This window comes from Planomonospora sp. ID82291, from assembly GCF_015711645.1.
In the GTDB taxonomy this organism is placed as follows: Bacteria; Actinomycetota; Actinomycetes; order Streptosporangiales; family Streptosporangiaceae; genus Planomonospora.
Genome location: NZ_JABTEX010000001.1, coordinates 1,662,412 through 1,717,645 on the forward strand (window position 1 = coordinate 1,662,412; position 55,234 = coordinate 1,717,645).

53 protein-coding genes, 1 tRNA gene and 3 pseudogenes (2 of these 57 running past the window's edge) are annotated in these 55,234 nt (G+C 73.0%); 22 read left to right on the forward strand and 35 right to left on the reverse strand.

The window, feature by feature from the left end; all coding sequences use genetic code 11:
* On the reverse strand, positions 1-158 hold the start of the coding sequence (locus HS045_RS07305; RefSeq protein WP_196450360.1) for a MarP family serine protease. 1,042 nt of this gene lie to the left of the window's left edge; the window shows 158 of its 1,200 coding nt (coding positions 1-158); it begins with the start codon at positions 156-158; its stop codon lies off the left edge, out of view.
* 73 nt (positions 159-231) lie between these two features.
* On the opposite strand from HS045_RS07305, the gene HS045_RS07310 reads away from it, so the two are divergent.
* Positions 232-750, forward strand: coding sequence for a HEAT repeat domain-containing protein (locus HS045_RS07310; protein ID WP_196450361.1), 519 nt, complete (start codon positions 232-234; stop codon positions 748-750).
* 154 nt (positions 751-904) lie between these two features.
* Here the strand turns inward: HS045_RS07310 and HS045_RS07315 are convergent, their stop codons facing one another.
* Positions 905-1,549: a CoA pyrophosphatase gene (locus tag HS045_RS07315; RefSeq protein ID WP_196450362.1), complete on the reverse strand. Its 645-nt coding sequence runs from the start codon at positions 1,547-1,549 to the stop codon at positions 905-907.
* Between the two features lie 87 nt (positions 1,550-1,636).
* Positions 1,637-2,356 (reverse strand): endonuclease III, encoded by a 720-nt coding sequence (nth, locus tag HS045_RS07320; RefSeq protein ID WP_196450363.1) that lies wholly within the window; start codon positions 2,354-2,356, stop codon positions 1,637-1,639.
* A 244-nt stretch (positions 2,357-2,600) separates the two neighbouring features.
* Here nth and HS045_RS07325 point away from each other — a divergent pair, with 244 nt between their 5' ends.
* Entirely contained in the window at positions 2,601-3,281 is a 681-nt protein-coding gene (locus HS045_RS07325; RefSeq protein WP_196450364.1) for a Crp/Fnr family transcriptional regulator, read from the forward strand.
* Between the two features lie 20 nt (positions 3,282-3,301).
* On the opposite strand, the gene HS045_RS07330 is transcribed toward HS045_RS07325, so the two are convergent.
* The 4 genes from HS045_RS07330 to HS045_RS07345 all read right to left on the reverse strand — a co-directional run bounded on the left by HS045_RS07330 (position 3,302) and on the right by HS045_RS07345 (position 5,910).
* Positions 3,302-4,093: an MBL fold metallo-hydrolase gene (locus HS045_RS07330; protein WP_196450365.1), complete on the reverse strand. Its 792-nt coding sequence runs from the start codon at positions 4,091-4,093 to the stop codon at positions 3,302-3,304.
* A 124-nt stretch (positions 4,094-4,217) separates the two neighbouring features.
* Positions 4,218-5,045 (reverse strand): NUDIX domain-containing protein, encoded by an 828-nt coding sequence (locus tag HS045_RS07335; RefSeq protein WP_196450366.1) that lies wholly within the window; start codon positions 5,043-5,045, stop codon positions 4,218-4,220.
* A gap of 245 nt (positions 5,046-5,290) precedes the next feature.
* Entirely contained in the window at positions 5,291-5,749 is a 459-nt protein-coding gene (locus HS045_RS07340) for a RidA family protein (protein WP_196450367.1), read from the reverse strand.
* A gap of 5 nt (positions 5,750-5,754) precedes the next feature.
* Positions 5,755-5,910 (reverse strand): DUF4177 domain-containing protein, encoded by a 156-nt coding sequence (locus tag HS045_RS07345; protein WP_141703503.1) that lies wholly within the window; start codon positions 5,908-5,910, stop codon positions 5,755-5,757.
* Between the two features lie 185 nt (positions 5,911-6,095).
* Here HS045_RS07345 and HS045_RS07350 point away from each other — a divergent pair, with 185 nt between their 5' ends.
* Entirely contained in the window at positions 6,096-7,097 is a 1,002-nt protein-coding gene (locus HS045_RS07350) for an ArsA-related P-loop ATPase (RefSeq protein WP_196450368.1), read from the forward strand.
* Positions 7,094-8,257: an ArsA family ATPase gene (locus tag HS045_RS07355; protein ID WP_196450369.1), complete on the forward strand. Its 1,164-nt coding sequence runs from the start codon at positions 7,094-7,096 to the stop codon at positions 8,255-8,257. Before HS045_RS07350 ends, HS045_RS07355 begins: the two co-directional genes overlap by 4 nt.
* A gap of 212 nt (positions 8,258-8,469) precedes the next feature.
* On the opposite strand, the gene HS045_RS07360 is transcribed toward HS045_RS07355, so the two are convergent.
* On the reverse strand, positions 8,470-8,766 hold the full coding sequence (locus HS045_RS07360) for a WhiB family transcriptional regulator (protein ID WP_068898049.1): 297 nt from the start codon (positions 8,764-8,766) through the stop codon (positions 8,470-8,472).
* Positions 8,767-9,155: 389 nt separating this feature from the next.
* On the opposite strand from HS045_RS07360, the gene HS045_RS07365 reads away from it, so the two are divergent.
* The gene (locus tag HS045_RS07365; protein ID WP_307827406.1) at positions 9,156-11,276 is read left to right on the forward strand and encodes a transglycosylase domain-containing protein; all 2,121 of its coding nucleotides are present in this window, start codon (positions 9,156-9,158) and stop codon (positions 11,274-11,276) included.
* 125 nt (positions 11,277-11,401) lie between these two features.
* Here HS045_RS07365 and HS045_RS07370 read toward each other — a convergent pair whose 3' ends face one another.
* Positions 11,402-11,857, reverse strand: a complete 456-nt coding sequence (locus HS045_RS07370) for a GatB/YqeY domain-containing protein (RefSeq protein WP_196450371.1) — start codon at positions 11,855-11,857, stop codon at positions 11,402-11,404.
* Positions 11,858-11,949: 92 nt separating this feature from the next.
* Here HS045_RS07370 and HS045_RS07375 point away from each other — a divergent pair, with 92 nt between their 5' ends.
* Positions 11,950-12,873 (forward strand): metallophosphoesterase, encoded by a 924-nt coding sequence (locus tag HS045_RS07375; RefSeq protein WP_307827407.1) that lies wholly within the window; start codon positions 11,950-11,952, stop codon positions 12,871-12,873.
* A gap of 32 nt (positions 12,874-12,905) precedes the next feature.
* Positions 12,906-12,979: transfer RNA gene (locus tag HS045_RS07380), tRNA-Pro, on the forward strand.
* Positions 12,980-13,132: 153 nt separating this feature from the next.
* Here HS045_RS07380 and HS045_RS07385 read toward each other — a convergent pair.
* Entirely contained in the window at positions 13,133-14,566 is a 1,434-nt protein-coding gene (locus HS045_RS07385; RefSeq protein ID WP_196451095.1) for an MBL fold metallo-hydrolase, read from the reverse strand.
* Between the two features lie 149 nt (positions 14,567-14,715).
* Positions 14,716-15,189: a DUF6789 family protein gene (locus HS045_RS07390; RefSeq protein ID WP_196450373.1), complete on the reverse strand. Its 474-nt coding sequence runs from the start codon at positions 15,187-15,189 to the stop codon at positions 14,716-14,718.
* A 129-nt stretch (positions 15,190-15,318) separates the two neighbouring features.
* On the opposite strand from HS045_RS07390, the gene HS045_RS07395 reads away from it, so the two are divergent.
* Together HS045_RS07395 and HS045_RS34260 are read left to right on the forward strand one after the other, a co-directional pair.
* Positions 15,319-16,518, forward strand: a complete 1,200-nt coding sequence (locus HS045_RS07395) for a cytochrome P450 (RefSeq protein ID WP_196450374.1) — start codon at positions 15,319-15,321, stop codon at positions 16,516-16,518.
* A 92-nt stretch (positions 16,519-16,610) separates the two neighbouring features.
* A pseudogene (locus tag HS045_RS34260) lies at positions 16,611-16,748 on the forward strand (IS5/IS1182 family transposase); the annotation flags it as partial.
* A 3-nt stretch (positions 16,749-16,751) separates the two neighbouring features.
* On the opposite strand, the pseudogene HS045_RS36400 reads toward HS045_RS34260, so the two are convergent.
* From HS045_RS36400 to HS045_RS07410, 3 genes and pseudogenes are all read right to left on the reverse strand, one after another.
* Positions 16,752-17,116, reverse strand: a pseudogene (locus HS045_RS36400) (multicopper oxidase domain-containing protein).
* Positions 17,052-17,417 (reverse strand): hypothetical protein, encoded by a 366-nt coding sequence (locus HS045_RS34265; protein WP_230883468.1) that lies wholly within the window; start codon positions 17,415-17,417, stop codon positions 17,052-17,054. The pseudogene HS045_RS36400 and the gene HS045_RS34265 overlap by 65 nt, the downstream one beginning before the upstream one ends.
* 32 nt (positions 17,418-17,449) lie before the next feature.
* On the reverse strand, positions 17,450-18,601 hold the full coding sequence (locus HS045_RS07410; protein ID WP_196451096.1) for an amidohydrolase family protein: 1,152 nt from the start codon (positions 18,599-18,601) through the stop codon (positions 17,450-17,452).
* A 173-nt stretch (positions 18,602-18,774) separates the two neighbouring features.
* Between HS045_RS07410 and sigJ (HS045_RS07415) the strand changes: the two genes are divergently transcribed.
* Positions 18,775-19,689 (forward strand): RNA polymerase sigma factor SigJ, encoded by a 915-nt coding sequence (gene sigJ / locus HS045_RS07415; RefSeq protein WP_196450376.1) that lies wholly within the window; start codon positions 18,775-18,777, stop codon positions 19,687-19,689.
* A gap of 101 nt (positions 19,690-19,790) precedes the next feature.
* Here sigJ (HS045_RS07415) and HS045_RS07420 read toward each other — a convergent pair whose 3' ends face one another.
* The 5 genes from HS045_RS07420 to HS045_RS07440 form a co-directional block, all read right to left on the reverse strand.
* The gene (locus HS045_RS07420) at positions 19,791-20,501 is read right to left on the reverse strand and encodes a VOC family protein (RefSeq protein WP_196450377.1); all 711 of its coding nucleotides are present in this window, start codon (positions 20,499-20,501) and stop codon (positions 19,791-19,793) included.
* Between the two features lie 171 nt (positions 20,502-20,672).
* On the reverse strand, positions 20,673-21,131 hold the full coding sequence (locus HS045_RS07425) for a carboxymuconolactone decarboxylase family protein (RefSeq protein ID WP_196450378.1): 459 nt from the start codon (positions 21,129-21,131) through the stop codon (positions 20,673-20,675).
* Positions 21,128-21,997 (reverse strand): RNA polymerase sigma factor SigJ, encoded by an 870-nt coding sequence (gene sigJ, locus HS045_RS07430; RefSeq protein ID WP_307827408.1) that lies wholly within the window; start codon positions 21,995-21,997, stop codon positions 21,128-21,130. The genes HS045_RS07425 and sigJ (HS045_RS07430) overlap by 4 nt, the downstream gene beginning before the upstream one ends.
* A 266-nt stretch (positions 21,998-22,263) precedes the next feature.
* Positions 22,264-23,118 (reverse strand): hypothetical protein, encoded by an 855-nt coding sequence (locus HS045_RS07435; RefSeq protein ID WP_196450380.1) that lies wholly within the window; start codon positions 23,116-23,118, stop codon positions 22,264-22,266.
* An 87-nt stretch (positions 23,119-23,205) separates the two neighbouring features.
* Positions 23,206-24,504: an aminotransferase class I/II-fold pyridoxal phosphate-dependent enzyme gene (locus HS045_RS07440; RefSeq protein WP_196450381.1), complete on the reverse strand. Its 1,299-nt coding sequence runs from the start codon at positions 24,502-24,504 to the stop codon at positions 23,206-23,208.
* Positions 24,505-24,716: 212 nt separating this feature from the next.
* Here HS045_RS07440 and HS045_RS07445 point away from each other — a divergent pair, with 212 nt between their 5' ends.
* Complete coding sequence (locus tag HS045_RS07445) at positions 24,717-25,643, forward strand: DUF4429 domain-containing protein (protein ID WP_196450382.1); 927 nt, start codon at positions 24,717-24,719, stop codon at positions 25,641-25,643.
* Positions 25,644-25,815: 172 nt separating this feature from the next.
* Here HS045_RS07445 and HS045_RS07450 read toward each other — a convergent pair whose 3' ends face one another.
* The gene (locus HS045_RS07450) at positions 25,816-26,547 is read right to left on the reverse strand and encodes an HNH endonuclease family protein (protein ID WP_196450383.1); all 732 of its coding nucleotides are present in this window, start codon (positions 26,545-26,547) and stop codon (positions 25,816-25,818) included.
* A 250-nt stretch (positions 26,548-26,797) separates the two neighbouring features.
* Positions 26,798-27,766, reverse strand: a complete 969-nt coding sequence (locus HS045_RS07455; protein WP_196450384.1) for a magnesium transporter CorA family protein — start codon at positions 27,764-27,766, stop codon at positions 26,798-26,800.
* Positions 27,767-27,914: 148 nt separating this feature from the next.
* Here HS045_RS07455 and HS045_RS07460 point away from each other — a divergent pair, with 148 nt between their 5' ends.
* Positions 27,915-28,415, forward strand: coding sequence for a hypothetical protein (locus tag HS045_RS07460; RefSeq protein ID WP_196450385.1), 501 nt, complete (start codon positions 27,915-27,917; stop codon positions 28,413-28,415).
* An 86-nt stretch (positions 28,416-28,501) separates the two neighbouring features.
* Here HS045_RS07460 and HS045_RS07465 read toward each other — a convergent pair whose 3' ends face one another.
* Entirely contained in the window at positions 28,502-29,815 is a 1,314-nt protein-coding gene (locus tag HS045_RS07465; RefSeq protein WP_196450386.1) for a benzoate/H(+) symporter BenE family transporter, read from the reverse strand.
* Between the two features lie 66 nt (positions 29,816-29,881).
* Between HS045_RS07465 and HS045_RS07470 the strand changes: the two genes are divergently transcribed.
* From HS045_RS07470 to HS045_RS07480, 3 genes and pseudogenes are all read left to right on the forward strand, one after another.
* A complete protein-coding gene (locus HS045_RS07470; protein ID WP_230883469.1) occupies positions 29,882-30,442 on the forward strand; it encodes an XRE family transcriptional regulator in 561 nt (186 codons plus the stop codon).
* Positions 30,443-30,549: 107 nt separating this feature from the next.
* A complete protein-coding gene (locus HS045_RS07475) occupies positions 30,550-31,767 on the forward strand; it encodes a nitrate/nitrite transporter (RefSeq protein WP_196450388.1) in 1,218 nt (405 codons plus the stop codon).
* Positions 31,768-31,865: 98 nt separating this feature from the next.
* Positions 31,866-32,009 (forward strand): annotated as a pseudogene (locus tag HS045_RS07480) (VOC family protein); the annotation flags it as partial.
* 30 nt (positions 32,010-32,039) lie between these two features.
* Here HS045_RS07480 and HS045_RS07485 read toward each other — a convergent pair.
* Positions 32,040-32,288, reverse strand: coding sequence for a hypothetical protein (locus HS045_RS07485; protein ID WP_196450390.1), 249 nt, complete (start codon positions 32,286-32,288; stop codon positions 32,040-32,042).
* Positions 32,289-32,405: 117 nt separating this feature from the next.
* On the opposite strand from HS045_RS07485, the gene HS045_RS07490 reads away from it, so the two are divergent.
* Complete coding sequence (locus tag HS045_RS07490; protein WP_196450391.1) at positions 32,406-33,161, forward strand: TetR/AcrR family transcriptional regulator; 756 nt, start codon at positions 32,406-32,408, stop codon at positions 33,159-33,161.
* A gap of 101 nt (positions 33,162-33,262) precedes the next feature.
* Entirely contained in the window at positions 33,263-33,433 is a 171-nt protein-coding gene (locus HS045_RS07495) for a hypothetical protein (protein WP_196450392.1), read from the forward strand.
* A gap of 130 nt (positions 33,434-33,563) precedes the next feature.
* On the opposite strand, the gene HS045_RS07500 is transcribed toward HS045_RS07495, so the two are convergent.
* From HS045_RS07500 to HS045_RS07535, 7 genes are all read right to left on the reverse strand, one after another.
* Entirely contained in the window at positions 33,564-34,589 is a 1,026-nt protein-coding gene (locus HS045_RS07500; RefSeq protein ID WP_196450393.1) for an aldo/keto reductase family protein, read from the reverse strand.
* Positions 34,590-34,913: 324 nt separating this feature from the next.
* Positions 34,914-35,657, reverse strand: a complete 744-nt coding sequence (locus HS045_RS07505) for an MBL fold metallo-hydrolase (protein WP_196450394.1) — start codon at positions 35,655-35,657, stop codon at positions 34,914-34,916.
* A 311-nt stretch (positions 35,658-35,968) separates the two neighbouring features.
* On the reverse strand, positions 35,969-36,487 hold the full coding sequence (locus HS045_RS07515) for a GNAT family N-acetyltransferase (protein WP_307827409.1): 519 nt from the start codon (positions 36,485-36,487) through the stop codon (positions 35,969-35,971).
* Positions 36,484-36,756 carry a DUF1778 domain-containing protein gene (locus HS045_RS07520; protein WP_196450395.1) on the reverse strand — a complete coding sequence of 91 codons (273 nt, stop codon included), beginning with the start codon at positions 36,754-36,756 and terminating at the stop codon, positions 36,484-36,486. Before HS045_RS07520 ends, HS045_RS07515 begins: the two co-directional genes overlap by 4 nt.
* Before the next feature lie 86 nt (positions 36,757-36,842).
* A complete protein-coding gene (locus tag HS045_RS07525) occupies positions 36,843-37,403 on the reverse strand; it encodes a hypothetical protein (RefSeq protein ID WP_196450396.1) in 561 nt (186 codons plus the stop codon).
* Between the two features lie 108 nt (positions 37,404-37,511).
* A complete protein-coding gene (locus HS045_RS07530; RefSeq protein ID WP_196450397.1) occupies positions 37,512-37,964 on the reverse strand; it encodes a hypothetical protein in 453 nt (150 codons plus the stop codon).
* Between the two features lie 50 nt (positions 37,965-38,014).
* Positions 38,015-38,797, reverse strand: coding sequence for a hypothetical protein (locus tag HS045_RS07535; protein WP_196450398.1), 783 nt, complete (start codon positions 38,795-38,797; stop codon positions 38,015-38,017).
* Between the two features lie 348 nt (positions 38,798-39,145).
* Here HS045_RS07535 and HS045_RS07540 point away from each other — a divergent pair, with 348 nt between their 5' ends.
* Positions 39,146-40,099 carry a putative RNA methyltransferase gene (locus tag HS045_RS07540; protein ID WP_196450399.1) on the forward strand — a complete coding sequence of 318 codons (954 nt, stop codon included), beginning with the start codon at positions 39,146-39,148 and terminating at the stop codon, positions 40,097-40,099.
* A 176-nt stretch (positions 40,100-40,275) separates the two neighbouring features.
* Positions 40,276-42,042 carry a prolyl oligopeptidase family serine peptidase gene (locus HS045_RS07545; protein ID WP_196450400.1) on the forward strand — a complete coding sequence of 589 codons (1,767 nt, stop codon included), beginning with the start codon at positions 40,276-40,278 and terminating at the stop codon, positions 42,040-42,042.
* A gap of 35 nt (positions 42,043-42,077) precedes the next feature.
* Here the strand turns inward: HS045_RS07545 and HS045_RS07550 are convergent, their stop codons facing one another.
* Positions 42,078-42,677: a hypothetical protein gene (locus HS045_RS07550; protein ID WP_196450401.1), complete on the reverse strand. Its 600-nt coding sequence runs from the start codon at positions 42,675-42,677 to the stop codon at positions 42,078-42,080.
* A 66-nt stretch (positions 42,678-42,743) separates the two neighbouring features.
* Here HS045_RS07550 and HS045_RS07555 point away from each other — a divergent pair, with 66 nt between their 5' ends.
* Positions 42,744-43,415, forward strand: coding sequence for a TetR/AcrR family transcriptional regulator (locus HS045_RS07555; protein WP_196450402.1), 672 nt, complete (start codon positions 42,744-42,746; stop codon positions 43,413-43,415).
* An 84-nt stretch (positions 43,416-43,499) separates the two neighbouring features.
* Here HS045_RS07555 and HS045_RS07560 read toward each other — a convergent pair whose 3' ends face one another.
* Positions 43,500-45,041, reverse strand: a complete 1,542-nt coding sequence (locus tag HS045_RS07560; RefSeq protein ID WP_196450403.1) for a PP2C family protein-serine/threonine phosphatase — start codon at positions 45,039-45,041, stop codon at positions 43,500-43,502.
* Between the two features lie 121 nt (positions 45,042-45,162).
* Between HS045_RS07560 and HS045_RS07565 the strand changes: the two genes are divergently transcribed.
* Complete coding sequence (locus HS045_RS07565; protein WP_196450404.1) at positions 45,163-49,344, forward strand: HAMP domain-containing protein; 4,182 nt, start codon at positions 45,163-45,165, stop codon at positions 49,342-49,344.
* A 3-nt stretch (positions 49,345-49,347) separates the two neighbouring features.
* Positions 49,348-49,980 (forward strand): two-component system response regulator, encoded by a 633-nt coding sequence (locus HS045_RS07570; protein ID WP_196450405.1) that lies wholly within the window; start codon positions 49,348-49,350, stop codon positions 49,978-49,980.
* A 323-nt stretch (positions 49,981-50,303) separates the two neighbouring features.
* Here the strand turns inward: HS045_RS07570 and HS045_RS07575 are convergent, their stop codons facing one another.
* The 3 genes from HS045_RS07575 to HS045_RS07585 form a co-directional block, all read right to left on the reverse strand.
* Positions 50,304-51,983, reverse strand: a complete 1,680-nt coding sequence (locus tag HS045_RS07575) for an ABC-F family ATP-binding cassette domain-containing protein (protein ID WP_196450406.1) — start codon at positions 51,981-51,983, stop codon at positions 50,304-50,306.
* A gap of 426 nt (positions 51,984-52,409) precedes the next feature.
* The gene (locus tag HS045_RS07580; RefSeq protein WP_196450407.1) at positions 52,410-53,978 is read right to left on the reverse strand and encodes an NYN domain-containing protein; all 1,569 of its coding nucleotides are present in this window, start codon (positions 53,976-53,978) and stop codon (positions 52,410-52,412) included.
* Positions 53,979-54,183: 205 nt separating this feature from the next.
* Positions 54,184-55,234 carry the end of a sigma-70 family RNA polymerase sigma factor gene (locus HS045_RS07585; protein WP_196450408.1) on the reverse strand. It continues 1,583 nt past the right edge of the window, so the window shows 1,051 of its 2,634 coding nt (coding positions 1,584-2,634); its start codon lies off the right edge, out of view — the gene reads right to left on this strand; it ends in the stop codon at positions 54,184-54,186.

A 55,234-nucleotide genomic window follows, 5' to 3' on the forward strand; every position in this document is an offset into this window, starting at 1 on the left:
GCGCCGGCGATCGGCGGAGCGATGAAGACGCCGAGCAGCAGCCCGCCGACGAACCCCACGAAGCTCATGGCCCCGATGATGAACCCCTGCCGGTATCCCGACACCGCGAAGGCCACCATCAGGGCGATCAGGACAAGGTCGAGGAGATCGCCGTTCACCCCTTTACGGTATCCAGCCACCGCCCCGCGCGCGTAGCCCTTCTCCGAGCTCCGTTGTGGCTATCGTTGCACTATGGCAACGATCGGGGGGCCGGTGTCCGTCGCATCACTGATCGAGACGGCGCTGGGAGATCCGGACCATGACGGTGCGATCCGCTGGCAGGCGATCACCCAGCTCCAGGAACGGGGCGATCTGGAGACCTTCACCGCGGCCCGGCGGCTGTGCGGGGGCGCCACCACCGCCGAGCGCATGCTCGGCGTCGACATCCTGGGACGGCTCGGCTTCACCGACCGGAGCCTGCCGGTCCTGCGCTTCCTCGCCGCCGGCGAGGACGACCCGATGGTGCTCTACTCGGTGCTGATCGCCTTCGGGCACCTGCGCGACCGCCGCGCGCTGCCCTCGGTGATCGAGCTGGCCGGGCATCCCGACGCCGGCGTCCGGTACGGCGCGGCCTACGCCCTGCCGAACATCGTGGGCAGCCCGCCCGACCCCGCCGGCCTGTCCGCGCTGCGCCGCCTGGCCCACGACTCCGACGAGGACGTGGCCGACTGGGCCTGCCTGGGGATGTCCCTGGTGAGCGGCGACGCGTAGGCGCCCCGCCACCGGCGCCCGGACGGCGCCCCGCAGACCCCACCCCGCGGACGGCGCCTTGAAGGCGGCGCCACCGGAGGGCACCACCGGAGGGCACCACCGGAGGGCGCCACCGGAGGGCACCGCCGGACGGCGCCACCGGGCCCCGGAGGCCTCACCCCCGGGAGGCGAGGTCCAGGACCTCGGGGGGCACGTCCTCGATGCGTGAGCGGTCCCACGGGCGCTCGAAGCCCGAGACGGAGAGCACCCCGTCGAGCACGCCCGCGGTGAACCCCCAGACCAGCAGCCCCCGCACCCGGAACGCCGGGCCGGCGTACCCGCTCGGATGGCTCAGGACCAGCCGGTTGGCCGGGTCGACCAGCTCGGCGACCGGCACCCGCTCCACCGTCTCCACCTCGTCGGGCGAGGCCGCGTGCACGGCGCTGGGCGTGTGCCACCAGCCGATCACCGGGGTCACCCGGTTGTCGCTGCGCCAGATGTACAGCTCGGGCATGGTCCCGACCACGTGCACGCCCGCCGGGTCCAGACCGGTCTCCTCCTCGGCCTCGCGCAGCGCGGCGGCGACCGGGCCGCCGTCCTCGGGGTCGACGCCGCCGCCGGGGAAGGCCGGCTGCCCCGCGTGCCGCCGCCCGCGCGAGCTGCGCTGGATCAGCAGCACGTCGGGACCGAGCGGCCCCTCGCCGAACAGCAGCAGCACCGCGGCCGGGCGCCCTCCCGACCCGGGCGGGCGCAACGCCGGCGGCACCGGCCTCTTTGCGGCCCGCTCCGCAAGCGTCACCAACCACTCGGGCACTTCCACCGCCACACCTCCGGTCTTCTGCAACACCTCGCCCCCGCCCGCGCTTCCCCGCCGCCGGCCCGGCGTTCCCGGCCCGCGGCGGGGCCGCTACGAAGAGGGACCGGGACGCACCAGTTTCGCGGCCTGCACGGGGTCCGTGGGGCCGGTGCCGTACGAGGGGCACAGGGCGGTCAGCGGGCACGCGCCGCAGGCGGGCCTGCGGGCGTGGCAGACGCGGCGGCCGTGCCAGATCAGGCGGTGGGAGGCCATCGTCCAGTCGCGCTTCGGGAGGAGCCCCGCGACGACGTGCTCGATCTTGACCGGGTCGGTCTCCGCGGTCCAGCCGAACCGGTGGACGAGCCGCTGGAAGTGGGTGTCGACGGTCAGACCCGGCACCCCGAAGGCGTTGCCCAGGACCACGTTGGCGGTCTTGCGCCCGACGCCGGGCAGGGCGACCAGGTCCTTGAGCCTGCCGGGGACCTCGCCGCCGTGCCGTTCGCACAGGACCTGGGCCATGCCGATGATGCTCGCGGTCTTGGCCCGGAAGAACCCGGTGGAGCGGATGATCTCCTCAAGCTCGGCCCGGTCCGCTCCGGCGTAGTCCTCAGCCGTTCGATACCTGGCGAAAAGCGTGGGAGTGACGAGGTTGACTCTTTTGTCGGTGCACTGGGCGGAGAGGATCGTCGCGACCAGCAGCTCCAGCGGACCGGTGAAGTCGAGCTCGCAGTGGGCGTCGGGGTAGGTCTCCGCCAGGATCCGGTCCGTTCGCCGGGCGCGGCGGACCAGCGCGAGCCGGGACTCGACCGCCGGGGGGTCTTCGCGAGGCACCCCGACAGCTTATGCGTCCGGGTCCCCGCCGAGGCTCGCGGTGCGATGAGTCACAATGGCTGTTGCGGACGCCGGGGCCCGGTCACGGGACGCCCGCGCCGACGACACCACATCAGCACCACATCAGCGCAGAGCCAGAGGACGACGTGAGGACACCAGGACGCGGGACGGACCGTCCGCCGGCGGCGTCACGCGGGCGCGGCGAGCGCGGGGACGAAGCGTGAAACCTCAACAAGGAGGCACCGTGAACACCGACGACGTGCTGGGCAGGGCCCCCCTGTTCTCCGCGCTCGACCGCGAGGGCGCCGCCGCCCTGCGCACCAGCGTCTCGGAGGTCCGGCTGTCCAAGGGCCAGACCCTCTTCAACGAGAACGAGACGGGTGACCGGCTCTACGTCGTCCTCGAAGGCAAGATCAAGCTGTCCAGGACCGCTCCCGACGGCCGGGAGAACCTGCTCAGCGTGCTCGGCCCGGGGGAGATGTTCGGCGAGCTGTCGCTGTTCGACCCCCGCCCGCGTACGGCCTCCGCCATCGCGCTGACCGACGTCCGCCTGGCCGGACTCGGCCACGACGACCTGCGCCCCTGGCTGACCGGCCGTCCCGAGGTCGCCCTGCACCTGCTGCGCGCCCTGGCCCAGCGGCTGCGCCGGACCAACGACGTCCTGGCCGACCTGGTCTTCACGGACGTGCCCGGCCGGGTCGCCAAGGCCCTGCTCGACCTCGCCGACCGCTTCGGCCAGAAGGTCGACGACGGGGTCCGGGTCCACCACGACCTCACCCAGGAGGAGCTGGCCCAGCTGGTCGGCGCCTCACGGGAGACGGTGAACAAGGCCCTGGCCGACTTCGCCCAGCGCGGCTGGCTGCGCATCGAGGCCAAGGCCGTGGTCATCATGGACATCGAGCGGCTGCACAACCGCTCGCGTTAGCCGCGCGCCGGGCGGCGCGGTCAGGCCCCGCCGAGATAGTCCAGCTGGGCCCGGACCGACATCTCGGCCGCGGGCCAGAGCGAGCGGTCCACGTCCGCGTAGACGATCGCGACGATCTCCGCGGGCGTGGCCGCGCCGCTCTCCCGCGCGGCCCGGATCTGGTCCAGGCGCCGCCTGCGGTGCGCGACGTAGCCGTCCAGCGCGGCGATCGGGTCCGGCAGCACCGGCCCGTGCCCGGGGAGCAGCGCCTCGGCCCCGACCTGCTCGGCGGTGGCGCGGAGCCGGTCCAGCGAGCGGAGGTAGTCGGCCAGGTCGCCGTCGGGGGCGATCACGGTCGTCCCCCGGCCCAGCACGGTGTCCCCGGTCAGCACCGCCCGGTCCGCCGGCAGCCAGAAGCAGAGCGAGTCCGCGGAGTGGCCGGGCGTGCCCAGCACGCGCAGCTCCAGGTCGCCCAGACCGATCACGTCGCCGTCCTCGAGCCCCTCGTCGCCCAGCCGGTGCCGCGGGTCCAGCGCTCGCACCGGGGCGCCCGTCAGCCCGGCGAGGCCGCGCGCGCCGCCGCTGTGGTCGTGGTGACCGTGGGTGAGCAGGATCGCGGCCACCCTGCGGTCCCGCAGGTGCGCCGCCACCCGGGTGAGATGCGCCTCGTCGTCCGGTCCCGGATCGACGACCAGCACCTCCTCGCCCCGGCCGATCACCCAGGTGTTGGTGCCGTCCAGGGTCATGGGGGACGGGTTGGGGGCCAGCAGGTTGACCGCGTGCTCCGTACCGGCCCCGTCGGGCCCCTCCAGCGGTATCCGCAGGCCGCTCATGCGATCTCCTCCGACCGCCCGACGCCCGCACGACCCGACGCCCGGCACCTCCCGGCTCGTCCGCGCCGCCCGACGCCCGCACGACCCGACGCCCGGCACCCCCCGGCTCGTCCGCGCCGCCCGCTCACGCCGGGCCGAACCGGTAGTCGTCGTCGAGCACGAGGCGCACCTCGCCGCCCACCTCCACGACCCGCGGCATCACGGTGACGATCTCCCGCTCGACCGCGAGCACGTCGGCGACCTTCTCGTAGGCGGCCAGCTCGCTCAGCGTGCGGCGGGTGGGCGGCATCAGGAAGATCTCCCCCCTGTCCGCCTGTCCGATCGCCTCGCCGGGCCGTACCCAGGCGACCTGGTCGGCCTCGCCGCCGACGTCGCGGGTGCGCTGGCCGGGCGGGAGCGCGGCGACGAAGAACCGGGTGTCGTAGCGCCGGCTCTCGATCTCCGGCGTGATCCAGTGCGCCCAGGGACGGAGCAGGTCGGCGCGGAGGACCAGGCCGCGGCGGCCGAGGACGTCGGCGAGGGACAGGGTCCGGCCGATCAGCGCGAGCCGGTCGGCCTCCCAGTCGTCTCCCGTGGTGTCGTCCACGACGGAGTGCGGCGAGGAGCCGGCCAGCAGCACGCCCGACTCCTCGAAGGTCTCCCGGACCGCGGCGCAGACGAGGCCCCGCGCGGTCTTCTCGTCCGCGCGGAAGACCCGGCCCCACGCGGCGGGCGGGGGCCCGGCCCAGGCGACCGCCTGGTCGGCGTCGCGCGGGTCCACCGAGCCGCCGGGGAAGACGTAGGCCCCGGCGGCGAAGGCCATGCTCGCCTTGCGCCGGAGCAGGTAGACCTCGGGACCCTCGCGCAGGACGACCACGGTGGCGGCGTCCCGGGCCGGGACGGGATCGGCCCGCCCGGCCAGGATGTCGCGCGCGCGCTCACCGAGCTCCCCGGGAAGCGGAATCCCACCCATGACTGAACCTTTCGCCCGAACCAACCCGAACATCACTCGGTTTCCAGGTCCATCATGTGGCACGGCTCACATCCCGGGCAATCGCCGCACCCTCCGGCGGTCGCCGCACCCTCCGGCGGTCGCCGTAGCCTCCGGCGGTCGCCGCACCCTCCGGCGGTCGCCGTAGCCTCCGGCGCTCACCGCCTCCCGGGCGGCCGCCCCTCTCCGGCCGCCTTCAGGCGTCAGCGGACCCCGGCCCTCGGCCGTCAGCGGACCTCGGCGATCAGCTCGACCTCGACCGGCGCGTCCAGCGGGAGGACGGCGACGCCGACCGCGCTGCGGGCGTGCACCCCGGCCTCGCCGAAGACCTCGCCCAGCAGCTCACTGGCGCCGTTGACCACCTGCGGCTGGCCGGTGAAGTCCGGAGCGCTGGCCACGAACCCGACGACCTTCACGATCCGGACCACGTTCGACAGGCCGCCGGCCGCCGACGCGACCGCCGCCAGGGCGTTGAGCGCGCAGATCCGGGCCATCTCCCGGCCCTCCTCCGCGCTCACCTCGGCGCCGACCTTGCCGGTCGCCGCCAGCCTGCCGTCCACCATCGGGACCTGGCCCGAGGTGTAGACGTGGTCGCCCGACCGGACGGCCGGGACGTAGGCCGCCAGCGGCGGCACGACCTCGGGCAGCTTCAGCCCGAGCGCGGCCAGCTTCTCCTCGGGGGACACCGCGCCTACTCCTTCGGGCGCTTGAGGTAGGCCACCAGCTGCTCGGGGTTCGGCCCCGGCACGACCTGGACGAGCTCCCAGCCGTCCTGGCCCCAGTTGTCGAGAATCTGCTTGGTCGCGTGGACCAGCAGCGGAACAGTCGAGTACTCCCACTTCGTCATGCGAGACACCCTAGCGAGCCCGCCCCCGCCGGACGCCCCCGCCGGACGCCTCCGGCGCGGCCCGTACGGCCCGGTCACCGCGGAAGGGCAGGAAAGGGCAGGAAAGGGCGCGGAAGGGATGTGAATCGCATCCCAAACCGCGGTCCGCGCGAGTCCTCAAGTAACCGTTGGGTAGCCTTCGAACTGTGAAAGCGCGCGACACCGACTGGGATGGGGTACGGCTTCACGTCGTCACCGGCAAGGGCGGCACCGGGAAGACCACGGTCGCCGCCGCGCTCGCCCTCGCGCTCGCCGCGGGCGGCCGGAAGGTTCTGCTGGTCGAGGTCGAGGGGCGCCAGGGCATCGCGCAGATCTTCGATCTGCCGCCGCTGCCGTACGAGGAGCGGAAGATCGCCGTCGCCCCGGGGGGCGGCGACGTGTACGCGCTGGCCATCGACCCCGAAGAGGCCATGCTCGACTACCTGGAGATGTTCTACGGCATGCGCCGGGCGGGCCGGGCGCTGAGCAAGCTGGGCATCGTCGACTTCGCCACCACCATCGCCCCCGGCTTCCGCGACGTCCTCGTCACCGGCAAGACGACCGAGGCCGTGCGGCGCAGGGACAAGAACGGCCGGCGGGTCTACGACGCGGTGGTGCTGGACGCCCCGCCGACCGGCCGGATCGTCCGCTTCCTGAACGTCACCAACGAGGTCGCGGGACTGGCCAGGATGGGCCCGATCAAGAACCACGCCGACCTGGTGAACGGCGTCGTCGCCTCGCCCGAGACCGCGGTGCACTTCGTCACCCTCCTGGAGGAGATGCCCGTCCAGGAGACCATCGACGGACTGGCCGAGCTGCGCGCGGCGGGCCTGCCGCCCGGCGGCGTCTTCACCAACATGGTCAGGAGCTCGCTGCTGCCCGCGGAGGCCGTCGAGGCGGCCTCCGCGGGCCGGTTCGACCCGGACGAGCTGGCGCTGGGCCTCAAGGCGGCCGGGCTGGCCGACGGGGCCGACGCCGCCGCCGTGGCCTCGGCCCTCGCCGAGGAGATCGTCGAGCACGCCCGCCGTACCGAGCTGGAGCGCCAGGAGCGGGCCTCGCTCGACGCCTCCGGCCGGCCCCGCTACGAGCTGCCGCTGCTGCCGGACGGCGTGGACCTCGCCGGGCTGTACGAGCTGGCCGAATCGATCCGCACCCAGGGAGCAGCATGAACGAGCGGACCGGAGGGCATCGCGACGCCCCCGTGCTCGACCTCGACGCGATCGTCGACGACCGCAACACCCGGATCATCGTCTGCTGCGGCTCCGGCGGCGTGGGCAAGACCACCACCGCGGCGGCCCTGGGGCTGCGCGCCGCCGAGCGCGGGCGCAGCGCCGTGGTCCTCACCGTGGACCCGGCGCGGCGGCTGGCCCAGTCGATGGGCCTGACCGAGCTCGACAACACGCCCCGGCCCGTCGCGGGCGTGGACGGCGAGGGCGAGCTGCACGCCATGATGCTCGACATGAAGCGGACCTTCGACGAGATCATCGAGGCGCACGCCGACCCCGAGCGGGCCCGGCAGATCCTGACGAACCCCTTCTACCAGTCCCTGTCGTCCAGCTTCTCCGGCACGCAGGAGTACATGGCGATGGAGAAACTCGGCCAGCTCCGCCGGTCGGGCGACTGGGACCTGATCATCGTGGACACCCCGCCCTCCCGCTCCGCCCTGGACTTCCTGGACGCGCCGGAACGGCTCGGCCGCTTCCTCGACGGGCGGCTCATCCGCCTGCTGACCGCCCCGGCGAAGGTCGGCGGGCGCAGCGCCTTCAAGTTGTTCAACGCCGGTTTCGGGTTCGTCGCCGGGACCCTGACCAAGCTGCTGGGCGCGCAGGTGCTCAAGGACCTGCAGACGTTCGTCTCCGCCCTGGACGCCGTCTTCGGCGGGTTCCGGGCGCGCGCCGACCAGACCTACCGGCTGCTGCAGGCCCCCGGGACCGCGTTCGTGGTCGTCGCCGCGCCCGAGCGGGACGCGATGCGCGAGGCCTCGTACTTCGTGGAGCGGCTCGCCGAGGAGCGCATGCCGCTGGCCGGGCTCGTGGTCAACCGGGTCCACCGCTCACCCGTCTCCGGGCTGTCGGCGGCCCGGAGCAGCGCGGCGGCCGAGGACCTGGAGGCGCGGGGCGAGCACGAGCTGACCGCGGCGGTGCTGCGGCTGCACGCCGACCGCATGCAGCTGGCCGCCCGGGAGCACCGCGAGCAGGAGCACTTCGTCTCCGCCCACCCCACGGTGCCGATCGTCCAGGTCCCCGCGATGCCCACGGACGTGCACGACCTGGAGGGTCTGCGCGAGGTGGGCGCGCTGCTGGCCGGGCGGTGGCGCCCGGCGGCCTGACGCGGACCCGCCCGGACCGCCCGGGCCTCGACGGACCGCCCGGGCCTCGGCACGGGAGCCGGACCCGTGACGCGGCTCCCCGGACCTCGGCGCCGACGCGCCGTTCCACACCGCAGGCAGGCGGACACGGAACGGCGCGCGGACGACAGGGGTACGGCCGGCGGGCGGCGCGGCCGTACGGGGTCGAAATCATGCCGGGGCGGCTCGCGGGCTCAGCCGGCGATCAGCTCGTTCGTCCGCTCGTACTCTTCCTTGGCCAGTTCGAGCAGGTCCCGCCAGGAGTCGACGTCGGGTCGCCGGCGCAGCAGCGCCCGGCGCTCCCGCTCGGTCATCCCGCCCCACACCCCGAACTCGATGCGGTTGTCCAGCGCGTCGGCGAGGCACTCGGTTCGGACCGGGCACCCTCGGCAGATGAGCTTCGCTCGGTTCTGGGCAGCGCCCTGGACGAACAGCGCGTCAGGATCCGCACCCTTGCAGGCCGCGCTGGACGTCCAATCCGTGATCCACATTCGACCCCACTCCCCTTAGGTGGTCAGTCGTGACTTGGAGCCGACGGGCGCGGTCGTCGGGCTTCCGTATTCAGTTGCCGCAGAAAGAGAACGTACGCAATCAGACGTTCGGGTGGACAGCCCCCGGCGGGACCAATTTCTTGCATGGTCATGGGCGGCCATGTGGCCGGGAATGACTAGTTACCTGTCCGCGATTCAAGGGAACACCAAGCCCGAACGGTGTTCCGTTACCATTCGAGCCGCCCACCCGACGTACTCTTGTTCTCGTGCAAGCTCAAGGCAAAGATCAGAAATCGGCAGCGGGGAACGTCCTGCGGCTCATCACCGCAGGCGCCGCCGCCGGGGTGTTGGTCGCTGCCATCGCGCTTCCGGCGATGGGTGGTGCGGGCGTGACGGTGAAGTCCGCCATCCAGGAGCTGCACCTGCAGCCGGAGGAGCTCAAGGAGCCCCCGCTGCCCGAGCGGACCGTCCTGCTGGACGCCGACGGCAAGCAGTTCGCCCAGTTCTACTACGAGAACCGCGAGTCGGTGAAACTCGACCAGATCGCCGACGTCATGAAGACCGCGATCGTCGCGATCGAGGACTACCGGTTCTACGAGCACGGCGCGCTCGACCTGGAGGGCACGGCCCGCGCCGCCGTGAAGAACTTCTCCGGCGGCGGCGTCGTGCAGGGCGGTTCGTCGATCACCCAGCAGTACGTCAAGCTCGTCCTGGTCAACAGCGCCGAGACCAAGGAGGAGCAGGAGGCCGCCCAGGCGCCCACGCTCGCCCGCAAGCTCAAGGAGCTGCGCTACGCGCTGGCCATCGAGGAGAAGTACACCAAGTCGGAGATCCTCGAGCGCTACCTCAACATCTCCTACTTCGGCGCGGGCGCGCACGGCATCCAGGCCGCCGCCAAGCGGTTCTTCGGCAAGCCGGCCTCCAAGCTGACCCTGTGGGAGGCCGCCACGCTGGCCGGGGCCGTGCAGAACCCGAGCGTGACCGACCCCAACACCGGCAAGGCCGCCCGCGCCCGGCTGCTGGAGCGGCGCAACACCGTGCTGAACCGGATGGCCGAACTCGGCAAGATCACCAAGGCGGAGGCCGAGGAGGCCAAGGCCAAGAAGCTCGGCTACAAGGACGTCCCGGTCCCCGGCGGCTGCGACGAGAGCCCGTACCCCTACTTCTGCCTCTACGTCCAGCACGAGATCCTCAACAACGAGGACTTCGGCAAGACCGCCGAGGCGCGCAAGAGGTTCCTCCAGCGCGGCGGCCTGGCGATCAAGACGACGCTCGACACGCAGGCGCAGAAGGCCTCCGAGAAGGCCATCAAGGCCTACGTCAAGACCACCGACAAGCCGGTCGCCTCCCAGGCCATGGTCGTGCCGGGCACCGGCGCCATCAAGGCGATGGCCGCCAGCCGGAAGTTCGGGCAGAACAAGAAGAAGAACGAGATCAGCTACAACCTCGCCGCCGACGTGCTGCACGGCGGCGGCGCCGGCTTCCAGGCCGGTTCCACCTTCAAGCCCTTCACCCTGCTCACCGCCCTGGAGAAGGGCATGAAGCTGAACGACGGCTTCGGCACCGGCTCCGGCTACAACGCGCCGAGCAGCGGCGCCTTCCGCGACTGCAAGGGCAACCGGGTGGGCGAGCCCTCGCACACGGTCAGCAACTCCAGCGAGGGCGGCGGCGGCTTCAAGACGCTGACCACCGGCACCCTCGGCTCGGTGAACACCTTCTTCATGAAGCTGGAGGAGGTCGTCGGGCTCTGCGAGACCGTCAAGACGGCCCAGAAACTCGGCATCAAGCGCGCCGACGGGCAGCCGCTGAAGGAGTACGAGACCTTCACCCTCGGCATCAACGAGATGGACCCGGTGACGGTCTCCGCCGCCTACGCGACGATCGGCGCCCGCGGCGCCTACTGCAAGCCGATGGCCATCACCGAGATCCGCGACCGGAACAACAAGGCCACCCCGTACAAGCCGAAGTGCAAGCAGGTCCTGGACGAGGAGGTCGCCGACGCGGCCGCGCACATCATGTCCGGGGTGTTCACCAAGGGCACGATGAGCGCCGTCGGCGGCATCGGCCGCCCCGCGGCGGGCAAGACCGGCACCACCGACGCCTACACCGCGGCCTGGTTCGCCGGCTTCACCCCCGACCTGGCCTCCGCGGTCAGCATCGGCGACCCGCGCGGCGCCTTCGAGCACGACCTGATCGGCGTGACCATCGGCGGGCGCTACTACTCCTACGTGTACGGCGCCTCGATCGCCGGGCCGATCTGGAAGAACTCCATGATCGACGCCTTGAAGGGCGTGGAGGCGACGCCGTTCACCCCGGTGAACATGGAGCGCTTCGGCGGCTGCTCGGCCGGCCGGTGCGCCCCGCCGCCCAAGAAGCCCGCCGAGGTCGGCGGTGACGGCGGCGGCCGCGGCGACGGCGGAGGCGGCGGCGGAGGCGGAGGCGGCGGCAACGACGTGGAGGCCCCGGACGACTGGGGCGGCGCGAACGGCGGCGCTCCGATCATCCCCTGACCGCCGCGGCGGTCGATGCGAGCGGTGAACGCGGAGAGAAGAAGAGAGCCCTCCTCCGGGCCGGTGGCGCCCGGAGAGGGCTCTCTCTCTTCACGTCGCCGGCCCGGAGGACGCCTCCGGGATCATCAGCCCGCCAGGCGGGCCCGCACGGCCTGGGCCACCCGGCCGCCCTCGGCGCGCCCGGCGACCTTGGGGTTGAGGACCTTCATGACCTGCCCCATCGCCTGCGGCCCCGACGCGCCGCTCTCCGCGAGGGCCTCCTCCACGAGCGCGGCGAGCTCGGCGTCGGAGAGCTGGGCCGGAAGGTACTCCTCCAGGATGGCCTGCTCGTCCAGCTCGGCCTGCGCCTGCTCCGTGCGGCCGGCCCCGCCGAATGCCTCGGCCGCCTCGCGGCGCTTCTTGGCCTCCTTCGTCAGCACCTTGACGATCTCGTCGTCGGTCAGCTCGCGCGAGGTCCTGCCCGAGACCTCCTCGACGTTCACCGCCGCGAGGGCCATCCGGATCGTCCGGGTGCGGATCTCGTCCCTGCTCTTCATCGAGGCCGTCAGATCGGCCTTCAGCTTGTCCTTCAATGCGCTCATGCGGTCCATCTTGCCGTCTCACCAGCCCGGCTGTATTCCGGGTTTCCCTCCGGCGGGCCGGATCGGCGGCCCGGCTCGGGCATGATGGGAGGGTGAGGAAAGCAGCCGCGGTACCCCTGTCCCTGCTCGGCGCCGGTCTGGCCGGTCTGGCCTACGCCTCCGTCATCGAGCGCAACGCGTTCCGGCTGCGGCGCTTCGACGTGCCGGTGCTGGAGCCCGGACAGCGCCCGGTGCGCATCCTCCACCTCTCCGACCTGCACCTCACCCCCGGGCGGCGGCTGCTCATCGAGTGGGTCCGCTCCCTGGGCGACCTCCGGCCCGACCTGGTGGTGAACACCGGCGACTCCATCGCCCACCCCGAGGCGGTCCCCGCGCTGCTGCACGCCCTGGAGCCCCTGCTGGAGCGTCCGGGCCTGTTCGTGTACGGCTCCAACGACCTCTACTCCCCGCGCCCCAAGAACCCCGCCCGCTACCTGTGGCGGACCTCCAAGGGCGACAACAGCCGCAACACGCCCGACCTGCCCTGGGAGGAACTCGGCGCCGGGATGGCCGCCGAGGGCTGGCTCGACGTGAACAACACCACCGCCCGCATCAAGGTCGCCGACCTCGACGTGGCCGTGGGCGGCATCCACGACTCCCACATCGACTACGACCGCTACGACCGGATCGCCGGTCCCGCCCCCGCGGACGCCGACCTCCGCCTGGGCGTGATGCACTCCCCCGAGCCCCGCAACATGACCCGCTTCGCCGCCGACGGCTACCAGCTCCTGCTGGCCGGGCACACCCACGGCGGCCAGCTCTGCATCCCGTTCTACGGCGCGCTCGTCACCAACTGCGGTATCGACCGGGCCCGGGTCAAGGGCCTGAGCCGCCACGACTCCGCCTACCTCCACGTCTCCGCCGGCCTCGGCACCAGCCCGTACTCCCCGGTCCGGTTCGCCTGCTTCCCGGAGGCCTCGCTCCTGACGCTCGTGCCGCGCCGCCGGAGTGGCACAAGCATCCACGAAGTCCGCTAGACTTTCCCAAGCACGAGCAAGACGGCGTGCACCGGGGTGTAGCGCAGCTTGGTAGCGCGCTTCGTTCGGGACGAAGAGGTCGCAGGTTCAAATCCTGTCACCCCGACGTTGCAGTGAATTCCCGAGGCCGAGGGCCCGGTCGCCGGAGACGGCGACCGGGCCCTCGGTCGTTTCCCCCGCGGACCGTCCGGCGGTGCGGGGCCCGACCGTCAGGCGGCGCGGTGCGCGGGCGGCGCGGACCGTCAGGCGGCGCGGACCGTCAGGCGGCGCGGTGCGCGGTGCGGGCGGCGAGCACGTCGGGGATCCCGGCGTCCGTCAGCACGACGGGCCGATAGCCCTCTCCCGCCAGCAGCGTCGCGGCGATGGAGGCCCGGCGGCCGGAACCGCAGGCGACCAGCACGGGGCGGTCCCGGTCGAGGCCGTCCGGGACGCCCTCGGTCACCAGGTCGGGCAGGAAGCGCTCCACCGCGCCGGCCAGCCGCGCCGCCCGCCGCTCGGCGGGCATCCGCACGTCGAGCACCTGTGCGCCGGGCAGGGCGAGATGCCGGAGGAAGGCGGGCAGGTCCACGAGCGTGAAGGTCTGCGTGGCCGCCGGGCCGAGGTCCCGGACGACGCCGCGGACCGTGTCCATCCCGATCCGCGCGAGCTGGACGACCTCCTCGGTGACGTCCTGCTCCCGCTCGGCGACCAGCACCAGCGGCGCCCGGTAGGGCAGCAGCCAGCCGGCCCAGCTGCCCAGGTCGTCACCCGGCTCGATCCCGACGGATCCGGGGAGGGCGCCCCGCGCCTGCGCCCTCCGAGAGCGGACGTCCACCACCCGCGCCCCGTCGGGCACGGCGGTGACGGTGAGCTCGGGGACCCTCGGAGAGGGCATCGGCGGCACGCCGAGGACGTTGGCCCGGCCCATGTGCCGGTAGAACGCCGGGATCGGCATCGGATCGGCGAGCAGGGCGTCGGCGAAGGCCTCCGCGGCGGCGTCGGCGCCTGCGGATGCCGCGGATGCCGCGGAGTCGGCGCCTGCGGATGCCGCGGAGGTCGCGGAAGCGGCGGAGGCCGCACCGCCGACGGCGAGGGCCAGCAGCGGGTTCCCGGTGAGTTCCTCCCCGATGGTGGAGGTGTGCCGGCCCGCGCCGGAGGCGGTGCAGAACGAGCCCTGGCCGTGGGTGGGGAACAGGCGGGTCCGCGGGGGCAGGGCCGCCAGCCGGCGCAGCGAGCCGTACTGCAGACGGGCCAGGGTGCGGGCCCGCTCGGGACCCAGCAGATCGGGGCGGCCGGCCGAGGCCACCAGCAGGCTGCCGCCGGAGAACACGGCCGCGGGCTCGCCGTCGGCCAGCACCAGGTAGCCGGTGTGCTCGGGGGTGTGGCCCGGCGTGTGGATCGGGCGGACGACCAGGCCCCGGCCGGCCGCGAGGTCCTCCAGGTGGAAGGCGGGGGTGTGGCGGTAGGCGGCCGCCGCCGCGGCGGGCAGCACCAGTTCGGCCCCGGTGCGCAGCGCGGCCTGCTCGGCGCCCGAGACGTAGTCGTTGTGCAGGTGGGTCTCCAGCACGAACCGCAGCTCCACGTCCCGCTCGGCGACGGCCCGCAGGAACCGGTCGACGTCGCGCTGGGGGTCGACGAGCACCCCCAGACCCTCGTGGACCAGCAGATGGCTCTGGTCGCCCAGGCCCGGAGTACGGAACGACACGATCTCCATTGCCTCGCCCCCGCTCGGTCGGTCCACGGCACCGACGGCCCCTTACCGGTTCGGCCCCTCACCGGTTCATACCCGCACGGAAGGGAGGAAGCCTCGCGGAAGCACTCCGGATCCGGCCTCCGGACCGCCCCGCTCCGCCGGCTGTGGCGTCATCCCGTCCCGCGGGCTCCGGAGCCGGTGGGGTCCGTGCCGTTCATCCGGTTCAGCGCGAGGGCGAGCGCCGCGCCGTACACCACATGGGCCGCGCCCATCACCAGGGGGCGTCCCGGACGGTCGTGCGGGATCGAGGGCAGGATCCCCAGGCGGGGAACCCAGCCCGCGTAGCTGCCGACCCAGATCCCCAGGGCGTAGACGACGCCGAGCGGCGGGGCGACCGGCCTCCCGCGGGAGAGCAGGCCGTACAGCGCGCCGGCGGTGGCGCCGAACCCGATGTGCGCGATCGCGCCCAGGACCCCTTCACCGGGTTTGGGCCGGTACCGGTGTCCGGGGAGGGCGGCGCGGACGATGCGCTTGGGCGGCTGGTCGCCCATCAGCCCGGCCCTCTCCCCGGCGACCATGACCACGCTCATCACCGCGGTGGCGAGCACGCCTCCTGCGGCCCCTCTGACCAGGTTGCGCATCATGACGGGCGAATGCCCTCATCCCGGCGGGGAAAACCGGCGCGCGGGCACCGCTCCCGGGGGCGGGACCTGCCTGCCGAAGGATCGGGAAGGCTCCTTTCCGACCGGGGGTTCCGTTGATACGGTCGATTGATGTCGGACGCCGCGCAGTTCCCGTTCGCCCCCGGCCCGCACCAGGGCCCTCCCACCGAGTACGGCCGCCGTCACCGCGAGGAGCCCCTCGGACCGGTCGAGATGCCCAGCGGGGACCGCGCCCTACTGGCCGTACGGTACGACGACGTCGCCACGGTCCTGAGCGACCCGCGGTTCTCCCGGGAGCTCGACTATCCCGGGGCGCCGCGCTTCCTTCCGGGGTTCGACATCGCCGACGCCCCCGGGAGCATCATCTCCATGGACCCGCCGCGCCACACCCGGCTGCGGCGGCTGCTGTCCGGGACCTTCACCCCCCGGCAGATCGGGGCGTGGCGTCCCCGGGTGCGCGCGATCGCGCACCGGCTGGTGGACGGGATGCTGGAGCAGGACGGCCCGGTCGACTTCGTCTCCGCCTTCGCCTTCCCCCTGCCGGTCCAGGTGATCTGCGACGTCATGGGCGTCGAGGACCTCGACGTCGCGCGGGTCCGCGAGTGGTCCGACGCCGCGCTCTCCACGTCGGCGCTCACCCCCGACGAGCAGATCTCCGCGATGATCGAGTTCGGGGCCTACATCGCCGAACTCATCGCCGCGCACCGCCTCCGTCCCGGTGACGGACTGCTCACCGCGCTCATCGAGGCCCACGACGAGGGCGACAAGCTCGACGAGGAGGAGCTGATCCGCATCACGCTCGGGCTCTTCCTCGCCGGTCACGAGACGACGGCCTCGGTGCTGTCCCGCGCCCTGCTCCGGCTGCTGGGCCCGGACGGCGCGTACGCCCGCCTGGTGGCCTCTCCCGAGCTGGTCGCACCCGCCGTCGAGGAACTGCTCCGGATGGAGGAGCCCGGGGACGTCGGCCTGCTCCGCGTCGCCACCGAGGACGTCGAGCTCTCCTGCGGCCGCGTACGGCGGGGCGAGGCCGTCATGGCCCCGCCCTGCGCGGCCAACCACGACCCGGCGGCCTTCCCCGAACCCGACCGCTTCGTCATCGGCCGCGACGGTCCGGGGCACCTGGCGTTCGGCCGCGGCGCCCACTACTGCCTCGGCGCGAACCTGGCCCGCCTGGAGCTGGTCGAGGCGCTCGCCGTGCTGACCGAGCGGCTCCCCGGCCTGGCCCTCGCCGAACCGGCGGACGCCGTGCCGTGGACCACCGGGCACATCGTCCGGCGTCCGGAGCGGCTCCCGGTCGTCCCGAAGGGGTGACCGTCCGGCCGGGGGCGCCTCCGCCGGCCCGGCCGGACCACAGGACCGGCCGGACCACACACCGGGGCAGCGGCCTGCTGCGCCGCCCGGCCCGCGCCGCCGAGGGTCACGATCCCGAACCGACGGCCTGCCTGATCGACAGCCAGAGCATCAAGACCTCCGGCGACGCACCCGCCGCCGCCCAGGGCATCGACGCCGGCAAGAAGATCGTCGGCCGCAAGCGCAACATCGTCTCAGTGATGTGACGGGTGTTCACCAGGGAGGAGCGCCGGTTCGGCGGCCTGACCCGGGGCGAGGACGAAAAACTGACCCATCGTTCCCTCGTTCTCGTGGTACAGCAAGTGGCAGTGGAACATGTAGGGCCAGTGGGGGTCGGCGTAGTCGGCGAAGCGCATGATGAGTCGCATCCGAGTTCCCGGCGGAAGCAGGACGGTGTCCTTCCGGACAGTTCCGGAGGCGGTCTGCGGTCGTCGACCGCCAGGACTTGGAACTGCACGTCGTGCCCGTGGAAGGTGTGCAGGGTGCTGTCGCCGCTACGCACCTCCCAGATCTCGGTGGTGTCCTTGCCGACGTGCGCGTCGATCCGACGGGGATCCATCTTCCTGCCGTTGATGTGGTGTTCGGCGAGTTCGAAGGTCCGGGTGCGGACGGCCGTATGCGCCGGCAGCGGCGATATGGCGGCCGGGCAGCTCGGGCGAGCCGGCCAGAACGGCGCCCAGGAGGTTGAGCAGCACGACGAGGACGACGGTTCCAGCCAGGACGCCGTGCGCCGTCAGACCGGCGGACACCGAGGCCAGCAGGAGACCGGCCGTCACCGCCTGCGCGAGAAGGGCGGCCGATTGCAGGACGGTGGTGACGCGCATCAGACGCAGCGGATCGCGGGTATGCCATTCGAGCATGGAAGTCGCTCCTGGACGGGTGCGGGAGGTGGTCAGCGGGACTGCCTGACGCCGCGCCGCCAGACCTCGGTGATGGTGGCGATGGTGGTGATGTCCTGGGTGGGATCGCCTTTCACCAGAATCAGGTCGGCGCGTAGACCGGGGGCGATGCGACCGCGGTCGGACAGGCCGAAGTGGTGTGCGGGAAGGCTGGTCGCCGCGGCCAGCGCTTCTTGCGGGCTGAGCCCGGCCTCGGTGAGGAGGCGCAGTTCGCGGTGCATCCCGGCGCCGTGGGCGGGCGCGAACGGAGTGGCGTCGGTTCCGGCGAGAAGGGGCGCACCGGCGTGCCGCAGGGCTCGCATCGCGCCGGCGGCGTTGGCGGAGCTGCCGGGCCGGGCACAGTCGGCGGTCTGGACGTGCTGGGCGGTGATCGCCTCGAAGTAGGCGAGCGTGGTGACCACGAAGACCCCCTGGGCGCGAACCCTTTCGGCCAGCAGCCGTGAGGCGGGGTCGTCCGGTGCGAGGTCGGTCCACACGTGGGCCAGACCGTCCACGCCGGCATCGATCGCGATCGCCGCTTCGGCGGCTGTGATCGCGTGGGCGATGACCCGCAGCCCCGCCTCGTGCGCCGCCGCGGTGAGGGCGGCGATGGTCCTCGGCCTCATCGCGGGAAGGTCGGCGCCGTGCACCGCGCCGTCGTCGATAACGATCTTGAGGTAGTCGGCTCCTTCGGCCAGCCTGGCCGCCACGAAGGCCGGCGCCTGCGCCGGATCGGAGACGAAGTCGATCGCTGTTGCGTCGATGCCATCCAGGACAGTGCCGGCCAGGGCCGCGAGCAGTTGCGTGGGATGTCCGCCGGGCGCGGTGGCCAGGGTGCCCGCGCTGCGGAAGTCGGCGACGTCGTCGTTCTCGGCGGCCAGTCGCCGCTGCTTCGGCAGCGTCTGCGGAAGGCAGAACATGTCGAGCTCGGTGGTGACCCCGTAGCGCAGGGCTTCTGCCAGGCTGCCGTCGAAGACGTGCGTGTGCGCGTCGATCAGCCCCGGAAGAAGCGTCCCGCCGGTCCCGTCGACCTCGACGTCGGCCCGAAGACCGGCACCGGCGTCAGCACCGACCGAGGCGATCCGATCGCCCTCCAGCACCACATCTGTCGGCGCGATGGTGCGCTCGCCGTCGAACACCTTGGCGTCACGGATCAAAGTACGCATCGAACATCTCCTGCGGATCGTGATTTCGGACGCCACCAGAGAGGGATGCCGGCCGCCGAGTGTGACATCGCCGCAGCAGATCGTGTCCTGGATCACATTCGAGGCGTCCATGTCACACTCGCGGGATCAGGGGACTCTTCGGTCGCGAGAGATGAGGATGAGAAGGGGACACCATGGCATCGGCTCCACAGCACACGACCGGCGAAGCGGTCACCGAGCAGTTCCTCGACCATCGCGAACTGCTGTTCTCGGTGGTCTATAACATGCTCGGCAGCCTCGCCGACACCGAGGACGCGCTGCAGGAGGTCTGGCTGGCCTGGTCCGCCCGGCACCGGACGCCGGACGCCGCACCGGTCGAGAACCACCGGGCCTACCTGGTGCGGATCGCGATGAACCAGGCGCTCGCCCGCCGCGCAGAAGTCGTCCGCCGTCAGGAAACCTACGTCGGCCCCTGGCTGCCCGAACCGCTGGTCACCACCCAGGAAGACGTCGCCGACGCCGCCTCACGCGCCGAATCGTTGTCCATGGCGATGCTGGTGGTACTGGAGACCCTGTCACCGCTGGAACGGGCGGTTTTCGTGCTGCACGAGGTGTTCGGGTTCGGCCACCCGGAGACCGCCGACATCCTCGGCCGCTCCCCGGCGGCCGTCCGCCAGCTCGCCGCCCGCGCACGCCGCCACGTCCAGGCGCGCCGTCCCCGGCACCGGCCCGCGCCCGACGTGCACTCCCAGGTCACCGAACGGTTCGCCGCGGCCGCCCTCGGCGGCGACCTGCGCGCCCTGCTGGAACTGCTCGCCCCCGACGTGACCCTGTGGACCGACGGCGGCGGCAAGGGACCCGCCACCAGCCTGCGCCCCGTGCACGGCCGCGACCGGGTGGCCGCGCTGTTCATGTCGGTCGCCGCGACGCTACCCGCCGACGGACTGGACATCCGCTACCGGCGCGTTGCCGGTGACCCATGTGCGCTGGTCTTCTCCGGAGACAGCCCGATCGCGGTGGTCATCGTCGACCTCACCCCCGACGGCGACCAGATCGTGAGCATCTACTCAATCACCAATCCCGACAAGCTCCCCCAAGCCCAGCGGTGACGCTCCCTCATCCGGCTCGCCAAGCCGAACCGGTTACGCCGCCTCCAGTGCTGCCCGGCCATCCCGCCTACCAGCAGCTTCTAACGGCCTTCGCCGACCTCTCAGTCCCGGCCCTGCCAGGTCGTGACGCAGACCTCGTTGCCCTCCGCGTCCGCCAGAACCCAGAAGGACGGGGCGTGCCCGTCGGACAGGAGCACACCACCGGCGGCCAGGGCCGCCTCGATCCGGCGGGGCGCCTCGTCGTGCGGGACGGACACGTCCAGGTGGATGCGGTTGCGCTGCGGGCGGGCCTCGTCCATCCGCTGGAACCAGATCGCCGGGCCGTGGCGGAGCGGGTCGACGATCGGGTCCTGCGGGCCGTCCGCGCCGACCTCGTCGACGTAGCCCATCACCGCCTTCCAGAAAGGGCGGATCCGCGCGGCGTCCAGCGCGTCGATCGCGATCTCGACGAGCTGGACCGAGCGCGGCTCCGGGTCGGCGACCCCGGGCGAGAGCCGCAGGCCGAGTTCCCGCACGGCCGCGGAGATCCGGCCGGCGAGCTCCACCTCCGCGGAGGTCACCGTCGCCGCGGCGAGCGACTGCAGCGTGAGCACCAGCCGGTCGCCGCGCACGTCCATCCAGAGAGCGCCGTCGGCCTCCGCACCGGCCGCCGCCACCACACGCGCGGCGACGTCGGCCGCCCGGCGCAGCGAGGGCACCCGGAGCTGCGTCTGCAGGGCGCCCAGGACGTACCGCCACCCCAGGTCGCCGACGGCCTCGGAGATCTCCCGCCTGCTCGGCCTCCCTGCCGCGTTCCCGCCGTTCTCGGTCATCCCGGCATGATCGCAGAGAACACCCGTCCCCCGGGAGGCCTCGCGTCGCGGAGAACGTCCGCTCTCCCCGGGGAGGCCGTACGGGGTCGGGGAGGGGCTGTACGGGACCGGAGGCCGTACGGGGTCGGGGAGGGGCCGTATGGGACCGGAGGCCGTCAGGACCGGAGGCCGTCAGGACCGGCGGTAGGAGCCGGCGATCTGCCGGGTGGTCACGCAGATGCGGTTCCATGCGTTGATCGTGGCGATCGCCACGACCAGCGCCGCCAGCGTCTTCTCGTCGTGGTGCCGGGCGGCCTCCTCCCACACCGCGTCGGGCACGGCCTCGCCCCGGTCGGCCAGCCGGGTGGCCTCCTCGGCCAGGGCGAGCGCCGCCCGCTCGGCGTCGGTGAAGTACGGCGCCTCCCGCCAGGCCGCCACCGCGAAGAGCCGCTCGTCGCTCTCCCCGGCCTTCTTCGCCTCATGGCTGTGCATGTCCACGCAGAACCCGCAGCCGTTGATCTGGCTGGCGCGCAGCTTCACCAATTCCAGCGTGGCGTGCGGCAGCGTGCTGCTGCGCAGGAACCCCTCCAGGCCCAGCATCGCCTGGTACGCCTCCGGAGCCAGCTCCGCGACGCTCATCCGTGCCTTCATCGGACTCTCCTCAGTTTCTCGGGATTCATCACGGTGTCGATCTCGGTGATCCGGCCGTCCGCGACGGTCAGCCCCATCACCCCGACGAGTTCCTTCCCCTGGAAGCGGAGCAGGCCCGGCCGGCCGTTGACCGTGGACGGCCGCAGGCGGTGGCGGGCGCCGAAGCGCTCGGCCACGCCGAGCACGAAGCGGGCCACCCGGTCCGCGCCGAGGATCGGCCGCCGGGCGGCCCTGACGACTCCGCCGCCGTCGCTGCGCAGCACCACGTCCGGGTCGAGCAGCGCCAGCAGGGCACCGAGGTCCCGGCCCGCCGACGCCGCGGCGAAGGCGTCCACCACTCTGCGGTGCTCGGCGGCGTCCACGTCGAACCTGGGCGCGCGGGCCGAGACGTGCCGGCGCGCGCGGGCCGCCAACTGGCGGCAGGCCGCGGGCGTGCGCCCGACCGCCTCACCCACCTCGGCGAACGGGAGGCCGAACACGTCGTGCAGCACGAACGCGGTGCGCTCGGCCGGGCTGAGCGACTCCAGCACGACCAGCATCGCCAGGCTCATCGACTCGTCCAGCGTCACCCGCTCGGCGGGGTCGGACTCCTGCACCACCGGTTCGGGCAGCCACGGACCCACGTACTCCTCCCGGCGCACGCGCGCCGAGCGGAGCACGTCCAGGGCGAGCCGGGAGACCGTGACCACCAGCCAGCCGGTGACGTCCCGGATCTCCGTCCGGTCGGTCCGGACCAGGCGCAGCCACGCGTCCTGCACCACGTCGTCGGCCTCGTCCACGGTGCCGAGCAGCCCGTAGGCCACTCCCACCAGCCGGGGCCGGATCGCGTGGAACTCCGCGGCGAGGCCGTCGAGATCGTCGTTCACGCCATGAGGACGGGACAGCCCTCGACCGTGTGACATCCGTACCCCGCCTTCCGGTCCGCACCGGGTCCGATGCTCGCATCCGCGGCGCCCCCGGACGGTACGGGGAGGGCCCGGAGCGGGCCCGGGTGCGTTCGGGGAGAGGCCGAGGCCCTGACCCGCGACCGGACGAGCCGGTCCCCATCCGGATCGCCCTCAGCTCCGGGCGGGCGCGGCGGGACCGACGGACCCCTCAGCTCCGGGCGGGCGCGGCGGGATCAGCGGACCCCTCAGCTCTGGGCGGGCGCGGCGGGACCGACGGACCCCGCGGGATCGGCGGACCCCGCGGGATGAGCGGACCCGACGGGACCGGGATCCCGGACCGCGCCGTCGAGCGGCGAGCCGGTCTGCCAGGCGTGCTCGAACTGCTGGAGCCAGTAGGCGTACCAGTGCGGACTGTTCTCCCTGGTGAGCTCCAGGTGCATGCGGGAGGCGGTCGAGGTGTTGCGGAACCCGTGCGTCTCGACGATGACCTTCCCGTGGGCGGTGTCCGGGTCCAGCGCGATGAGACTGAAACCGGGGCTGTAGGGCAGCAGCCGCGCTCCGAAGTCGCCCTTCACCTGCCAGCGGCCCATGGCCCGCAGATGGCCGACGGTGGTGCGCACCGCGTCGGGCAGCCGCTGCACGGGCAGGTCGACCGAGTCGTCGAGCTGGGCCGAGGCGATCCCGACCGCCGCGGTCTCCGCGGGATCGAGGACGAGCACCCGCACCGTGCCGTCCGCGCGGGACAGCACGGTGCTCCGCAGCAGCTCGCAGGTCTGCGGCGAGAGGAGGTTCACCGCCGAGGGGGCGAGGATCCGCACGTCCCGCGCCTGGCGGAAGCGGACGTGCAGCGGGACGTGCTCGTAGGCCGAGCGGTCGCCCAGCAGGTCGTCCTGCTTGGCCGCGGGCTCGGGAGGCACCGCGACCCGGTAGACGAGCAGGCCGATCCCGGCCAGGACGACGGTCCACTTGAGGTTGTCGGGCAGGATGTCGCCGATGGTCGACAGGACCGCGAAGAGCACGGTGACGGCGGCCACGGCGTACACGTCCAGGTTGCGGCGGGCCTTGATGTCCCCGGCGACCTTGCGGAACCCGACGGCCATAGTCCCGTCCTCTCCGGCTCGAACCACCCGCGACCTCTTGATCCCAGGATGCCCCATGGATCACCGCTCCGCCGCGGCGTTCCGGTGTCAGCGGGATGCCTCCAGCAGCTTCTCGGTGGCGACGAGCCGCACGCACACGGTCAGGCCGGTGATGGCGAGCTCCAGCTCCTCCGGCTCCGGGTAGCTGGGTGCGATGCGGATGGTGCTGTCGCGGGGGTCCTTCCCGTACGGGTGGGTCGCCCCGGCGGGCGTCAGGGCGATGCCCGCCTCGGCCGCGCGGCGCACCACCTCGCGCGCGCAGCCCTCCAGCACGTCGAGGCCGACGAAGTAGCCGCCCGCCGGGCGCGACCAGGTGGCCAGCCCCGTGCCGCCCAGTTCCTTGCTCAGGATCGCCTCCACCGCGTCGAACTTCGGCCGCAGCAGCTCGCGGTGGCGCTCCATGTGCGCGAGCACGCCGTCGGCGTCGCGGAGGAACTCCACGTGGCGGAGCTGGTTGACCTTGTCCGGGCCGATGGTGCCCTTGCCCAGGTTGCCGATCAGCCAGGCCACGTTGTCCGGGGAGGAGCCGAAGAAGGCGACCCCGGCACCGGCGAAGGTGATCTTCGAGGTGGAGCCGAAGACGAACGCCCGGTCGGGGTTGCCGCTCTCGGCGCAGAGCGCCAGCAGGTCGGCGATCTCCACGCGCTCGTCGGTCAGGTGGTGGACGGCGTAGGCGTTGTCCCAGAAGATCCGGAAATCCGGGGCCGCGGTCGGCATGGCGGCCAGGCGGCGCACGGTCGCGTCGCCGTAGCAGGCGCCGTCGGGGTTGCTGTACTTCGGCACGCACCAGATGCCCTTGATCTGGGCGTCCTCGCGGACCAGGCCCTCCACCACGTCCATGTCGGGGCCGTCGGCGGTCATCGGCACCGGGATCAGCTCGATGCCGAACCGCTCGCACAGGGCGAAGTGCCGGTCGTATCCGGGGACCGGGCACAGGAAGGCGATCCGGGGCTCGTCCGCCCAGCGGCGATCGGCGCCCGGCAGGCGGCTGAGCAGCGCGTGCACGACGGAGTCGTGCATCAGGGTGAGACTGGAGTTTCCCGCCGCCACCAGCTGCGCCGCCGGGACCTGCAGGAGGCCGCTGAAGATCTCCCGAAGCTCCGGCAGGCCCTGCAGTCCGCCGTAGTTGCGGGTGTCGGTCCCGTCGGCGGCGCGGTGGCCGCCCGAGGGCAGCGTCAGCAGCGCCTGGGCGAGGTCGAGCTGGCGCGGCGACGGCTTGCCCCGCGTGAGGTCGAGGGAGAGGCCGCGCCGGACCAGCTCCTCGTAGTCGCGCCGGGCGCGGTCGCGCTCGGCGGTCGGCGCCGCCGTGTTCGGAGCCGGGGAGGGGGAAGAGGCCGAGGAGGTCACGAGGGTTCCTTCGCCTGCCGGATCGGGGGTGGGGTGGGATTGAAAGAATAGAAGACCCCCGGCGGCGCCGGGCTTCCGGGTCCGGTGACGCCCCCGGCGGCGTCACCGGACCCGCGGCCGTCCCCGCAGACGCCCGCACGGCCGTCCCCGCAGACGCCCGCACGGCCGTCCCCGCAGCCGGAGAAATCCCGTTTCTGCATAAGATCAGGCGTATGGCGGAGGTCATGGGGCGTGACGGGACGTGGACGTTCGACGGGGAGATCCTGCGGATCGTGCCCGGCCGTGACCGGGGGGTGCACAAACTGCGGCAGTCGCTCGGCGAGGTGACCGTGCCGCTGGAGGCGGTGGCCGGTGTCTCCTACGAGCCCGGCAAGAAGGGCGGGCGGCTCCGGCTGCGCCTGCGCGAGGGCGCCGACCCGTTCATCCAGGCCGCACGCGGTCGCATCCCGGACTCGGCCGATCCCTACCAGCTGGCCGTCGAGCCCGATCGCACCGGCGTCGCCGAGTACTTCGTGGACGAGGTGCGCAACGCCCTGGTCATCGAGCAGGTGCCGGACGCGCCGGTCTCCCGCTACCTGATGCCCGGCCCGAGCGTGCCGCTGACGGCCGCGGCAGGGGACGGGACCGCGACCTTCGACGGCGACTCGGTCCGCCTGGAGTGGAACTGGACGGTGGAGTCGACCAAGAAGTCCGCCGGTCCGCAGCGGATCCCCCTGTCCGAGCTGACCGGTGTGGAGTGGATCCCGGCCGCCGGACTGGAGAACGGGCACATCCGCTTCCACGTCCACGGCTCGACGCACCGGCTCGCCCCCAAGTACGACCCGCACTGCCTGGTGCTGTGGGGCATGGACAAGGAGACCCGGACGATCGCGCTGCTCCTCGCGGCCCTGACCGCCCGGCTGCCGCACCCGTCGGCTCCCGCGCCGCCCGCCGCGGAACGGGCCGCCCTCACCGCGCAGGCCACCGCGACCGGAACCGGGGAAGGCCCGGCGGAGCGGGCCGGGAAGGGGAGCGAGCAGCCGGACGACCACGACACGCTCCTGCGGCGGCTGCGCGAGCTGGGCGGCCTCCACCGGGACGGCGTGCTCACCGACGAGGAGTTCGCCCAGGCCAAGCAGGCGATCCTCCGGCGCTTCTGAGCCCGGCGGCTCCCGGCTCCCACCGGTCCCACCTCCCGCCGCTCCGGTCCCGCCGCTCCAGTCCCGCCGCTCCGGTCCCACCACGCCGGCCCCACCGTTTCAGTCCCACCACGCCGGCCCCGCGGCGTCCTCGGGCCCCGCGGCATCCCCGAGCCCCGCGGCATCCCCGGGCTCAGCGGCACTGGGCGAGCATGGCGGCCTTGTCGGCCTGCGTCACCGGGAGGCCGTACTTCAGGGCGACCTGGGCGAACCGGACGGCGTAGGCGCAGCGGACCCTGCGCCGGGGCGGGAGCCAGGCGGCCGGGCCGGACCCGCCCTTGGCCTCGTTCGCGTCGCCGTACACGGGCATGAGGTTGAGCGGGTCGTTGGCGATCCGTTCCCGCTTGGTCCTGGACCAGCGCGAGGCGCCCATCCGCCACTCGTAGGAGAGCGGGACGACGTGGTCGACCTGGACCTCGTCCGCGCGGCGCTTGCTCCAGCGGATGGTCCTGCCCGTGTAGGGGTCGCGCAGGTCCAGTCCGACCACCACGCACCGCGACCCCCTGCGGTAGCGCACGTTCTCTCCGTCGCGGGCGAGCAGGTCGTCGCGGGTCCGGCAGCCGTTGCGCGCGTACGGCACGCCCGCGGCGGTGTCGGCCCAGTTCTCCCCGAACCGGGCTCGGGAGTAACCGGACTTCGGCCCCATCGGCGCGGTCCTCAACCGCTTGATCAACCGCACCGCCCTGGCCCTGTCTCCGCCGGTGACAGGGGCCAGGCCGGGCCTGACGCCGTCGGGGTTCTGCAGGGGCGCGGCCCGCACCACGGCGCCCGAGGGCGCGGTCGCCGCCCCGGTCTCCTGCCGTGTCACGGCCGCGAACATCACCGCGGCGACCAGGACGGCGGTGACCACCCCCCGCGTGCTCACCCATGACCTCCGAGTACCGTCCCTTGACCGGCACTTCACCGATTCCCTGAATCGGCCCCGGTGACACGGCGGCGGCCCGGAAAGGCCACCGGCGCGGGCTCCGCCGGATCCTCCGGGCCGTCTCCCGGAGAGGGCGCCTCCCGAAGAGGGCGCCTCCCGAAGAGGGCGCCTCCCGAAGAGGGCGCCTCCGACGGGCCGTCAGAGCAGATCGTCAGCACCGGCCGTCAGAGCAGGTCGTCAGCACCGGTCGTCAGAGCCAGTCGCGTCTCCGGAACTCCCGGTAGAGCAGGACCGTGCCCGCGACGATCAGAGCCGTCGAGATCCAGAAGCCCGCCGGCTCTCCCGAACCGGGGTAGGGCACGTTCTGCCCGTAGAACCCGGTGATCAGGGTGGGCACCGCGATGATGGCGGCCCAGCTGGTGACCTTCTTCATGATCTCGTTGAGCTTGAAGCCCTGCTGGTTCTGGTGGGCCTCGCGGATGTTGCCCACCAGCTCCCGCAGGGAGTCGGTCCACTCGGCGGCGCGCAGGATGTGGTCGTAGACGTCCTGGTAGTACGGGATCAGCACCGGGTCGACCGTCTCGGGGCCCCGGCGGAGCAGGGTGCCGACGACCTCCCGCATCGGCATCGCCAGCCGGCGGAACTGCACCAGGGTCTTGCGGAGCTCGAACGTCTGGCGGTGGCGGGTGCGCAGGTCGCCGTCGACCCCGTCGAAGAGCTCGTCCTCCAGTTCCTCGATCTGGTCGTCCAGCGGCTGCAGCACCTCGAAATAGCCGTCCACGATGTGGTCGAGCAGGCCGTGCAGCAGGTAGGCCACGCCGTGCCGGGCCATCGCGGCGTTGGCGTCCCAGCGCCGGAGCACCCCCTCGATGTCGAAGCCGTCGCTGTCGCGCACCGTGACCAGGGCGTTCTCCGTCACGAAGACCGACAGCTCGGTGAGGTCGATCCGGCGCTCCGCCAGCCGTGCCGCGTAGACGGTGATGAACAGGTGGCTGTCGTAGGTGTCGAGCTTCGGGCGCTGGCGGTCGTGGAGCGCGTCCTCGACGGCCAGCTCGTGCAGGCCGAGCTCCTCGCTGATCTTCGCCAGCTCCGCGTCCGTGGGCGCGCAGAGGTCGAACCACACGACGGCGCCGGGCTCGGCGACGCACTCCGACACGTCGTCGATGGGGAAGTTCTCCCGCACCAGGACGCCGTCACGGTACAGGCGGGTGCGATCCATCCCGTAAGGGTAACCAGACGGAACGCCACCGGCCTCGACGATCTCAACGTCCGTCATGTCCGAACAAAACCCGGCCCGGCCGACGAATAATCCGGCACGCCCCGGGAAGCAGAAGCTCCGCAACATCCGCAGCCGAGATGAGGTCACGATGATAGTGCTGGGACTTCTCCTGATCGTGCTCGCGGGTGCGGCCGTGATCGCGGTCTCCTGGGACGAGGCCGCCACATCCACCGCCACCGCGTCGTTCACGGTCTTCGACCGCACCTTCCAGCTCTCGCAGCTGGAGTTCTTCTTCGCCGGCGTCGTCACCGGCGCCGTCTTCCTGCTCGGCATCGCGCTGATGCTCGCCGGCATGCGGCACGCCGCCGCGCGCCGCCGCCGGCTGCGCGAGTCCCGGATGGAGGCGCGTGACCGCGTCACCCGTCTGGAGGAGGAGAAGCGCGAGCTGGAGCGCAAGCTCCACGAGACCCCCGACCCCGCCGCCGCTCCGGCCGCCCCGCCCGTGAGCCGGGACCGCGACCGGGACGGCGTCGACGACCGGGACGAGCCCACGGCCCCCCACCCGAGGGTCGACGTCCCCCGCCAGTCCGGTCGGCCCACCGACCAGCTGGTCGCCGGCCGCCACCAGCGCACCTCGCACCACCGGTAGGCGCCCGCGGACGACTCCGCCGGTACGGCTCCGCGCCCCGTACCGGCGGAGTCGTCCGTACGGCCCCGCCGGGCGATGCCCACCGGTCACCGTCGGCCGACCTCTCGGAACGGCTCCCCGGACGTCCCCGCTTCGGACGGCTCCCCGGGCGTCTCCGCTTCGGACGGCTCCCCGGGCGTCTCTGCTTCGGACGGCTCCCCGGGCGTCTCCGCCGAGGTCTCCCCGGCCGCCTCCGCCGGCGCGGTCCGGGGAGGCGTCGGGCGGTGGTGCAGCAGGGTCATCAGCCCGCCCGCGACCAGGCCCCAGAAGGCCGCGCCCACCCCGAGCAGCGTCATCCCCGACGCGGTGACCGCGAAGGTGACCACGGCGGCCTGGACGCGGCCGGGTTCGGCGACGGCCGCGGTGACCGCAGAGGCGAGCGCGCCCAGCAGCGCGAGCCCGGCGACCGCTTCGACGAGTACCGGCGGGGAGAGCAGGACCAGGGCCGTCGCCAGCCCGGCCCCGATCCCCAGGACGACCATCGAGGCCCCGGCCGTGACGGAGGCGATCCACCGGCGGCCGGGGTCGGGGCCCGCGTCGGGCCCGGCGGCCAGGGCCGCGGTGATCGCGGCCAGGTTCACCGCGTGCCCGCCGAAGAACGCGCCGAGAGTGCTCGCCGCGCCGGTGCCGGCCAGGACGGTGCGCAGCGGAGGGCGGTAGCCGTACCCGGCGAGGACCGCCATGCCCGGCACGTTCTGCGCGGCCATGGTGACCAGGAACAGCGGGAGCGCGATGCCGATCATCGCCGGGGCGTTCCAGGACGGCGCGGTCAGCTCGACCACTGGGCGCGCGTCCACCGCGCCCAGGCCCGGCCCGGTCAGCGCGATGCCCGCGACGGCGGCCAGCAGGGCCCCGGGCACCGCCCAGATCCGGGCGAACCGGCTGAGCAGCGCCCAGACGAGAACCACGGGACCGGCCACCGCGGGCACCTCGACGAGCGCCCGGACCGGTGCGATGCACAGGTTCAGCAGGACCCCCGCCAGCATCGCCCCGGCGATCGGGGCGGGGATGGACGCGATCCAGCGGCCGAGAGGCGGGAAGAGGCCGGCCACAGTGAGGAGCACGCCGCAGACGGCGAACGCGCCGACCGCCGCCGGGAACCCGCCCTCGACCGCGCCGGTGGAGACCAGCAGCGCCGCGCCCGGCGTGGACCAGGCGACGCTGACCGGGATGCGCAGCCGCAGGCCGAGCCAGATCGCGGTGGCACCGGCGGCGACGCAGAGCGCGAGCAGGCCGGAGGCCGCCTGGTCCCGGTCGGCGCCCACCGCCCGGAGCCCGGCCAGGACGACGGCGAAGGAGCTGGCGAAGCCCACCAGGGCGGTCACCACACCGGCCAGCACGGGCTGCAGCAGGCGGTTCATCGTCGTCCCCTCACGTTTCCGGAGTGTTCCGTAAACGGAACGGGCATCATGCTGCACGATAGCCGTATGAGGTCCGACGCACCAAACCCCCAGCCCGGGGCGGACACCCCCACGACCGACATGTCAGACGTCGGGCGGCGGATCCGCGGACTGCGGGAGGAGCGCGGCCTGTCCCTGTCGGAGCTGGCCCGGCGTGCCGGGATCGGCAAGGCGACGCTCTCCGGTCTGGAGAACGGCACCCGCAACCCGACCCTGGAGACCCTGTGGGCGGTCACCGCCCAGCTGGGCGTGCCCCTGGCCGCCGCCGTCGGCACCGGCCCCGTCGTCCACGGCGCGGCCGTGCAGGGCGTGCTGCTGGAGGTCTTCGAGGAGACGGGCGCCGTCTTCGAGCTCTACCGGCTCGTCGTGCCGGCGGGCTCGGCGCAGACCTCGCCCGCCCACCCGGAGGGCGTCACCGAGCACCTCACCGTCTTCGCCGGGACGCTGCGCGCCGGACCTGCCGACGCGCCCCTGCTCGCCGGGCCCGGCGAGCACGTCTCGTGGCGCTCCGACGTCCCGCACGTCTACGCCGCCGGGGACCAGGACGTCCACGCCGGCCTCCTGATCCGCTATCCCCGGCGGCCCTGAGCCCGGAGACCCGGCGCGGACCGCGCCTCCTCCGGATGCACCCGTCGGCGCCGTCCGCGGCGACCCCCTGTCGGCGGCAGAAAGTTAGCAAAAGTAATATTCGGGCCATGACGCCACGGTCCACAGCGCTGCTCTTCTGGGTCACCGGCGTCATCGCCTACGTCATCGCCGTCTTCCACCGCCAGTCCCTCGGCGTCGCCGGTCTGGAGGCCGCCGCCCGGCTGGGGGTCGGCGCGTCCGGGCTCTCCCTGCTCGCCATGCTGCAGCTCCTGTTCTACGCGGGCATGCAGGTGCCCGTCGGCGTCCTGGTCGACCGCCTCGGCTCCAAGCGCATGCTGGTCATCGGAGCCGCGGTGATGACCTGCGGCGAACTCGTCTTCGCCTTCTCGTCCGGCCTGCTCCCGGGGGCCGCCGGACGGGCCCTGATCGGCTGCGGCGACGCGATGACGTTCATCAGCGTGATCCGCCTGGTCAGCCTCCACTTCCCGGCCCGGCGCAACCCGGTGATGGTCCAGCTCACCGGCATCATCGGGCAACTCGGCGCGCTCGCCTCCGCGGTCCCGCTGATCCACTCCCTGAGCGTGTACGGCTGGACCCCCACCTTCCTGGGCGCGGCCGGGCTCGGCGTGGCGGCCGCGGTCCTGCTCCTGGCGGTCCTGCGCGACTCCCGCCCCGACGGGGCGGCGGAGCGGGCCCCCGGGCTGAGGGCCGCCTGGGCCGAGCCCGGCACCCGCCTGGGCATGTGGACCCACGCGGCCACCCAGTGCTCGGCCGCCGCGTTCCTGCTGCTGTGGGGATATCCGTTCCTGGTCCAGGCGCAGGGGCTGGACCCGTCCACCGCGGGCGTGCTGCTGTCCGCGCTGACCCTGTGCGGCATGGCCTGCGGGCCGGTGCTCGGCTACCTCGCCGGACGGTTCCCGTTCCACCGCTCCCGGCTGGTCCTCACCGTGATCGGCGGCACCGCCGGGGCGTGGACCGCGGTGCTGGCCTGGCCGGGACGGGCCCCGCTGTGGCTGCTGGCCGTCCTCGTGGTGGCGCTCTCCGCCAACGGCCCCGGTTCGATGATCGGCTTCGACTACGCCCGGACCTTCAACCCGGCCGACCGGATCGGCGCGGCGAGCGGCATCGTGAACGGCGGCGGCTTCGTCGCCTCCATGTCGGTGATCGCCCTCGTCGGCGTCGCCCTCGACCTGCACGGCGGGACCGGCCCCGACGCCTTCCGCTGGGCGTTCGCCGTGCAGTATCCGTTCTGGCTGCTCGGCGCGGTGCAGGTGCTGCGCTACCGGACGATCACCCGCCGCCTGCTCGCGGCCCAGTCCTCCTAGCCCTGCGACCGGAAGCCCGCGCAGGACCGTGGTGATCACGGTGCCGGCGCCGGCTCGGCACGCGCATGGAGGAGGCAGGGCGGGGTGGCGCCAACCGCATGGCGTGCCGTATCAGCGAGCTGGTCATCGACAGCCGGGATCCCGAGCGCCTCGCCGCGTTCTGGTGCGACGTGCTCGGCTACGTCGTCCTCGATCGGGCCGGGGGCGGCGCCGAGATCGGTCCGGTGCGCGAAGGCTTCGGCTCGTAGGGAGACCCGTACTCCGTACGGAACCTAGGGCCGGTCTTCGCGGGACGCCGTCACCCGCTTGTGCCGGGCGTCCAGGACCGCGATCACGGCGAGAGCGGCGACCGTCGCGCCCGCGGCCGCGACATAGCACCAGGGTTCAGGAAGATAGTTCGCCGCCGTCAGGATATTCGGCTCTTTGTCGGTGAAAAGCCGGAAGATGACGGCCATCGGGCCTTCCCAGATGCCCGCAGCGAGCGTCAGAAGCATCCCCAGGCGGTACCAGGCCTCGTCCATCGCCGATCTCCCCTCGTTCCATTGTGATACGAACGTATCAATTTTCTTTCACACATTCACCGCTTTATCAGCTGTATTAGCTATTTACGTCACACAATTTTGAGATATTATGTCGGCATGCGTGATGAAACAAAGTCGGCCTGCCGGGTCTGCGGGACCTCGCTGCCCGCGGCGGGGCGGGGCAGGCCCCGCGCATACTGCTCACGCGGCTGTCAGGCCAAGGCGTACCGGCGGCGGAGGAGTCCGCCCCCGCCGGCGGCCGGACCGGCCACGACGGATCTCCGGTCACCCCGGCGCCGGCAGATAGCCGAGGCCGTCTGGCGCATCGCCGCCGAGCGTGGACTGCAGGCGGCGAGCATGCGCGAGGTCGCGCTGGAGGCCGGAGTGTCGCTGCGCGTGGTCCAGTACCACTTCACCGGCAAGCACCGGCTCCTGGTCACCGCGCTGTACCTGCTGCACGAGGACAACGAGCGCCGCGCCCGGGAGCGGATCGGGGCTCTGCGCGACCCCGTCACCCCGCGCGCACTGTTGCAGGCGATCATGAGCGAGTTCCTGCCGCTGGACGACCGGCGGCGCACGGCGCTCCGGGTGTTCGCCGCCTACTACGCACGCAGCCTCACCGATCCCGCTCTGGCCGCGGTCTTCCTGTCCGACGCCGACCCCCTGGAGCAGCTGGTCGCCGCGGTCATCCGGCAGGCGCAGGAGCAGGGGGCCGCGCCGGCACGGCTCGATCCCGGGCACGAGGCCGATCTCCTGGTGTCCGGCGTCTCCGGCCTGGGAATGGACGTCCTGCACGGCCGGCGCACCATCGCGCAGGTCCGGCGCGTGATCGACTATCACCTCGACCGGATCCTCGCCCCGACCGGCGGCTGACCCCGACCCGGTCTCCCCGCCCTCGGCGGGCGCGGCCCGCAGCACCGACCTCCGGGTTCAGGGCGACCGGGTGAAGGGCTCCGCGCGGCTTCGTCGCCTCCATGTCGGTGATCGCCCTCGTCGGCGTCGCCCTCGACCTGCACGGCGGGACCGGCCCCGACGCCTTCCACTGGGCGTTCGCCGTGCAGTATCCGTTCTGGCTGCTCGGCGCGGTGCAGGTGCTGCGCTACCGGGCGATCACCCGCCGCCTGCTCGCGGCCCAGTCCTCCTAGGGCCCGCGCCGATGACCGGCTCGGCGGAGCCACCGGATGCGGCGTGCAGGTCGACGACGTGCTCACCCGCCGAAGAGCCCTCCCGCCTCCGCCCGGCGGCCGGCCGTAGAGACCGGGGCCGGGCCCGTCATCATGCGGTTCTCATCCAACCCGGCTTGACCGCCATCATCTGAGCGGTCTTGGCGGGATCCCGTTCGACGAGGTCTCCGAGCACCTCGTCCACCCGCTTCAGGGTGGCCTCATCGATCGTTCTGCCGGACGCCGCGGCGTTCTCGGTGACCTGCTCGGGCCTGGTGGCGCCGGCGACCACCGAGGAGACCCCCGGTCGCCGGAGCACCCAGGCGATCGCGAGCTGCGCGGCCGACAGACCGCATTCCCGCGCGACGGGGAGGAGGTCCTGCACGCGTTCGAGAAGCGGTCGGCCCAGCACTCTTCCGATGAACGCGGGAGCCCGGCCGCCGGCCTTTCCCCTCGACCCGTCCGGCGGTTCCTGGCCCGGCCGGTACTTACCGGTCAGCACTCCCTGCGCGAGCGGCTGGAAGGCCAGTTGCCCGATGCCCTCACGCAGGCACAGCGGGGCGATCTCCGGTTCGATGACCCGCCACAGCATGTTGTACTGAGGCTGGTTCGAGACGATGCGGCTACGCAGCCCGAGCTCACGGATGACGGTCAGCGCCGACGCGATCTGCGGGGCCGTCCACTCGGAGACGCCGAGGTAGAGCACCTTGCCCTGGCGCACCAGGTCGTCGAAGGCGATCAGGGTCTCCTCCAGAGGCGTCGTCCCGTCGAAGCGGTGCGCCTGGTAGAGGTCGAGGTAGTCGGTGCGCAGACGGCGCAGGGACGCCTCGCAGGATTCCATGATGTGCTTGCGGCTCAGACCGCGGTCGTTCGGGCCGCTGCCGGTGGGCAGGCAGACCTTCGAGGCGATGACCAGGGACGACCGCCTCACGCCCGCCAGCGCGGCGCCCAGCAGCTCCTCGGCCGCTCCCTGCGCGTAGACGTCGGCGGTGTCGAAGGTGGTGACACCCGCGTCGAGGGCCGCCCGGATGCAGGCCGCCGCCTGCTCCCGGTCCACCAGCTCACCGTGGGTGAGCCAGTTGCCGTAAGTGACCTCACTGATCATCAGGCCGCTGTGCCCGAGCTTGCGATATTCCATCGGTGGCAGGATGGGGCGTCCTTCTGGGAGCCCGTTTCCCCGATCCCCCTTCCGTGTCGGTGATCATCGTATGGGATTCCGTGCGGCGCGGAGCGGATCGGACGGCTCGCTCCTCAGGGGTGATCGGGCCGCATGAGCACAGCAGACCCGCCGGCACGCCCTCCCGCCGCCGAATCCCCTCACTCCGGCCCCTGCTCGCAGGCAGGGTCATCCCGCGGCGTTCCCGACACGATCGGTTCTCCGCGCCTCCGCGACAGATCGCCGCCGTGGGGCAGAGCCCGTGCCGCCGGGTCGAGCCCGTGCCGTCAGACCGAGCCCGTGCCGTCAGGACAGAGAGGTGAAGGGCTCCGCGAAGTGGGCGGTGGCGATCAGCCCGCCCTCCGCCCTGACCCGGTCCAGCACCTCGGCGCGGGTCCGCGCGGCGAGCTCCGGATCGTCGTCGTAGAGGTAGGGCACCCCCGGGTCGGCGAGCTGGACGGGGTGCAGCACCAGGTCCCCGGTGAGGGCCAGGCCGCCCACCCGGACGATCTGGTGGCCGGGGGTGTGGCCCGGCGTGTGGAGCACCCGGAGGCCGCGGGACAGGTCCGCGTCCCCGTCGACCACCCGGACCCGCTCGCCCAGCGGCCGGACCACGCCGTCGAGGACCGCCCCGGAGGCCGCGGCGATCTCGGCGCGCTGGAGCACGTACTCCGCGTTCGGGAAGACCGGCGCCCCGTCCGCCACCGCCCCGCCGGCATGGTCGCTGTGCAGGTGCGTGATGACCACGGTGTCCACCTCCTCCGGTGCGGTCCCCACCCGGGCGAGCTCGGCCGCCAGCGTCCCCGGGACCGGGGCCCAGCTCGCCGCCAGGCCGTCCTGCGGGCCGATCCCGGTGTCCACCAGGACGGTACGGCCCGCCGCGTCGCGCAGCAGGTAGCAGTGGAAGTGCAGGATCCACTCCCCGTCGTGGTGGCAGCCGCCGGGGAACATCTCCGGCAGCGGGCGCCGGATCGTCTCCCCCATCGGGCCGACGGCGTCGCACAGCGGGAACACCTCGACGCCCGCGACGGTCATGGGCTGGTGCGGCATCCGGTCTCCTTTCCAGGAACGGGCTGCCGGTGGTACGGCGGCAGCGGGTGTGACGCACTGCCGACCAGGCCGCGTGCGAACGATCCGCCCCTTTTACCGCATCGACGCGCGGTTCCACCACCGCGATCACCCGCCATGGCCGCGACGAGATCCTGCTCGACTCCGAAGAGCTCCGGCTCATCGGGCGGTTGCGCCGCACCCTCGGCGGTCTGGAGCGGCAGCAGGCCCTCGAACTCCTCCTCGACCGCCTCCGCGAGACCCCCTCCAACGCCGCCTTCCTCCGGCAGATCTCCCAGTCCGCCTGACCCGGCTCAGCCTCCCGGCGTGCCGAATCGTCGGATCCTCTTGATCGGGAGAACCAGATGAAGGGGATCCGTCGGGCTGACCTCGAACTCCGCCAGTTGCAGGTAGAAGGCGCGCGCCGACTCGCTCTCGCAGTGAACCATCAGGGCCCGTACTCCCACCTGGTCCGCCACGCCCACGACTCTGCGCATCACATCGGCCACCAATGCCCGGCCGAGACCCATGCCCTGGACACGATGATCAACTCCCAGCCGGGCCAAGAGCACCACCGGCTGGTCGTACAACCCGGCGCCCTTCATCAATCTCGCGGGAGCATCGGCCGGCTTGACGCACCCTGCCGCCAACGCGTAGTAGCCCACCACCTCGTCATCGGTGTCCACATCCCGGATCACGTAGACCCGTGACATCCCTCCGGACTGGGACTGCAACGCGTGGCGCCGCAACCAGTCGTTCTGCATCGGTGAACCGCAGTCGAACTCCTCCAGCCGATGCCCGCGGTTGAGGAGCTCGACGGCCGAGAGCTTCACTCGATCCCGTCGAGAATGGTCGGCGTGGTGAGGAGCTCGCGGAGCTTGGGCATGTCCTCGGGAACTCTGTCCAGGATGGCGTCGAAGGCCTCCCACTGCTCCTGGTCCAGCCGGAAGACCGTGCGGTCCGCCAGCGCGTGCTGCGCCGCGATCGTCGCCGCGTCGACGATGAACGCCGACATCGAGACGCCCGTCGCCCCGCTCGCGGTCTCGAACAGCCGCTTCTTCTCGGCGTCCACCCGCAGATTGATGCGCTCATCCTTGGCCATGAGCGCAGTGTATGTACGTTGTGCATCCATGAAAAGCAAGCTACACCGCCGTTCACCGAACGTTTCCATCGGATAACCAACGGTTATCAAGGCCGGTCGTGATCGGCTCCCGCACTCCGCCCGGCCCCTCGCGCTTCCTCTGCTCGCCGTACGGCTCGCCGCCCGGAGCCGAGCGCGAGCACCATCGGCACGACCGCGGCCAACTGCCAGAGATCCCCTCCGGCCTCGGAGCGGAACGACCCCTGCGGCCCCCACGGCCCCGTGCGCCCTTCGACCGCGTCCACCAAGAAGAGCAGGGGGCGGAGGGCGTACACCATGACCAGCACGACGGCGAGGAGCCCGGCGAGCATCCGGCCCGCCTTCGGACCGCCCAGCCGGGCGGCGAGCACGCACGCCCCGAGGCCGAGCAGCACGTACGGCGCGGCGCCGAGGGCGAAGGCGGGGCCGTCGTGGATGTACCGGCTCAGCCGGCCGGCGGTCAGGTAGCCGTCACCGGGGTACGTCAGGACCATTCCGTAGACGGCCGAATCACCGTACTCCAGGGCAGGGGACAGCCGTTCCCGGATCTCCGCGTACCCCGGATGGACGGCCGGAACCACCGCCCACAGCACGGCGGCGGTCCACAGCATCCATGATCGTCGCGTCACGCCGGACGACTTTAACCGGGCGCGGCGGCGGTTCCGTCACGGCCGTCCCCCGGGGCCGTGAGCGGTGCCCCGGGGCACGGCGGCCCCGGGATCACGAACGGCGCCCGCCTACTGCGGCCAGCCGGCGACGGTGGAGGCCTTGATGACGTCGGTGTGGCACTTGAAGATCGCGTTGGTCCGGTGGCTGACCAGGCAGACCCGCACGTCCACCCGGTCGACCTCGCCGTCCGACGACAGCGTGAAGGCCGCGCCCTTCGAGGAGCAGGTGTAGCGGACCTGCGACCAGCCGGTGCCGCCGCCGGCGTAGTGGAACCGGGCGCGGACGTAGCCGCAGTGGCCGCTGTGCCGGTCGCGGTCGCGGAGGGTGCCGGAGACGGTGAACCGCTCGGAGTCGAAGTCGCTCAGCCAGACGTCGGCCTTGGCGTACCCGCCGTGGCCGGCCGCGGACTGCACGGGACCCCAGTGGTGGACGGGGGCCGCGGCGGCGCTCGCCGTTCCGGCCGGCCCCCCGGCGAGCACGAGCGCGAACAGACCGGCACCGATGACAGTTCTCTTCCTCATGGGACACATGTGTACCGGTCGCCGCTTGAAACCCCCTTGCACACCACTTGTCACCTATCGACCGGATAGACCATGACGAGGAACCGCTCGACGGCGCCCATGTCCCACTGCTCCGCGGCATCCTCGCTGCCGCGCACGTGGACACGGACCCGGTAGCGGCCCTTTCCTCCGACCGTGAGGTCGCCGAGCCGCTTGCCGCCGTAGAAGTCCACGAACTCCAGCCGCCCCCGGGTGCTCCGGTAGGGGATCTCCCTCACCTGGTCCCAGCCGCGCCGCTCCAGCGGGGGCCTGCGGTCGTACACCTCGACCGCGACGCACACCGTCGAGAGCTCCTCGGCCACCGTGATCTGCAGGAGGCCGGGCTCGGCCCCGACGAGGCCCTCCACCCGGAGCGGGCCGGCCTCGATCAGCTCCAGCTCGTCCTCCTCGTGGGCGACGAGCGCGTGGTAGTCGGTCTCGACGGTCCCCCGCGCCCGCCGTACCGGGCGGATGCGGGGGCGGTGCGGAGGGTACGCCACGCACCTGCGCTCGAGCTCCTCCCGCTCCCGCTCCTCGGCCAGACGCTCCCGCTCCTCCCCGGCCTCGCGGAACCCGACCGCCTGCGGGCAGATCGCTTCGAGCGCCTGGGCCAGGCTCACGCTGTACGGCAGCCCCACCGCCTCGTACGCCGGGGCGGAGTGATAGACGTCCTGACCGGTCTTCACCACCTCGGCGCACAGGTGGCGGCCGTAGACGAGCACCTGCTCGTCCGTCATCCCGTCGAAGCCGGCGATTCCGCCCTGGTCCCACTCGGTGCCGCGCGCCGTGCAAAAGCGGCGGCCCACTGGAACCACGCCGCCCTCCTGACGGGGACCGCCACGGGGCCTCCGGCCACGACCGCTCCTTCCGGAAACCCGTCCCCGCGCCTTCCCGGCACGGATCGAGATCGACTCACTGGTACGGCGGGCCATCGTAGGGGCACGAGGCGACATTCCACCTTTTCGGGGAAACGAGCCGGATGCGTCTCCGGGAGAACGAGCCGGATGCGTCATGACGAGGCCGCTCCGGACCGGAGGGTCACCCGCGCGAGGAGGGAGCACGCGCCCCCGGGAGGAGCCGCCCCGGGGCGCGGGAACCCGGACCGGGCCCGCCCCGGCGGGCACCGGGACCGGCCGTGCCGTCAGGGGCGGGATGATGGGGGCATGCTGGCCGACATCGTCGAACATCTCGCCTGCCCGGTCTGCGGGGACCGGCTGGCCCTCGGGGAGCGGGCGCTGCGCTGCCCGGCCGGGCACGCGTTCGACGTCGCCCGGCAGGGTTACGTCAGCCTGCTGACCGGCTCGCAGGCCCCCGGGACGGCCGACAGCCCGGCCATGGTGGCGGCCAGGGACGCCTTCCTCGGGGCGGGGCACTTCGCCCCGCTCGCCGACGCGGTCGCCGACGCCTGCCGTACGGCGGCGACGGCCGGGAGCACGGGACCGGCGGGCACGGGCACGACGGCGGGCACGGGCACGACGGCGGGCACGGGCACGACGGCGGGCACGGGCACGACGGCGGGGACGACCGGCGCGGCGACGGCGAGGGCGGTGGTCGCGGACGCGGGGGCGGGGACGGGGTACTACCTGGCCCGGGTGCTCGACCGGCTGCCCGGCGCCGCCGGGATCGCGCTGGACGTCTCCAAGCACGCCGTCCGGCGGGCCGCGCGCGCCCATCCCCGGCTGGGCGCGGTGGTGGCCGACGTGTGGCGCCCGCTACCGGTCGCGAGCGGCGCGGTGGACGTGCTCCTCAACGTCTTCGCCCCGCGCAACGGCGCGGAGTTCGCACGGATCCTGCGCCCCGGCGGCGTGCTCGTCGTCGTGACCCCCACCGCCCGGCACCTGGAGCCGCTGGTGCAGCGGCTGGGCCTGCTCTCGGTGGACCCGTCGAAGGAGCGCCGGACGGCCGAGAGCCTCGGCGGCCGGTTCACCGCGACCGGCCGGAGCACCTGCGAGTTCTCCATGCGCCTGCGGCACGCCGACGTCGAGGCGGTGGCGGGCATGGGCCCGAGCGCCTGGCACGTCGACGCCGAGGCCGTGCGGAGGGAGATCGCGGATCTCCCGGAGACGAGTACGGTGACCGCCTCTTTCCACGTGTCTACCTTTGAGCCATATCCATGATCAAGAGCGGCACTTGACAGCCACCTTCGTATCACATGTAACTGAAGTGGCATTTAGTCCGAAATTACACACATTCACCAAGCAAACTGCTGCGGGAGGCTCCATACTGGACGGCAACCCGGCGGGCCCGCGCCCATGTCCGCGCGAGCCGGCGCCTTGACGGAGGGACGCGTCCTATGAAGGCGGAGGAACGCTGGCAGTCCAGGTTCCGGGCGCCACGCGTGACGCTGCCCGTCTGGGCGCGGCACGCCCCCGCCCGCGCCGTGTACCGCAGCAACGCCTCCGGCGCCTGGGAGGTCTACGCCTGGGACCGCGCGGAGGGTGCCGTGCGCCAGGTGACCGCGCGGCCCAAGGGCACCTCGCACGGGACCGTCGACCCCACGGGCCGGTGGATCTGGTGGTTCGCCGACACCGACGGCGACGAGTGGGGCGGCTGGATGCGCCAGCCCTTCACCGGGGGCCCCGACGAGCCGGTCGACCTCGGTCCCGGCCACCCCGCCGGGATCGCCCTGGCCGCGACGGGCGACGCGGTGATCGGCCTGGCCCGGCCCGGCGAGGGCTTCACCGTCTACGTCGTACGGCCCGGCTCCCCCGCCCGGGTGGTCTACACGCACGCCGAGGCCGCCTCCGTGGCCGCGGTCTCCCTGGACGGCTCGCTGATCGCGATCAACCACAGCGAGCACGGCGACACCCGGCACCCCTCGCTGCGGGTGCTGCGGCAGTCCGGCGAGACGGTCGGCGAACTGGGCGACGGCCCCGGCAAGGGCGTCGTCGGCCTGCGCTTCGCCCCCGTCTCCGGCGACCGGCGGCTGCTCGCCCTGCACGAGCGCCGGGGCCGCCGCGAGCCGCTGGTCTGGGACCCGGTGAGCGGCGAGCAGCGGGAGATCTGGCTGCCCGACCCCGGGGAGATCACCGCCGACTGGTACGGCGACGGCCGCGCCCTGCTCGTCGTCCGGGCCAGCCGAGGCCGCACCCACCTGCACCGCTACGACCTGGCCGGGGGCGTCATGGCGCCGATCGAGACCAAGCACGGCGTGATCGACGCCGCCGCGCCCCGTCCCGACGGCTCGGTGGAGTACTCCTGGTCCAGCGGCGCCCATCCACCGGTGATCCGGTCGAGCAACGGCCAGGTGGTGATGAACCACGGCGGGCCGTCCTCGCCGCCCTCCGTCCCGGTCGAGGACGTGGACGTGGAGGGACCCGGCGGGCGCGTCCACGCCCTGGTCTCCCGGCCCGAACGCGGCGCCGGGCCGTACCCGACCGTCTTCCTCCTGCACGGCGGGCCCACCTCGCAGGACGACGACTCCTTCCTCCCACAGGTGGCGGCCTGGGTGGACTTCGGCTTCGCGGTCGTGCGGGTCAACTACCGGGGCTCCACCGGGTACGGCTCCGCCTGGCGGGACGCGCTGGCGGGCGACGTCGGCCACATCGAGCTGTCCGACGTGACCGCCGTGCGCGAGGCGATGGTGGCGCGCGGCCTGGCCGACCCGGACCGCCTGGTGCTGGCCGGAGCGTCCTGGGGCGGCTACCTCACGCTGCTCGGGCTGGGCACGCAGCCGAAGACGTGGGCGGCGGGCGTCGCGACGGTGCCGATCGCCGACCACCTGGCGGCCTACGAGGACGAGCCCGAGTCGCTGCGGGCCCACCACCGCGCGCTGCTCGGCGGTTCGCCCGCCGAGCAGCCGGAGCGCTACGCGCACTGCTCGCCGATCACCTACGTCGACCGGGTCGAGGCGCCGCTGCTGATCCTGGCCGGCGAGAACGACCCGCGCTGCCCGATCCGCCAGATCGAGGCCTACGTGTCCCGGCTCGCCGCGCGCGGGCACGAGCACGAGGTCTACCGGTACGGCGCGGGCCACGGCTCGCTGGTCGTCGCCGAGCGCATCGCCCAGATGGCCGCCCAGCTCGACTTCGTCCGCCGGCACGTGAAGACGGACGCCTGACCGGGCCGGAGGCGCCCGCCCCGGTCCTCCGCCCGTCAGGCGGACGCCTGGACGGCCCCGCCGATCCGCGCCGCGCCTCCGCCCTCCTCCTGCGCCGACCAGAGCCGGGCCGCCATCAGTGCGATCCCGGCCGCGGCGACGACCAGGCCGACGAGGTAGACGGGCAGGGGCACCGCGCTGCGCAGTGAGCCGGGGATCATCCCGATGACGTAGAGCGCGACCCCGGCCGCGGGCAGCGCCCGGGAGCGCAGCGCCGCCGCACCGAGGGCCAGGACGCCGGTGATCAGCACGACCCCGGTCACCAGGAACGCCTTGCCGGTGCCGCCCGCCACCAGCCCGGCGACGGTGTCGCCCGGCAGGTACGGGAAGACGTAGTGCAGCGTGAACTCGATGCCGAACGCCCCCGCCAGGCCGGCCGAGTTGAGCAGGTAGCCGACCAGGCCGAGCGTCCCCGAACGGTGGCGGATGAGCAGGTAGATGCCGGTGACCGCGAACAGCCCGGTGAGCGGGGCGAAGGGCGCGACCGCGCCGGTGACCACGGTCTCGGGCACCAGACCGCCCTTGCGGCCGGCGTTGAGCACGAGCAGGGCCGCGCAGGCGAAGCCGGCGGCGCCGGTGATGCGCAGGATGGACATGCCGATCTCCTCTTCGTTGCTATAACGATCGTTATTATGCTCGTTATCGCAGCTAGAGTGAGGGCCGTGGCCAGGAACGTAAGCACTTCGAAAGAACTGGTGGAGGCGGGCCTCCGGGTCCTGCGCGAGCACGGGGCGGCCGAGCTCACCCTGCGCCGCGTGGCCGAGGCGGCGGGAGCGTCCACGATGGGGATCTACACCGGCTTCGGCGGCCGGACGGGCCTGCTGGAGGCCATCTACCTCCGCGGGTTCGAGTCCCTCCGGGACGCCCTGGAGCCCCATGCCGGAAGCACCGCCGAAAACACCACCGGGAGCACCGCCGGTGGCTCGGACGGCACCCCGGACGGCGCCCCGGACGGCGCCCCGGTCGAGCGGATCCGGGCGGTGGCCCTCGCCTACCGCCGCTTCGCCCTGGCCGACCCCGAGCTGTACGCCCTGATGTTCGAGCGGCCCATCCCCGACTTCGACCCCTCGCCCGACCTGCGGCGCCGCGCGCTCGGCATGACCTTCGGCCTGCTCACCGACGCCACGCGGGACGCCGTCCGGGCCCGGCTCATCTCGGCGGCCGACCCGGTCCGCGCCGCCTACCTGGTGTGGACCGCCATCCACGGCATGGTCGGCATCGAGCTGACCCACTCGCTCCGCAGCCCGCTGCCCGGCTGGTTCCTCGACGGCCCCGAGGCCGGTGAGAAGGTCCTCGCGGACGGCGTCGACGCGCTGCTCCGCGGTCTCCGCTGACGGCACCGGCAGGACGCACGACCGCCCCCCGGACCCTCAGCGGACGCACGGCACCGGCAGGACGTGCGACCGGCCGCCGGACCCTCAGCGGGCGCGCAGCACCACGATCGCCATGTCGTCCGCGCTCGGCTCGGTGGTGAACTCCTGCACCGCCCGGCGGATCCGCGCCGCCACGGCCCCCGCGGACAGGCCCACGCACTCGGCGAGCAGCCGGGCCAGGCCCCCGTCGTCGTCGAGCAGCCGCTCGCCCTGGCGCCGCTCGGTCACCCCGTCGGTCACCGCCAGCAGCACGTCGCCGTGGTCGAGGTGGACCAGGTCCGCCTCGAAGTCCACCTCGGGGAAGACGCCCAGCAGCGACTGGGAGGTCACCACCGGCTCCACGACGCCGCTGGGCTTGAGCCGCAGCGCCTCCGGGTGCCCGGCCGAGACCAGCCGCAGCTCCAGGCCGGTCGGCACGGGCCGGATCTCCCCGTGGAGCAGCGTGAGGAACCGGGCCCGCTCGCCCTCCTCCAGGATCGCCTGGTTGAGGCGGCTCAGGACGGCGGCCACGCCGTACCCCTCGCGGGCGAGCAGGCGCAGCGTGTGGCGGGCCAGGCCGGTGACCGCGGCGGCCACCGGGCCGGTCCCGCAGACGTCGCCGACCGCGAACCGCCAGGACCCGTCCCCGGCCGCGAACAGGTCGTAGAAGTCGCCGCCGACCTCGTTGGTCTCCCCCGCCGGCTCGTAGACCACCGCGTGGTCCAGCCCCGGGATCTCGCCGGGGTCGTCGGGCGGGAGCAGGCTGCGCTGCAGCGCCCGGTTGGCCGCGGCCTGCTGGGCGTAGAGCAGGGAGTTGTCCAGGGCCAGGGCCGCGCGGCGGCCGATGTCCTCGGCGTACTGCATGACGTCGTCGGTGAAGTGGTCGGGGCGGCCCAGGCACATCGCGCCGAGCGAGCGCCCCCGCGCCAGCAGCGGGACGGCCAGCACGTGGGAGTCGCCGAGCTGCATCGAGCCGCCCCCCTCGGGGATGCGGCTGCCGGCCAGCACCTCGCGCAGCTCGTCGATGCGCCCCTCGTCGGCGTGCCACAGATAGGCCGGGCGCTGCGGCCCGCCGCCGTCGGTCCAGGTGAAGACCGCGCACCAGGCGGCCAGCCGGGGCACGGCGATCTGCGCGATGATCGCGGGCACCATGTCCGGGTCGAGCGTCCCGGCCAGCAGGTCGCTGGCGTCGGCCAGGAAGCGCAGCCAGATCGGCCCCCGGCCGGAGTCGTCCTCCTCGGCCCACTCCGCGGTCACCTGGTCGTGGGAGCCGGGCAGCGGCAGCCGGGCCCAGTGGGTGCGGTGCTCCGCGCCGAAGGTGACGCCCCACTCCTCCACCGGCACGTCGGGGGCGCCGGGATGCGCCTCCGAGGGGCTCTTCTGCCGCACCTCCACCTGCACCCGGTCGCCGAGGTGGGTCCACACGACCTCGAACGGCACGTCGGCGACCTGCGCGGCCAGCTCCCCGCAGAGCTGCTCGGCCATGGCCAGGACGGACCCGGCGGCCCAGGCGGTCATCACCTCCCGGGTGAACCGCTTGACCTCGGAGACGGCGGTGTCTCCCGGCGTGAAGGACGCGGCCAGGAGCGCGCGTGGAGCAGTGGTCATTGTTCCCTGATTACCACACTCCGTGGTGACGTGGGGTAAAACGAAGGCGGGACCGGGGCGTGTGCATCGTGACAGACTGGGATGACCCGAGGCTGCCCCCCTCGGGACTCAAGGAGGTCTCATGACCACGGCCGACACGGTGCCCCACGCCGAGGAGCGGCGCTACAGCGAGTCCGACCTGCAGCCGCTCCTGGAGACGCTCTTCGCCTGGCGTGACGGCGACTTCCGCCGCCGCGTGCCGTACGCCCCCGACGGGGTCCTCAGCGAGATCCGCCTGCTGCTCAACGAGGTCGCCGACCGCCGCGAGCACCTGGCCAACGAGCTGATGCGGGTCCGCCGCGAGGTGGTCAAGGAGGGCCGCTTCGGCGAGCGCCTGACCCCGGGGCCCGGCGTGGGCGCCTGGGCCGAGAGCGTGCACTCGGTCAACGACCTCATCGAGGCCCTGTCCGGCCCGGTCAGCGGGGCCGCCGACGTGATCGACGCCGTGGCCAAGGGCGACCTGTCCCGCCGTATCGACCTCGACCGCGGCGCCCGGGGCGAGGTGCGGCGCCTCGGCAAGGCGATCAACGGCATGGTGGACCAGCTGTCCCTGTTCACCTCCGAGGTGACGCAGGTGGCGCGCGAGGTCGGCACCGAGGGCCGGCTGGGCGGCCAGGCGCAGATCCGGGGCATGTCGGGCAGCTGGCGCGACCTGACCGAGGCGGTGAACGCCATGTCGACCCGCGTCTCGGCCCAGGTCCGCGACATCGCGCTGGTCACCACCGCGGTCGCCAGGGGCGACCTGAGCCGCAAGGTCACCGTCGACGCGGTCGGCGAGATGCTCGAACTGAAGAACACCGTGAACACCATGGTCGACCAGCTCTCCGCCTTCGCCGAGGAGGTCACCCGGGTGGCCCGCGAGGTCGGCACCGAGGGCCGGCTGGGCGGTCAGGCGCAGGTCCGGGGCGTCTCCGGCGTCTGGAAGGACCTCACCGACAACGTCAACGTCATGGCGGGCAACCTGACGACCCAGGTGCGGGCCATCGCGGCGGTCTCCACGGCCGTCGCCCAGGGCGACCTGTCGAAGAAGATCACCGCCGACGCGCAGGGCGAGATCCTCCAGCTCAAGGACACCCTCAACACGATGGTCGACCAGCTGTCGATGTTCGCCGACGAGGTCACCCGGGTGGCCCGCGAGGTCGGCACCGAGGGCCAGCTCGGCGGCCAGGCCCGTGTCCGCGGCGTGTCCGGCGTCTGGAAGGACCTCACCGACAACGTCAACTCGATGGCCAACAACCTGACCTACCAGGTGCGCAACATCGCCGAGGTCACCACCGCCGTCGCCAACGGCGACCTGACCCGCAAGATCGACGTCAACGCCCAGGGCGAGATCCTCGCCCTCAAGACCACCATCAACACGATGGTCGACCAGCTGTCGTCCTTCGCCTCCGAGGTCACCCGGGTGGCCCGCGAGGTCGGCTCCGAGGGCCGGCTGGGCGGCCAGGCGCAGGTGCAGGGCGTCTCCGGCACCTGGAAGGACCTCACCGACAACGTCAACGTCATGGCCAACAACCTGACGACCCAGGTCCGCCAGATCGCCGCGGTCTCCACCGCCGTCGCCCAGGGCAACCTGTCGAAGAAGATCACCGCCGACGCGCAGGGCGAGATCCTCCAGCTCAAGGACACCCTCAACACGATGGTGGACCAGCTGTCGATGTTCGCCGACGAGGTCACCCGGGTGGCCCGCGAGGTCGGCACCGAGGGCCAGCTCGGCGGCCAGGCCCGCGTCCGGGGCGTCTCCGGAGTCTGGAAGGACCTCACCGACAACGTCAACTCGATGGCCAACAACCTGACCTACCAGGTGCGCAACATCGCCGAGGTCACCACCGCCGTCGCGCAGGGCAACCTGACCCGCAAGATCGACGTCAACGCCCAGGGCGAGATCCTCGCCCTCAAGACCACCATCAACACCATGGTCGACCAGCTGTCGTCCTTCGCCTCCGAGGTCACCCGGGTGGCCCGCGAGGTCGGCTCCGAGGGCAACCTCGGCGTCCAGGCCCGGGTCGAGGGCGCCGAGGGCATCTGGAAGCGCCTCACCGAGAGCGTGAACGACCTCGCCGGCCGCCTCACCACCCAGGTCCGCGCGATCGCCGAGGTCACCACCGCCGTCGCCCAGGGCGACCTGACGCGCTCGATCACCGTCGACGCCGAGGGCGAGATCGGCGAGCTGAAGGACAACATCAACACGATGGTGTCCGTGCTGCGCTCCACCACGACCGCCAACCAGGAGCAGGACTGGCTCAAGTCCAACCTGGCCCGGATCTCCCGCCTCATGCAGGGCCACCGCGACCTCATGGAGGTCGCCAAGCTCATCATGAGCGAGCTGACCCCGCTGGTCTCCGCCCAGTACGGCGCCTTCTACCTCGCCGAGCCCGCCGGCGAGCACGACCTGCACCTCATCGCCGGGTACGGCACCCGCCCGGGTTCCGGCCCCCGGCAGCGCTTCGCGACCGGCGAGGGGATCGTCGGCCAGGCCGCGCTGGAGGGCAAGCGGATCATCCTGCGCGACGTGCCGGAGCGCTACCTCACCGTGGCCAGCGGTCTCGGCGGCGGGACGCCCGCGCAGATCGTGGTGCTGCCGGTCCTGTTCGAGAACCAGGTGCTCGGCGTGCTGGAGCTGGCCTCGCTCTACGAGTTCAGCGAGGTCCACCACGACTTCCTGGTCCAGCTCGTGGAGACCATCGGCGTCACGATGAACACCATCATCGCCAACTCCCGGACCGAGGACCTGCTCACCGAGTCCCAGCGCCTCACCACCGAGCTGCGGGAGCGCTCCGACGAGCTCCAGCGCCAGCAGGAGGAGCTGCGCCGCTCCAACGCCGAGCTGGAGGACAAGGCCGCGCTGCTCGCCAAGCAGAACCGGGCCATCGAGATCCAGAACTTCCAGATCGAGCAGGCCCGCCGCACGCTGGAGGAGCGCGCCGAGCAGCTCGCGGTCTCCTCGCGCTACAAGTCCGAGTTCCTGGCCAACATGTCCCACGAGCTGCGCACCCCGCTGAACAGCCTGCTGGTGCTGGCCAAGCTGCTCACCGAGAACGCCGAGGGCAACCTCACGCCCCAGCAGGTGGAGTTCGCCAAGACCATCCACGGGGCCGGGTCCGCGCTGCTCCAGCTGATCAACGACATCCTCGACCTGTCCAAGGTCGAGGCCGGGCGCATGGACATCCACCCGCAGCAGATCTCGCTGCCCAAGCTCGTCGACTACTTCGAGGCCACCTTCACGCCGCTGGCCCACGACAAGGGCCTGTCCTTCGCGGTCGAGGTGGAGCCGTCCGTCCCGCAGGAGCTCCGCACCGACGAGCAGCGCCTCCAGCAGGTGCTGCGCAACCTGCTCTCCAACGCGATCAAGTTCACCCCCAAGGGCGAGGTACGGCTCCGCGTGCTCTGCGCCCCGCGCGGCGTCGCCTTCGTGGACGAGACGCTGCGCGGCGTCGACGGCATCCTGGCCTTCGAGGTCGTGGACACCGGCATCGGCATCGCCGCCGACAAGCTGGAGGTCATCTTCGAGGCGTTCCGGCAGGCCGACGGCACCACCAGCCGCAAGTACGGCGGGACCGGCCTGGGCCTGTCCATCTGCCGGGAGATCGCCCGGCTGCTCGGCGGCGAGATCCACGTGGTGAGCGAGGTGGGCCGGGGCAGCTCCTTCACCCTCTACCTCCCGCCCGCCTACGCGGGCCCGCTGGCCTCGCGCGACGGCGGGGCGGCGACGCCGAGCGCCGTCCAGCGCCCGCCGATGATCATCTCGGGCGAACTGGAGCGGACCGCCGAGCCGGCCGAGGCCCCGACGGCGGAGAGCCCGGCCGTCCCGGACCACCCGCCGGCGGACGGGCCGGTGTGGACGGGCGGCGAGGACCCGCTCGCCGGCGCCAAGATCCTCATCGTGGACGACGACATCCGCAACGTCTTCGCGCTGACCAGCGTGCTGGAGCGGTACGGCTCCACGGTGGTCTACGCCGAGAACGGCCGGGAGGGCATCGAGCAGCTGGAGCGCAACGAGGACGTCACCCTGGTCCTGATGGACATCATGATGCCGGAGATGGACGGCTGGGCGACCACGTCGGCGATCCGCCGGATGCCGCAGTTCGCCGATCTGCCGATCATCGCGCTTACCGCTAAGGTCATGCAGGGGGACCGGGAGAAGAGCATCGCGTCCGGCGCCTCCGACTACATCCCCAAGCCCGTGGACGTCGACCGCCTGCTGGAGCGCCTGCGCGGCTGGCTCACCCGCGGGCGGACGGCCGACGACCCCCGTGAAGGTGCCTGACCGATGCCGGACCGTGCCAAGATCCTCCTGGTCGACGACCGGGAGGAGAACCTGATCGCCCTCGAGGCCATCCTCAGCTCCCTCGACCTGGTCCCGGTCCGGGCCAAGTCGGGCGAGGAGGCGCTGAAGGCGCTGCTCAGCACGGAGTTCGCGCTGATCCTGCTGGACGTCCGGATGCCCGGCATGGACGGGTTCGAGACCGCCTCCCACATCAAGCGGCGTGAGCGCACCCGGAACATCCCGATCATCTTCCTGACCGTGGTCGACAGCGCCCCGGACTACGCCTTCCGCAGCTACGCCGCCGGGGCGGTCGACTACCTCACCAAGCCGTTCGACCCGTGGGTGCTCCGGGCCAAGGTGGCGGTCTTCGTCGAGCTCTACAACATGAACCGCCGCCTGGCCGAGCAGGCCTCCATGCTCCGCGAGCGCCTCAACGGCGAGCTGCCGCCGGGCCGGGACGGCGACCAGGCCGCCGTGCTCCCCGAGCTCTCCCGCCGCCTCACCGCCGTCGAGGAGGAGCTCACCCGGGTCCGCGAGGCCGCCCGCACGACCGACGACCCCACCCTGACCGGTTCCCTGTCCGATCTGACGGACCGCCTCAAGCACCTGCGCGCGGGTCTCGACGCGTTGTCCTGAACCCGGCCGGGTCCCTTTCGGCGGCCGACCGGCCGGGTCCCTTTCGGCGGCCGACCGGCCGGGTCCCCTGATTCGTGCCGGCTGGTTCTCATGCGCGCCGCGGTTGTTCGCCGCGCGTACCTTCAGAGCGGTCGGTGCGCACGTCGGTGGTGCGGTGGGTTGGCGGTGGTTTTGCTTGGTGCGCGCGGAGGCGGGCCGTACCCCTGCGGACCGTAGTCGCTTCCTCTCCGGCCGCCCAGCGGTCCCGCCGACGCTGAAGCGATCCGTACGGAGACCGTTCAGGGCGGCTCGCCGTGGCTGAAGCCACCCTGTCGGAAAGGAGCTCAGGACCGGGCGCCGCAGGGGGCCGCGTCGGGAGCGGCGGGTCGCGGTGGTGCGCCGTTCAGGGCCAGGGCGGACCAGTGGGTGACGTCGCGGCGGAGCCGCCGGTCGTGGGTCGCGAGCACGACCGCCGCATCGGTCGCCTCAAGGGCCTGGGTCAGCTCGTCGACGAGCGCGATCGAGAGGTGGTTGGTCGGCTCGTCCAGCAGGAGGACGTGCGGGCGGGCGGCGAGCGCCATGGCCAGGTCGAGGCGGCGCTGCTGCCCCATCGAGAGTTCACCGACGAGCCTGTCCAGATCCGCCGGGGCGAGGATGCCGAGCGACTGCAGCGGAACGGCGTCGCCGTCCCGCAGGATCCCCCGGCTGACGAGCCGTCCGAGGCGGGCCTCGTAGACGTCGCGGGCCCGCCGCCCGGCGGGCGGCGACGACTCCTGGGCCAGCAGTTCCACCCGCACGTCCCGGCCGACGCGCAGCGTCCCGGCCGACGGCTCCTGCCGGCGGGCGAGCACGGACAGCAGCGTCGACTTGCCCGAGCCGTTGGGTCCGCTGACGACCAGCCGCGCCCCGGAGTCGAGGACGAGCGTGGCGGGCCGGTCCAGGCGTCCGGCGACGGTGATCCCGGCGGCGCGGAGCAGGGTGACGCCGGGACGTCCGGGCAGATCGGGCATCCGCAGCCGCAGCGGGGGTTCGGGCACCGTGACCGCGTGCTCCTCCAGTTCGTCGCGGCGCCGGTTGACCGACCGGACGAGGCCCGGCGCACGGGTGGCGCGCTGATGTCTGCCGGTGCCCTTGTCGGGACGCCAGCCGGTCACGAGCCGGTCCTGCGCCTTGGCCAGGTCCTCGGTGAGGCGGCCGTGCTCGGCCCGCTGCCGTTCGTACTCCTCCTCCCACCGGTCCCGTTCGGCCCTCCGTCCCTCCTGGTACCCGGCGTATCCGCCGCCGTAGACGCGGGGGCGTCCGTCGCGGCTGGGGTCGAGGTCGAGCATCGACGTGGCCACGTCGGACAACAGCGCCCGGTCGTGGCTGACCAGCACGACCCCGCCGGACAGCCCGCGCAACCGCGCGGTGAGGTACTCCAGCCCGTCCTGATCGAGGTGGTTCGTCGGCTCGTCGAGCAGCAGGAAGTCGTGTTCCGCGCCGAGCAGGCACGCCAGCCGTACCCGGTAGCGCTGACCCACCGACATCTCGTCGAGAGGCCGGGAGCGGTCGGTGACGGCACCGAGCGCTTCGAGCGCGACGTCGACACGGCGGTCGGCGTCCCACGCGTCGAGTGTCTCGGCGGCGGCGAGCGCGACGGCGTACTCCTCGGTGGCGCCGGGCCGTTCTTCAGCCAGGTGCGCGGCACCGCGGTCGAGGGCGCGCAGTGCCGCACGGACGTCGGCGAGCTCGGAGTCGACGAGGTCGCCGACGGTCCGGCCGCCGCTGACGGCCATCTCCTGCTCGGCGGTCCCGAGCGTGCCGACCCGATGGACCCTCCCGGAGTCCGGCGGGAGGATCCCGGCGAGGATGTGGAGCAGCGTGGACTTGCCCCGGCCGTTCTCGCCGACGACGCCCCAGCGGGAACCGGGGGAGACGGTCAGGTCGACGCCTTCGAGGACCTTGCGGCCACCACGGCTGATGTGGATGTCGGATGCCATGAGCTGCGCGTGGGCACGCGCGGGCAGGGTTACGGTGTTGATCATGTCTCTTCCTGCGGAGGCGCACTCATCCCCTGGACGGGTGGACGGAGACGCTCTCGGTCACTGACGGGCGGCCGGTCGGCCGATGGAATCGGCGAACAGCCCGCTGCCTCGGCCTACGGGCGCGAGGGGCGGGCTGGACGGGCCCTCGTCAGAGGAAGAACAGATATTGCACGACCCCAAGGTAACAAACCGGCGTCCGTGAATCGACCGCTTATTCGGACCCCGCCGGTCCGATCAGGAGGCCGCGCTCCCGGCGGGCCCTCTGCGGCGCCCGGCCCTGAGCTCCTTTCCGACAGGATGGCTTCAGCTACGGCGAGCCGCCCTGAACCGGACCCGCACGGACCGCTTCAGCGTCGCCGAGGACACCGGGCGGCCCGAAAGCGAGCGGCTACGGCCCGCATCGGTGGGCGCGGTACCGGCCCGCGGTCAGTGGCGCGCGCGTTCCAGGGCGTCCCAGAAACCACGGCGCAGGGCGTGCCGAACCTCGTCGTGCAGGAGGAAGTCGATCGGCAGGGAGGAGCCCTGCAGAAGGCGGGCCTCCAGGTCGGAGGGCATGCGGGGCTTGCGGGCCAGGACGGCTTCCAGCCACAGGGCGGGCGCGTCCTTGGCGACGGACTCGCCGAAGTCGTGCCCCTCCTTGTGCGCCGACTTCACCGCGTCGGCCAGCGTGGTCGTCCCGCCGGTCGCCACGTTGACCGGCACGGGAGCGGCCTGCGGCCCCGTGTAGGGCCCGATGGGCTGCGGCTGTGACTGCGGCTGTGACTGCGGCAGGGGGGAGGCCGAGGACTGCGGACCCGTGTAGGACGCGGGAAGCTGGTAGCTCGGCGCGCCGCCCGTTCCGCCGGTGCCGTACGGCGTGACGGCCGGCATCGAACCGGTCGAGCCGTGGTGTCCGGGCTGCGCCCCCGACCGCGATCCCGGGGAGGCGGGGGGGACGGCCGGAGCCGGAGACGTGGCCGGGGACTCCTGCGCGTAGCCCGGGTAGGCGGGCGGCGACGGGTTGCCCCGGGCGGACCGGCCCTGCGGCGTGGAACCGTCCGGCGAGACGCCCGCCGGCGGAGTGCCGCCGGGCGGGACGCCGTTGCCCGCCGTGAGGTCGTAGCCGTGTCCTCCGCCGTGCCCTCCGCCGTGCCCTCCGCCGTTGCCGGACGGCACGCCCCGGTGCGACGGCACGCCGCTGCCGGGCGCGGCACCGCCGTAGGTCAGCGGCACGGGCCCCTCCGGCGACGTCCCGTTCCCGGAGGGGGCCCCGTTCAGAGCGGCGGCGCCGTTCGGGGAGGAGACCCCGCCCGCCGTGTCGTAGCCGGACCGGGCGCCGTTGCCAGCGGGCGTCCCGTATCCGGATGCCGGGGCGACCTCGTATCCGGCGCGGGACCCGTTGCCGGAGGAGGCTCCGTGGTTCAGTGCCACGGCGGTTCCGGGAACACCCGGGGACCCCGGGGAGGACGCCTCGCCAGCCCCGGAGAGCAGGGTGACGTACGGCCGGAGGTCGCCGCCGCCGATCTCGATCAGGTCGTCGCACTCCTGGCGGAGCGAGCGGGACACGCCCCAGCCGCCGTCGGCGGCGATGTGCACCAGCGTCACCCGGATGCCCAGGTCCTGCGCGTCGCAGACGACCTGGGTCAGGTCCTCGTCCCCGCTGATCACGACCGCGTCGCAGATCGCGTTGTTGCGGGCGAGCGTCATCAGGTCGCGGTGGACCTGCGCGTCGACGCCCTCCCGGCGGCCGGGCCGGATGCGCGAGAGCCGGAGCTTCAGGCCCGGGATGTCGCCCAGCGTGTCGTGCTCGGGGGTGTGGCGGCCCTCGACGGTCGCCTCGTACCAGTAGCAGCGCAGCACCGGCAGCCCGGTGCGCTCCCGGCACAGGTCGTCGAGCAGGTGGAGCAGGCCGGCGTAGTCCCACGAGACGGCCTCACGATGCCGGGTCCCGTGCGCGGCCATCGCTCCGTCTGCCAGCAGGTAGCCAGCGTCCACGAACAGCGCGCAGCGATCCACGCGACACCGCCCTTCCTACGTCGCCCGGCCCTACGGCTCGGACGCGCTTGAAAACGCCCCGAAAGGCCGGACCGGTGGGCCTTCCCCAGGGTAGTCAAGCAACGGAGTGCCCGAGGGCGAATCCCGCCGATTCCACCCTCAACCGACCACCTGCCGGGGCGTTCACGCCGACCGTACCAGTTTGTCCATTTATAGAAACCGTTCATCACGAACGGGTCTGCACGGTCACGGCCGCCGCCCCGAACAGGACCGCGTCCCGGCGGGTGCTCAGCCGGAGCACCGGAGCGCGCCCCAGGGAGGTGTGGAAGCGGTCGACGTCCACGCCCGGGGTGAGGTCGACTCCCACCGACCCCGTGGAGGAGCCGTCGAAGGGGTTGTCCGGGTTCCGGTCGCCGCCCTCGGGCCGGAGCGGTCCCGCCCCCACGCTCACCCGGTCGCCGCGGAGGTCGGCGTCGCCCTCCCAGGCCACCACGTCCAGCCGCGCGGGCCCGGCCCCGCGGGCCAGCCCGTCGAGCGGCAGGCGCACCGGCGTGCCCGCGCCGACCAGGGCCGCGGTGTCGACGACCACGGCCTGGCCGTACGGCCGGCGCGGGTCGGCCGCGATGACCACCAGGCTCCATCCGGCGTGCCGGGAGACCCCGGGCCGGAGGGGGACGTCGGCCACCCAGTACGTGCCCCGGAGCCTGCGCACCAGGCCGGTCACGTCGGCGAACGCCTGGTAGGCCCGGCCGGACGGCAGGGCCCGCTCGACCACGTTCGCAGCGCTCACCTGCGTGTAGCCGGCGCTCCCCGGGGCCTTGAACTTGACCCCTCCGGCGGCGGGCGCGCTCGCCGACCAGTAGAGCCCGGCCCAGACGACCCTGCCGCGGCCGGGCAGGTCCAGCCGGGCGGCGCTGGAACTCTTCGTCGACGGGTCCCCGTCCCGGTCGAAGAGCCGCATGGGCGCCTGGTCGTTGTCGCGCTCGTCGCCGTCCCGCGCCCGCACCGCCCGGCACATGCGGCCGGCGGGCGCCCGGGTCAGCAGGGTGTTGCCGATCGCCGCGGTGACCACCCTGCCCTCGGCGGCGAAGCGGGCCGGAGCCCCGAAGGCCCGCACCCCGCTCTCCGACTCCGCCCTGGCCTGCTCGCCCCCGCCGCCGACCCGCAGCGAGAGCGGCCTGCCCAGGGCCGCCGTCGGCGAGACCTTCACCCGCAGGAAGACCGAGGTGGCCTGGCCCGGGGCCAGGGGGCCGCGGACGCAGCGCACGTTCCGGCCC

Excerpts from the sequence above, each read along its gene's own strand:
- HS045_RS07310 (WP_196450361.1), top strand. The coding sequence starts at position 232 with ATGGCAACGATCGGGGGGCCGGTGTCCGTCGCATCACTGATCGAGACG.
- HS045_RS07330 (WP_196450365.1), bottom strand. The coding sequence starts at position 4,093 with ATGAGCGGCCTGCGGATACCGCTGGAGGGGCCCGACGGGGCCGGTACG.
- HS045_RS07335 (WP_196450366.1), bottom strand. The coding sequence starts at position 5,045 with ATGGGTGGGATTCCGCTTCCCGGGGAGCTCGGTGAGCGCGCGCGCGAC.
- HS045_RS07345 (WP_141703503.1), bottom strand. The coding sequence starts at position 5,910 with ATGACGAAGTGGGAGTACTCGACTGTTCCGCTGCTGGTCCACGCGACC.
- HS045_RS07355 (WP_196450369.1), top strand. The coding sequence starts at position 7,094 with ATGAACGAGCGGACCGGAGGGCATCGCGACGCCCCCGTGCTCGACCTC.
- HS045_RS07360 (WP_068898049.1), bottom strand. The coding sequence starts at position 8,766 with ATGTGGATCACGGATTGGACGTCCAGCGCGGCCTGCAAGGGTGCGGAT.
- HS045_RS07370 (WP_196450371.1), bottom strand. The coding sequence starts at position 11,857 with ATGAGCGCATTGAAGGACAAGCTGAAGGCCGATCTGACGGCCTCGATG.
- HS045_RS07385 (WP_196451095.1), bottom strand. The coding sequence starts at position 14,566 with ATGGAGATCGTGTCGTTCCGTACTCCGGGCCTGGGCGACCAGAGCCAT.
- HS045_RS07390 (WP_196450373.1), bottom strand. The coding sequence starts at position 15,189 with ATGATGCGCAACCTGGTCAGAGGGGCCGCAGGAGGCGTGCTCGCCACC.
- HS045_RS07395 (WP_196450374.1), top strand. The coding sequence starts at position 15,319 with ATGTCGGACGCCGCGCAGTTCCCGTTCGCCCCCGGCCCGCACCAGGGC.
- HS045_RS34265 (WP_230883468.1), bottom strand. The coding sequence starts at position 17,417 with ATGCTCGAATGGCATACCCGCGATCCGCTGCGTCTGATGCGCGTCACC.
- HS045_RS07410 (WP_196451096.1), bottom strand. The coding sequence starts at position 18,601 with ATGCGTACTTTGATCCGTGACGCCAAGGTGTTCGACGGCGAGCGCACC.
- sigJ (WP_196450376.1), top strand. The coding sequence starts at position 18,775 with ATGGCATCGGCTCCACAGCACACGACCGGCGAAGCGGTCACCGAGCAG.
- HS045_RS07420 (WP_196450377.1), bottom strand. The coding sequence starts at position 20,501 with ATGACCGAGAACGGCGGGAACGCGGCAGGGAGGCCGAGCAGGCGGGAG.
- HS045_RS07425 (WP_196450378.1), bottom strand. The coding sequence starts at position 21,131 with ATGAAGGCACGGATGAGCGTCGCGGAGCTGGCTCCGGAGGCGTACCAG.
- HS045_RS07435 (WP_196450380.1), bottom strand. The coding sequence starts at position 23,118 with ATGGCCGTCGGGTTCCGCAAGGTCGCCGGGGACATCAAGGCCCGCCGC.
- HS045_RS07445 (WP_196450382.1), top strand. The coding sequence starts at position 24,717 with ATGGCGGAGGTCATGGGGCGTGACGGGACGTGGACGTTCGACGGGGAG.
- HS045_RS07455 (WP_196450384.1), bottom strand. The coding sequence starts at position 27,766 with ATGGATCGCACCCGCCTGTACCGTGACGGCGTCCTGGTGCGGGAGAAC.
- HS045_RS07460 (WP_196450385.1), top strand. The coding sequence starts at position 27,915 with ATGATAGTGCTGGGACTTCTCCTGATCGTGCTCGCGGGTGCGGCCGTG.
- HS045_RS07465 (WP_196450386.1), bottom strand. The coding sequence starts at position 29,815 with ATGAACCGCCTGCTGCAGCCCGTGCTGGCCGGTGTGGTGACCGCCCTG.
- HS045_RS07470 (WP_230883469.1), top strand. The coding sequence starts at position 29,882 with ATGAGGTCCGACGCACCAAACCCCCAGCCCGGGGCGGACACCCCCACG.
- HS045_RS07475 (WP_196450388.1), top strand. The coding sequence starts at position 30,550 with ATGACGCCACGGTCCACAGCGCTGCTCTTCTGGGTCACCGGCGTCATC.
- HS045_RS07485 (WP_196450390.1), bottom strand. The coding sequence starts at position 32,288 with ATGGACGAGGCCTGGTACCGCCTGGGGATGCTTCTGACGCTCGCTGCG.
- HS045_RS07490 (WP_196450391.1), top strand. The coding sequence starts at position 32,406 with ATGCGTGATGAAACAAAGTCGGCCTGCCGGGTCTGCGGGACCTCGCTG.
- HS045_RS07495 (WP_196450392.1), top strand. The coding sequence starts at position 33,263 with ATGTCGGTGATCGCCCTCGTCGGCGTCGCCCTCGACCTGCACGGCGGG.
- HS045_RS07500 (WP_196450393.1), bottom strand. The coding sequence starts at position 34,589 with ATGGAATATCGCAAGCTCGGGCACAGCGGCCTGATGATCAGTGAGGTC.
- HS045_RS07505 (WP_196450394.1), bottom strand. The coding sequence starts at position 35,657 with ATGCCGCACCAGCCCATGACCGTCGCGGGCGTCGAGGTGTTCCCGCTG.
- HS045_RS07520 (WP_196450395.1), bottom strand. The coding sequence starts at position 36,756 with ATGGCCAAGGATGAGCGCATCAATCTGCGGGTGGACGCCGAGAAGAAG.
- HS045_RS07530 (WP_196450397.1), bottom strand. The coding sequence starts at position 37,964 with ATGAGGAAGAGAACTGTCATCGGTGCCGGTCTGTTCGCGCTCGTGCTC.
- HS045_RS07540 (WP_196450399.1), top strand. The coding sequence starts at position 39,146 with ATGCTGGCCGACATCGTCGAACATCTCGCCTGCCCGGTCTGCGGGGAC.
- HS045_RS07545 (WP_196450400.1), top strand. The coding sequence starts at position 40,276 with ATGAAGGCGGAGGAACGCTGGCAGTCCAGGTTCCGGGCGCCACGCGTG.
- HS045_RS07550 (WP_196450401.1), bottom strand. The coding sequence starts at position 42,677 with ATGTCCATCCTGCGCATCACCGGCGCCGCCGGCTTCGCCTGCGCGGCC.
- HS045_RS07560 (WP_196450403.1), bottom strand. The coding sequence starts at position 45,041 with ATGACCACTGCTCCACGCGCGCTCCTGGCCGCGTCCTTCACGCCGGGA.
- HS045_RS07565 (WP_196450404.1), top strand. The coding sequence starts at position 45,163 with ATGACCACGGCCGACACGGTGCCCCACGCCGAGGAGCGGCGCTACAGC.
- HS045_RS07570 (WP_196450405.1), top strand. The coding sequence starts at position 49,348 with ATGCCGGACCGTGCCAAGATCCTCCTGGTCGACGACCGGGAGGAGAAC.
- HS045_RS07575 (WP_196450406.1), bottom strand. The coding sequence starts at position 51,983 with ATGATCAACACCGTAACCCTGCCCGCGCGTGCCCACGCGCAGCTCATG.